Genomic DNA, 56401 nt, shown 5'->3' on the forward strand with positions numbered 1-56401 from the left:
TCGACCGCGGCGATGCCGTTGTCCTCAGCCGCGCCGAAGCCCCAGAACGCTGATCGGCTGTTCTCGCAGTTTGCTGTTCCAGAGGAGGCCGCGGCGAACAAGGGAGCTATCGAAGGACTTGGAGAGCGGATCAGCAAATCCGGCAAGATCAGCGCCGAGGGAACCTCTTTGCCTGCCGGCTCAGTAAAGATCTTGCGTCAGGAAACGCATTTTGCACCAACGCAAAGGCTTTCGCCGATACAGCAAATCGGTGAACGTTTGATCTTCAGCCTGGGGGAGGCGGCTGAAGCCGGTGGTATCGGGACCCGAGCCGCGGCGGTCAAAACCGAAGGTCCGGTGTTGAAGACCCTGGACATTCAATTGACACCTATCGAGCTTGGAACCGTCAAGGTGTCGCTTCGTCTTGTTGGTGAAAGCGTTGAAGTGACGGTGAAGACAAGCAATCCGCAAACGGCAGAGCTCCTGAAACAGGATCGGCAGATGCTCGATCAGATGTTGCGCGCGACTGGTTACAAGCCCGATGCAATCACGATCCAGGCTGCTGCAGATGATCGGCCTATCACTTCATCGCAGCCGGGCCAGCAGACTGGGGGCAGCACTCAGGGGGAAGCTTCCTCTGGTGGCCAAGCATTTGACGGAGCCTCGGGCCGTGAAAGTGAACATGGGCAACGGTCGTCTGGTTCTTCTTCGGGGGATGGCGAAGCTGTTCCTATGGATGCAAATTCAGGAGGTGTGCGTGATGAAGACGATGCTTCTGACCGTCGCAACGGCGACATTTATCTCTAGCTTTTCACTTCCGGGCGTCGATCCGCTCCATGCGGAAGTCCAGAACGTTTGTGAAAGCGAAATGATTTCAGCGGCGCGCGCCTACAAGGTGCCGCTCGGAGTTCTCTATGCGGTGGGACTGACGGAAACGGGACGGCGCAATTCGCTCTATCCGTTCGCTTTGAACATTGAAGGCAAGTCGAAATTTCCACCGAGCGCCGCTGCCGCGCTGAAGGACTTTCGTCAGGCTCGCAAGAGCGGCAAAAAGCTGATTGATGTCGGCTGCATGCAGATCAATCACTACTATCATGGTGATGAATTTCGGTCGGTCGAGCACATGTTGCAACCACGAGCCAACGTGCAATATGCCGCCCGGTTTTTAAATGATCTGCGCAAACGGCAAGGCTCCTGGACAATGGCGGTCGCAAGATATCACGCTGGGCCAAACAACAACCCTGCCCAGAAGAGATACGTTTGCCGCGTTATAACTAATATGGTTGCTTCTGGTTTCGGTCAGTGGACTGAAAAATCACGAAATTTCTGCCGCTAGAAAAGTCTTCTTTTCGGTGTATTTCGGATTTTTCTCTGATATCTAAAATTATAATAAAATCTATAGTTTAAAATATTTTTGATGCGGCTCTCGTTTACAGCCTCACGCAAGTTTGCCGTTGTTGAATTGTCTCCAGGAAATTCGGATACGGGAGACGATCCATGGGTCTTTATGGCGTAATGCGCACAGGTGTTTCTGGCATGAATGCTCAGTCGAGCAAGCTGGGAACGGTGGCTGACAACATCGCGAACTCAAATACGACCGGCTACAAGAAGGCCGAGTCCGAGTTCTCTTCCATGGTCCTGGCGCAGAGCAGCGGCAGCTACAACTCCGGTGGTGTACAAGCGCACACGGTCTATTCCATCTCGGATCAGGGCTCGATGAGCTTTACGACCTCGAAGCTTGACCTTGGCATTGATGGGAACGGCTTCTTTGTTGTTGCCGACGGTGATGGCACACCGGTTCTGACTCGGGCTGGTTCCTTCGTTCCCGACGGGGAAGGCTATCTTCTCAATACCGCAGGCTATTACCTTCAGGGGTACCCCATCGCCGATGGTGCGACGCCGACAACCATTGCCAACGGCCTCGGCGGTCTTGAGTCGGTCAATATCTCGCAGAACCAGCTTGATGCGACCGCGACCGACAGTGCGAAACTCTGGACCAACGTGCCAGAGAGCGCAACGATCGTGGCCCCGGGTGATCTTCCTTCGGCCAACGTGGCAACGTCGACCTATTCAGCCAAGACCTCAGTGGTCGTTTACGACAACCTGGGCAACGAGCTGACCCTTGATGTCTACTACAGCAAGACGACCGAGACGGCTGCGGACAGTGAATGGGAAGTCGCGATCTTCAATTCTGAAGATGCGGCCGCAGGCGGCGGGTTCCCATATGGCTCAGCTGCACTGTCGACGCAGACCCTGACGTTTGACATGACGACAGGCGAGCTGACGGGTGCAAGTCCGACCGACATCAATATCACTGTGCCCAATGGCGGCACATTCGATATCGATCTGTCCGGTTCCACCTATCTGGCTGCCGATTTCACCGTAACCGAGGTCGAGGCGAATGGTAACGCTCCGAGCGCGGTGGACTCTGTCGAGTTCGATGACGACGGCGTTCTTTATGCGATCTATTCAAATGGAGACCGCCGCGCGATCTATCAGATCCCGCTGGCGGATGTGGCAAGTCCCGACAAGCTGACGCCGCTTTCTGGCAACATCTATCAAGTGTCTACTGAAAGCGGTGATGTCCGCGTCGGTTTCCCTGGTGAAGGTGGTCTAGGCGATCTCGTGGTCGGTGCTCTTGAAGGATCGAATGTCGATCTCGCCTCAGAACTGACCTCCATGATTGAATCCCAGCGCAGCTACACGGCCAACTCCAAGGTCTTCAAGGCAGGTTCCGACCTCCTGGAAGAGCTGGTCAATCTTGTTCGCTAGTGTTCCGTTCTAACAGAGCTGTTGTAAAATGAGCCTCTCAGTCGCCCTTCAGGTCGCACAGTCGGCGCTTGCCGCCCGTCAGACCGAAACATCTACCGTGTCGCGTAACATCGCCGGCGCGCAAGATGCAGGATATTCCCGCAAGTCCGTTCTTCTCAGCACCGTGATCTCTGAAAGCGGTCAGACAAGCGGCCTTCAAGTCGAGGGTATCGGTCGGGTGACCGACGATGCTCTATACGCATCCCTGCTTCAGTCTACGGCTGTTGGAACGTCTCAAGAGGCAATTCTGGAGGGGCTCGAAGCGCTGGCCGCAACGATTGGCGACACATCCTTGGAGATGTCGCCTTCGGCCCTTCTGGGCGACCTTAAAACGGCGCTCCAGAACGCGGCGGCCGACCCGAATGACACCATCCTGGCGCAGGACCTTCTTTCGACGGCCAGCGATCTGGTGACGTCTTTGAACGAAACTTCCGAGACGGTGCAGGGAGTGCGGGCCGACGCGGACGCCGACATTGCAGACTCTGTCGATAGTATCAACGAACTGCTTGGCCAGCTCGAGGACCTGAACACAGTCATTGTTCGCGGCAACCAAAGCGGCAATGACATCACGGATGCCCTGGACTCGCGAGATCAGGTGCTGCTGGCCCTCTCCGAGGAAATCGGCATCACGACGCTGACGCGCACGGATGGGGATGTCGTGGTCTATACAGACGGCGGCGTAACCCTCTTTGAAACGACGGCGCGCGAAGTCAGCTTCGAGCCGACCAACACATTCTTCGGCACCACAACGGGCAACTCGGTCTATGTCGATGGCGTGCCAGTGGCCGGTGTTGACGCGATCATGCCGACCACGAGTGGTCGCTTGTATGGCTTGACCGAACTGCGTGATGAGATTGCCCCGACCTATCAAAGCCAGCTGGACGAAATTGCGCGTGGCCTCATCGAGAGCTTTGCGGAGGCCGACCAAAGCGGCGGCGGTGGACCGGATCAAGCAGGCCTCTTTACCTGGTCAGGTTCCCCAGCCGTGCCGGCGACAAGCACTCTGTCTTCCGGGCTCGCCGCTGATATCCAGATCAATGCGAATGCGGATCCGGATCAGGGCGGAAACCTCGACCTGGTCCGCGATGGCGGTATCTCCGACCCGCTTGATCCAGACTATGACTACAACCCGACCGATCTCGCCGGATATACCGGACGCTATCAGGACTTTCTTGATGCACTTGATGAACCACGGGTCTTCGATGCCGGCGTGGAACTCGATCCGACCGATACGCTGACTGGTTTTGCAAGTTCGTCCGTTGGCTGGCTTGAGAGCAACCGGCAGAGCGCAACCAGCGATCTCGAAGTCCAATCGGTCATTGTCAGCCGCACAGCGGAAAGCCTCGCGAACACTACAGGTGTCAACATCGATGAGGAGATGACGCTTCTCCTCGATATCGAGCGGGCCTATGCCGCGGCCGCCAAACTGATTTCCGCCGTCGACAATATGCTCGACGATCTCCTGGCCAGTGCGAGTTAAGTGCGATGAAAACGACCTATATCTCTACCATTTCGATGTCTGACTCCGCGCGGACACAGATGATGAAGCAGGCGAGTACTGTGAACACGCTCCAGATCGAGCTCTCGTCCGGCCGTAAGGCAGACGTCGGCCTTGATCTTGGCAGCCGCACAGGCGAGGCGGTGACCCTTCGCTCAGAGTTCTATTATCTGCATTCCATCATCGACACGAATGCACTGACGGCGTCGCGGCTCGATATCAGCCAGGCTGCCTTGAGCGATATCAGAACCAATTCTGAAGAATTTCTAGCCTCGCTCGTCGCCGTGCGCGACAGCGATGGGGCTGCGTCGGTCACGCAGGCCGAGGCCGAGGGTGGCATGCAATTGCTGGTCTCGCGCCTCAACACCCAGCTGAACGGTAGCTACCTGTTTGCGGGCCTCAACACAGACGAGGTTCCAATTGCGGACTACAGCGATGTGACGTCGGCGAACAAGGTCGCCGCAGATGCCGCCTTTTTCGCGGAGTTTGGGTTCACTCAAGACGATCCGGCTGTCGCCGGTATCACAGTCGCTCAGATGGACGCTTACCTGACCGGTAATTTCGCGAACATGTTCGCCGATCCGGCGTGGGGAACCAATTGGTCGACGGCCTCAGACCTGGAGGTTGAGAGCCGGATTTCGACCAGTGAGGTTCTGAGTACATCCGTCAGCGCGAATGAAGAAGCGCTCCGCGAGTTGGCTCAAGTCTACACGATGATGTCCGACCTGGGGAACGTGAACCTCGATTCCGAAGTCTTCAAGACGGTGGTTGATCAGGCGATCAGCATGCTGGGATCGGCGATTGCCGGCGTGACCAGCCTGCAGGGTGAGATTGGCGTTGCGCAGGAGCGTGTCTCGCAAGCCAGCGATCGTCTCTCAATTCAAACCGATATCCTCAATGAGCGCGTCAATGCACTCGAGAATGTTGATCTGGAGGAGACTTCGGTCCGATTGAACACGGCGATCACGCAGCTGGAAACGACCTACGCGATCAGCGCCAGGATCCAGCAGCTGAGCATCATCAACTACCTCTGAGATTTTCAAGCGGTGTGAAGCCGCATTGCAATCACAGGAAACCAAGAGAGGCCCCATGTACAATCTGTCCTATGCCGAGACGATGGATGAGATCTGCTCAGACGACCGAATGAACGAGGCCGAGGCGATGGATATCGTGATCGGCATGCTGGAAGTCGCACGCGAAAAGGGAACTCAGTCTCGTGAGGCAGTAGAGGCGATCTTCAACACCCGCCGTCTTTGGACGTACTTCATGGAAAGCTTGAGCGATGATGCGAACGCACTGCCGACGGCCTTGCGAGCGGATCTTATTTCGGTCGGGATCTGGGTGCTGAAGGAAATCGAGAAGATCCGGAAAAACGAGGTGAAGACCTTCGACGGACTTATCCAGATCAACTCAATCATCCGAGACAGCCTTCAAGGAGCTTCCTCATGAAGATCGGCCTGAAGGCAGGAGAAAGGCTCTTTCTCAATGGCGCGGTAATCCGCGTCGAACGCAAGACACAGCTTGAGCTCATGAACGATGCGGTCTTTTTGCTCGAAGGGCACATCCTGCAACAGGATGAAGCAACGACCCCATTGCGCCAGATCTATTTCATTCTCCAGTCCATGGTGATGGATCCGACTTCGGCGCCGATGATGAGAGACCTCTTTGAAATGGTGCTTCTGTCTGTCCGTCGCGGGTTTTCCGACGAGGATGTTCTCGACGGCCTGGATGAAGTTGCCGCACTTGCCGGTGATGGTCGCTGGTTCGACGCGATGAAGCTCGTGAGAAATCTCTATCCGATCGAAGACGATCTGATGTCCCCCACACACAACAGAAAAGTTGCCGCAAGCATCCTGGCAGCGGTTTGAGAAGGATGAAGTCATGAGTGTTGATGCTGTAAGTGCGACCACGACGAGTTCAACGTCTGCAGCAAGTTCTGCGCAGGAACAGCTGACTGTCGACTATGAGGCCTTTTTGCAGTTGATGATGGCGCAGATGCAAAACCAGGATCCTACTGATCCGGTGGATTCTTCCGAGCAGCTGGCCCAGCTGGCGAGCTTCTCGCAGGTTGAGCAGGCCATCGAGACAAATTCGAAGCTGGAAACCCTGCTGGCCAACATGTCCTTTGGCCAAGTTGATGATCTGCTTGGGCGTACTGTCACCGATGCGAATGGTACGACGGGAACGGTCGAGTCGGTCGAGATCTATGATGATGGTACGGTGCTCGGTCTCGATACGGGCGAGGGCATTCTTCTTGGCAGCGGCGTGAAGATTTCCTGAGCCATGAATGAAGTCGATGCACTTGATATGGTCAGGGCGGCGATCTGGACGATTATCGTCGGCTCCGCCCCGGCCATTGTCCCTGCGATGGTGGTCGGGATCGGCATTGCGCTGCTTCAGGCCCTGACGCAGGTTCAGGAAATCACCTTGACCTTCATTCCCAAGATCCTGGCGATCCTGGTGATGATTATTGTTGCCGGGCCGTTCATTGGCGGTCAGTTGCACTATCTGACCGTGCTTGTCTACGGCCGGATCGAGAATGGTTTTTAGAGCAGTTTTCTGCACGGAGCGCCGCTCTCCATGCTCGCGCAAGCTTCGGCTTGCATCCTCTCGAAAGTCCCAGGCTCACCGAGAGAATAGATGTCCGACACCGCCCTGTCTTCGCCCGTCTCCGCCGCACCAGAAAATCGAAACGATGTCGGCTTCGCAATCGGAATCGTCATGATCCTGGCGGTTCTGTTTCTGCCAATCCCGACGTTTCTGATTGATGTAGGTTTGGCCTTTTCCATCGCGCTCTCAGTGCTGATCCTGATGGTGGCACTCTGGATCGGCAAACCGCTCGAGTTTTCTTCCTTTCCGACTGTGCTCTTGATCGCGACGATGCTGCGGCTGTCTCTGAATATCGCAACCACCCGCGTCATCCTGGCCGATGGTCATGAAGGCCTGGATGCTGCCGGATACGTGATCAATGGCTTTTCACAGTTCGTGATGAGCGGAGACTTTGTGATCGGGCTGATCGTGTTTGCGATCCTGATTACCGTCAACTTCCTGGTGATCACAAAGGGCGCGACGCGTATCGCCGAGGTTGGGGCACGCTTCACACTCGACTCCATCCCGGGCAAGCAGATGGCCATTGACGCGGATTTGTCGGCTGGCCTCATCAATGACAAGGAAGCCCAGCGTCGGCGCAGCGAGCTTGAAGAAGAAAGCTCTTTCTTCGGTGCGATGGATGGTGCGTCCAAGTTCGTTCGCGGCGACGCGATCGCAGGTCTGATCATCACCGCCGTCAATATCCTCGGCGGAATGATTATTGGCGTGACGCGCTATGACATGAGCCCAGGCGATGCCGCCGACGTCTTTACCAAACTCTCGGTTGGCGACGGTCTGGTCTCCCAAATTCCTGCACTCGTCGTCTCACTTGCTGCAGGTCTGCTGGTGTCGAAGGGCGGCACACGCGGAACGACGGACAAAGCCGTTCTGGGGCAATTGGGCGGCTATCCTCGCGCGCTCTTCGTGGCGGGTATTTTGATGGCGATCTTTGCCATAATGCCCGGCCTGCCGTTCTTGCCCTTTGCCATGCTCGCAGCTGTGATGGGCTTCACGGGGTATGCAATCCCCAAACGCCTGGCAGCCCGCAAGCTCGCCGAAGAAGAAAAAGCGGCGGCTGCTGCCGCGGTCAAGAAAGAAGAGTCGCGGGAATCGGTCAAGGAGTCTCTCAAAACCGCAGAGATCGAGCTTTGCCTTGGCAAACAGGTTGCCGGCCAGTTGCTCGCAAAGCATGGCGAGCTGTCGCGGCGCGTCGGAAAGATGCGGAGAAAGTTTGCCGAGCAATACGGATTTGTCGTTCCCGATATTCGGGTGACCGACAGTTTGACGCTTGATCCCAAGAGCTACCAGATCAAGATCCATGGCACCGTGGTCGTCATGCAGCAGCTGAAGGTGGGGGAGCTTCTCGTCATCTCGTCCAATGACGATAAGCTCCCTGTTCCTGGTGATCCGACGCGGGAACCGGCGTTTGGCATGCCTGCTTTCTGGGTGCCAGCAGCCTACCGTGAAGAACTCGTCAGGGGCGGTTTGACGCCGGCGGAAAACAACACGGTTATTCTGACCCACCTCAGCGAAGTCATTCGGAATAACCTGCCGCAGTTGCTCTCCTACAAGGACATGCGCAACCTGTTCGACCGACTGGATCCCGAATATCGCAAGCTGCTTGATGATATCTGCCCTGCACATACGTCCTATTCAGGTCTGCAGGCGGTTCTCAAGTTGCTGTTGGCCGAAAGGGTCTCGATCCGCAACCTTCATCTGATCCTTGAAGCCGTTGCAGAAATTGTACCGCACGTCAGAAGATCCGAGCAGGTCGTCGAGCATGTTCGCATGCGCGTTGCTCAGCAGATATGCGGGGACCTTGCCGAGGGCGGTCCGCTGAACATCCTCCGGCTCGGCAACCGCTGGGATCTGGTGTTCCATCAGAGCCTGAAGCGAGATGCCAAGGGTGAGGTCACCGAGTTCGATATCGAGCCTCAGCTTGTAGAAGAATTTGGTTCTCAGATGTCTGAGGCCGTCAAGAAGCACATGAATGAGGGCAAGCGTTTTGCCGTTGTCGCTGCGCCAGATGCGCGTCCCTATGTGCGGATGATTGTGGAGCGCATGTTCCCGACGCTTCCGGTTCTTTCCCATCTGGAGATTGCTCGAGGCGTTGATGTTCATGCTCTCGGCAGCGTTTCCTGATGCTGGCCGGAGCGCTGCTCAGCAGCTTCGGGACCACGGTTTTGCTGGCGACGTTCCTGCTCTTCTGCAGGATCGGGGCATGTCTGATGATCATTCCGGGGTTCTCGAGCGACAGGGTCGCGATGCGGATCCGGCTGTTCATCGCCTTGTCCGTCACGCTTGCGCTCGCACCCATGTTGCTGCCGACCATGCAGGCAGCTTTGCCTGACCAGTCCCTGGTCACGGTTGGCGGACTGATTGTCAGCGAGCTGTTCACGGGCTTTCTGATCGGGTTTCTCGGGCGCATTTTCTTCGTTGCCTTGGAGACGCTGGCGACCCTGGTCTCCATGGCAATCGGGCTGTCCAACATGCCGGGAATGTCGATCGAAGGCAACGAGGCCCTGCCGCCGTTGGCCAGTCTGATGACCCTGACTGCCACGGCGATGATCTTCATTACCAATCAGCACTGGGAGGTGCTTAAGGGACTCGCTGCCTCTTATGATACGTTGCCACCTGGTGGTGAGATTGATGTCATCTCTGGTCTCGAGCGTTTCACCGATCAGCTTTCTTCCACTTTTGTGCTGGCCCTGCGCATCTGCAGTCCCTTCGTCGTCTACACGATTGTCGTCAATCTCGCGATCGGGATGGTCAACAAGCTCACACCTCAGATCCCCGTCTACTTCATCTCCATGCCCTTCGTCATTGCGGGTGGCATGTATCTCCTCTTCCTAGTCTCGGCTGAAGCAATCACGCTTTTCCTGGACGGTTATTTTACCTGGCTACAACTGGGCTGACCTGATGAAAAAAAACACGCACGAAATTGCTCGGATGCTGAAACTGCAGCAACAGCTATGCCTTTTGTCTTCCTGGCTGCTTCAAAAACTGGATGCACAAGCAGAAGAACTGGTTGAGCGCGAAGAAAGGGTTCTGGACGCCCTCGCGAAAGGCGATCTGGCGCAGCAAGAGCGGTTTATTCGGAACGCCGCGCAGCGGCTGAAAACGATCGCCGAGGAGCAGGGAGAATTGACCGTCGCGCGTGCGAAGGTCGAGTGCGAGTACACGCGCCAGCGCATGATGCTGCAGGTCATTGAACAACGCCTGGCGCGTATGCGTGCGTCCGATCGACGGGTTGAGGAAGATAACCGCCTCTCCGAGCTTCTGTCGCAGCAGCTCGGCCGGCGAACACAAGCTTCCCGCAAGTTGCGAGGCATAGATTTCACAGGCTAGCGAGCGTTCGTGGGGTCGAATTTTCGGCTCTGGTGTAACTCGCTCAGGTTCCTTCAAACATGCAGTTGGAGTTTTCTCTAATGGCTATCTCTCCACCCTCAGACCTCATACTCGAGGTGTCCCGGGCAGCAGATCCCCTTGAGCTCAGGGAGGCCACGACAAAGCTCAGCCGTTTGTCTCGATCATCGGGGGCAGGCGAACTATCCTTCGCCGAGGCGATGGGGCCAGGTCAATTCCCCAGTTTTGCATCAACATCGTCGACACGAGATACCTCCAGCGTCGTCCGATCTGCATCCCAGTCGCCGGCCGAGAAATTCGAGGCCCTGGTTCTGCACCAGTTTGTGGAAACGATGCTGCCGGATGACGCCGGGCAGGTCTTTGGTGAAGGCGCGACCGGCGAGATCTGGAAATCGATGCTTGCGGAACAAGTTGGCAATCAGATCGCCGCCAGTGGCGGTGTCGGTATTGCAGATCTTCTCAGCACTACACTCAAGGACAACGCATGACGTCTGATCAAGCCCTGGAGCCTGCCGCTCCTCCCACCGCTGCTGTTTTGCCACAGGCTGCATTCGCTGCACTTACAACAGCTATCAAGCGTTCGATTTCGGCTGTTCGGGCAGAAACCCTGGCGCTTCGAAATGGCGAAAACAGAAGCTTGAAGACCTTCGAACATCGCAAAAGCCAGGCGTTGCTGGATCTTGCTCGTGCCCGGGCGTCTCTGCCGCCGGTGTTGCATGATCAGGAGGTGACAGATCTCTTGCAAGAACTGAAACATGATCTGTCTGAAAACATGGAGCTCCTGTCTCATCATATGAAGGCGATGAAGGAGATCACCGAGCTTCTGGCAAAGTCCATGCTCGAGGCGGATTCCGACGGAACCTACAGCCGGTTATCTCCAGGTGTTGCGCATGATTAAGATGCTTGTTGTCGGCCTCTGGATGCCAATTGCCGCATTGGGGTCGAGCTATGCCACCGTCTACTGGATGAACGACAAGATGGCCGCTTCTGACGGGGAGACGGCCGGCCTTGGTGGTCTGGATTACGAGACAATACGCCCTGTCAATGTGCCGATCCTGTCTGACGGAGCATTGCAGGGTTATGTGGTTGCCAAGCTCGTCTTTACGGCTGACGCTGATGCGTTGAGGGAGCTTCCAGTGCCACCGCACCCGTTTCTCATCGATGAAGCCTTCCGCCGGATCTACGCGGACGAGGCACTGGATTTCAAAAGGCTCGAGCGCTACGACCTGGATGCGCTGACAAGCCATCTCAAAGGTGCTGCGAACCAGAGGATTGGATCCGATGTGGTTCAGGACGTGCTGGTGGAAGAGTTCAACTATTTCGACAAGGATGTCGTTATCACGCACTGATCCCATTCAGTGGATCTACGAGTTAGATTCTTATCCCTTTTGGCCGCGGAGGTATCGCATCCTTCCGCGGTCTTCTTTTGTTCAGTTTGTCTGATTTGCTCTCAACATATGGACGTGCTGGCCAGATAGGCTGAATTGCCAAGGCGCATTCCGCACCCACCTAAAGGGATTTCAGAGCCGGGAGTCTTGAAGAGCGGTCAGCAGGCGTTGCGTGTTGTCTTCTTCTTCATCATCGGCGTTTGAGCCGGTGAACTCGATATACGCCACATTCAGGGCGTTATCCGGGGAGCTCAAAATGAGGGTCAAGTAGACCCATACACCCATATTGAAGAACTCGAGGTCGAGGCCGATGGTGGGTGTCGTATCCCAATCAAGTTCGACGTTCGCACCCATGCCGTAGCGTAGGGTGCCTTCCTTGAAGAACAACTCCGCAGAGGACTTGATCAGGTCGGAGATATTGGCGTGTTTTTCGGTTCGGACGTAGGCAACAAGATCGATCACGTCCACCAGCTTCATTTCAGCTGTGAACGGCGCAAGCGCAACGGCAATCGCCTCTTTCCGGATGCGATCAGCGCTCTCCGAATTTAGCGGCTCACCGCGATCTTCTGATGATCCCTGCATACTTTCACTCTCGTGATACGCCAAGTTATACAACAGCGTCGACCCGGCGTGAGTACACGTAGCAGATGATTTCTGCAACCACCCTATAAAACTGAGCTGGAATCATGCGATCTATTTCAGCACTAGCAAAAAGCGACCTTGCAAGCTCACGATCTTCAATCACAGGTATCTCATTTTCCTCTGCGATTTGCCGGATCTTGAGCGCGATCAGGTCCTGTCCTTTCGCAACCACGACAGGCGCGGCCATGGAGTCGCTGTCATATCGCAGCGCGACGGCAAAATGCGTTGGGTTGGCGACGACCAATGTTGCCTTGGGAACGGCGGACATCATGCGGTTACGAGCTCGATCCCTGGCGAGAGATCTCTGACGCGCCTTGACGATCGGGTCGCCCTCGGCCTGTTTGTGCTCGTCTTTGATGTCCTGCTTGCTCATGCGCAGGTTCTTGCGCCAATGGCTTCGTGACCAGGCGATGTCCACTGCCACAAGCACGATTGTCACGATGCAAACGCCAGAGACGAGTTTCATCGAGATCTGCAAGATCAGCTCCGGGAGCGTGCTGGGATCGCTGAACATGGCGCTCACCAGACCTGTTTGGCTTGCCTGGAATTGCAGAAACGCAACCGCGCTGACGGTCGAGAACTTGAAGACCGCTTTGAGGAATTCGACGAATCCCTGCGCACCGAATATACGGTTCCAGCCCTTGATCGGGGAGAGCCGCGATCCATCAGGCTTGATCCGGTGCAGCACCAGCCGGGGTTTGTTCTGCATGAACGCAGAGGTGAGGCCCGCAAGCGCGATGATTGTGACAATGGGCGCAAGGAAACGCCCGATCTCCAACGAGATCGCGTGGGACAAGAGAAGTGCATCAGCGCCATTTCCTAGTTTGTAACCTCCGGCCTTGTCGATCATCTGCATCAGTTGGGCCGCGAGGCTCGAGACGCTGGAGGAAAGGACAAAGCTTCCTATAAGCAAGACTGCCAGGAAAGATGCGAAGACCGGGGCTTCTTTAGAAGTTGGTGTGTTGCCCTTCTCGATCGCGTCCTGGATTTTTTTCTCGGTTGGCTCCTCTGTTTTTGAGTCTTTATCCTGATCGTCTGACATATATTTATCCGGCTAATAGGTCGGCCGCGATGGCCGACCTAGTTGAAGAATGCGCCTTCGTCCTGCTTCGGATTGAGCTCAACCTCGCCGCGGCTCGCCATTTCGAGCGCCAGGTTGGTGATCGCGCTGCGCGCTTCCAGCACATCTCTCTGTGCCGCTGGTTCGCCGCCGGCAAGTTCATGCTCGGCAATGCGGCGTGCACGTGAGGTCAGCGAAGATAGAATGACCTCACGGAAATTCGCGTCGGTACCCTTGAGTGCCATGACAATCCGGTCCGTCGGAATCTGATCGAAGATCGCCATCCGTGTGCGTGCATTGAGATTGACGATGTCGTCGAAGGTGAAGAGGAGGCCTTTCAACAATTCGGCGGTCTTCGGTCGAACGTCATTGAGGTTCTCGAGTGCATCCTCCATGTGATCGCGGTCCATCTTGTTGAGGATGTCCGCCATTCTCGCGTAGGAATCTGCCTCGAGCGTGCCCGAGAGATTGAGCATGAAGTCTTCATGCATGGTTTTCTCGATTTCCCGCATGATCTCCGGCACGACGGCCTTGATCGACAGCATGCGGCGCACCAGCTCATTTCTGAGTTGAGGGTTGATCTGACCGAGAACCTTTGCCGCAGCGCTGGGTTTGATCTTGGTCAGGATCAGAGCAGCGGTTTGCGGATGTTCCTTTAGAAGGTAGTTCGCAAACACGGTTTCCGACACGGTGGCCAACCGATCCCAGATCGATCGATTGGAGTTGCCCAGAACGTCGGACATGATGTCGGCGAGCTGCTCTTCCGGCAGAACGCCCTCGAGCATTTTCTCGACTTCTCCAGCGGAACCATAAAGGTTCGCGCCATCAGAGAACTGCTTGATGAATTCATCAGCAAGCTTGTCGATTTCCGCCGACGGCACGCTGCCGAGCTGCGCTGCCGTCACGGTGATCAGGCGGATTTCCTCCTGATCGAAGTGTTGCAGCAACTTCGCAGAGTTCGTCTTGCCGAGTGACAGCAGCAGTGCTGCGACCTTCTCCACCCCGTTGAGAGGTTTTGCCGGCAGGTTCGTCGTCATTTGTACGGTCGCATTCATGTCGGGGGATTACCCTCAAGCTTCCAAAGCCCCGGTCTGGGCGCTGATGATTTCGGTCAGGGAAACGCCAAAGCGCGAGTTGTCATCTTCAACAACCACGACTTCACCGCGGGCAATCACGCGGCCATTGACCACAATGTCGATGGGCTCGCCAACGCGGTGGTTCAGCGGAATAACAGCGCCGCGACCAAGCTTGAGCAGGTTGGAGACCAGCATCGTTGCTGAACCGAGAACGACCTGAATGTTGACCGGAATGCCGAGGATCGTATCCAGATTGCGGTCGTCACCCATAAGGTCTGCGCCATGATCCTTGTCGCCGTTGTCAGGGCTCTCGACCTTGGCGAATGTCGCAGCGCTGGCCGGGTTGACCTTTGGTTCGGCATCCTGAGGTACGTGGTCGATAATTGTGTCGTCGTTGTTCATCACAGTTCATCCTTCTGATGCATGGAAATCGAGCGAAAGGGACTGCCCAAGGTGTTGTCGATACGGTGGACGCGCGTGGGCGTGGGCCCAGGCTGTTCCGAGGAAGTCGTTTCGACGGGCCGGTCTTTGAGAAACCTGTTTTTGCGACTGCTGCCAGGGCTGTCTTCAAGGACTTCGACTGGAGCGGATGGCGCCTGGAACAGGTCGAGGTCGTCATGGAGTGACGGATCAAGTCGCGCAGCTTTTTCCCGAAGAGCTGTTTCTTTGGAGAGCTCCTTCAGTTCGGATTTCAACACCGATTGCTGACGCTTTGCTTCTCGCGTCAAACCGTCAATCTCGGCGATGAGCTCACGCGCATCATCCATGCGAGAGCCGAGCGCGTTGAGAACTTGGGCACCGCGCACATTGAGTTCCTGAATTGACACTTCAATCCCGTCGAGCGCCAACGCGGTCTGATCAAAAATGCGCTGGTACTCGTTGTGATAGGAACCAAGCCGTTTCAGCTCGCGATACATGTGAACCATCTTGAAGGTGGTTACGGCGAGGGCGAGTAGCAGAACGCCGTCAACTAGAGCGGAGATCATCGATCAGATCCTTTTCTTCATGGATCAGGTCTTCGATCTGCAGCGTGTAAGACCCGTTGAGTTGGCCCAGCTGACAGTTGAAAACCGGTTGCTGATTGCAGGAGAGCGTCACAGGACTATGGGCAGTGGCCTGAAGCTCGATCGTTTGACCGACCCGGAGACTGCTGATGTCGCCAAGGCTCATTTCCCGTTCTTCCAGAATTGCCTCGAGCTTCACCTCGGTGCGCTGAATTTCATTATGGAAGTGCTGCGTCCACTGCTTGTCGCGGGTCGACATTTCGCCAGCGAGAACTTGCGAAAGGCGTTGGCGCAGCGGATTCAATGTTGCATGCGGCATGACGACGAAGACTTCACCGCCCCGGCCGATGGCCTGCAGCAAAAGCCGTGCGACCACCGCAGGATTGTTTCTGCGTCCGACGACTGCGAAGTCCATGCGGCTTTCGATCCGTTCGAGCTTCAGTTTGGTCTTGGCGATCGGCTCGAAGGAATCTTCAAGGGCCTTGGCGGCAACCTCGAAGACTGTCCGGGCGATCCTCGTTTCAATATTTGAAAAGGATCGTTCTTCATCAATCGGCGGCTCGGTGCCGTCCGCGCCAAATAGGACATCGACCATGGTGAAAATGAAATCGCGGTCGAAGCCAACCAGGACGCGGGCATCCCATTCGGGTGAATAGAGCACTGCGACCAAAGCGTTGGATTCAAACTCGTCCAGGACGTCGCCGATCCGGTCGTTCTCAACACAGCTGACCGACACGTAGGACGGAGAAGCCGACTTTTGACGCATTGCATCTGCGAGGACGCGAGCCATGCGGTCAAAGACAACCGGAAGCATCGGCAGGCGGTCGACGGAAATACCAGCGGCATCTAGCAGCCGGTCGGTGATCATTGCCCGTTCGGAGCCAGGGGCGGGGGCGGTCGTTGCGGCGTCCATCATCAGGTTACGCAGCTCCCTTCTGACGCATTTCCGAAACGTTGTCCGCAGCCGGTGCGCTTGTGTTCATTGTCTCGCTTTCGACTTCGTCAATTGTGGGCCGGTCGTATTCCGAGATGGTCTTGCGACCATGCTCCAGTGCGATCTGCGGAGCGGCGCCGTTGATAAACGCCAGCAGTGTTTGCTTGACCACGATGTAGGGGCGCAGGCGGGCCTCCCGCACAGCCTTGATTTTGGCCGCGACCGGTCCGACCAGCGCATAGGAGAGGAAAATGCCCAGGAAGGTTCCAACCAGGGCGGCCCCGATCAGAGAGCCAAGCAGCTGAGGCGACTGATCTATCGCGCCCATCGCCTTGATGACGCCGAGTACGGCGGCAACGATGCCGATCGCGGGAAGCGCCTCAGCCATGGACGAAAGGGCGTGATAGGGCTTCATCTGGTCCCGGTGGATCGTGTGAAGCTCTTCATCAACGAGTGCCTCAATCTCGTGGGCACGAGCGTTGCCCACAATGATCAGGCGGAAATAGTCGCAGACGAATGTCGTCAGTTTCTGATTGCCCAGGACTGCAGGAAAGTTCTGGAAGATCGATGAGTTCTGAGGATCCTCGATATGAGGCTCGATCTCATTGCGGCCCTTGGCGCGCAGCTCCCGCATCAATCCATAAAGCAGTGCGAGGACGTCGAGGTAGTCACGCTTGCGGGGCACTGCATTTCGGAGTGCATCGCTACTTGCAGTCAGCGTGTCGACGATGGCCTTGAGAGGGTTGGCGACAACGAAGGTGCCAATGGCGACGCCAACAATGATCACAACTTCCCAAGGCTGCCATAGAACGGAAACCTTGCCGCCGAGTGCGGCAAACCCGCCGAGAAGAGAAACGCCTGCGATAATCAGGCCGAGAACGATAGTCACCTGGCAGCCCCCATTTGGTGCGTGTCTGAATTCGATGAGGTGAAGCTAGGTGGCGAGACTTGCCTGAAGCTTTCTTGTCGACGCGAGGGGCAGATCGAGGTGGGTCAGCCTGACACAAGCTCAATGAGCAAAAGTTTGGTCAATTCCGTCCCGGCATGAAGAAGATGACCGATGATCAGTACATTGCTTCAGTATCAGCTCGTCTCGAGCAATATCGACCGTTCCCTAGAGATCGTTGCACAGGAACCAACTGTGGAACGGGAGACGGCTTACTATCTAGAGAACATCGAGAACATCGATTCCATCGATGATTTTCTTGAAGATGATCGTATCTTCGCGTTCGCCATGAAAGCTCATGGTCTCGAAGAGATGACCTACGCAAAGGCTTTCATGCGCAAGGTGCTCGAGGAAGGGGTGGATGAAAACACCGCCTTTGCCAATCAGTTGGCGGATGATCGATACGTCAATTTTGCAGAGACCTTCAATTTTGCCAGATACGGCGATACCGCGACCGTGTTTTCCAAGGCACAGGAAGGCACGGTGGAGAATTACGCCCGCCAGACCTTGGAAGAGAATGAGGGCGAGTCGAACGCAGGCGTGCGTTTGGCGCTCTATTTCAGTCGAAAGGCTGCAGATATCAGCACCGCTTATGACGTCCTCGCGGACCAGGCGCTCGCAGAGACGGTCTACACGGCTCTCGGTTTGCCGGACGAATTCGCAATGTCGGACATTGACAAGCAGGCTGAATATATCTCCGAAAAGATTGATTTCGAGCAGCTCGGGGATCCTGAGTATGTAGATGAATTGCTGCAGCGCTTTTCCGCGCTTTATGATCTTGAGAACGGCACCAATCTGGACACTGTTCCCAACCTGCAGATCTCAAACGGTACACCGACGACCATCAGCATTGGCGAAAGCCTGTTGGCGAGCATTCAAAGCCTGAAACTTGGAGGATCCTGATCCATGCAGTCCGCCCTTTATGTCGCTTTGTCTGCCCAGGTTGCCCTGTCAAACCGTCTCGAGACGGTTTCTCGCAACATCTCCAATATGAATACATCCGGGTATCGTGCCGATGAGATCAAATTTTCCGAGCTGGTTTCCAAGGCCGGGCAAGACAAGGTTGCATATGCCTCGACCGGCGAGATGTTCATCTCACGCCAGTCTGGCGGTCTGACGAAGACGGACAATCCGCTCGACGTTGCCATCGAGGGAGAGGCCTGGTTCGCGATCCGCACACCTGAGGGTGTTGCGTATACGAGGGACGGGCGCATGGAGATGGATGCCAATGGCGCGCTGAAAACCGTCAACGGCTATGACGTTCTGGATGCGGGAGGATTGCCAATTCTACTCGACCCGGAAGGGGGAGCTCCCCACATCGATCAAACTGGTGAGATCCTCCAGGGTGACGGCGGTGCCGGTGCGATTGGCCTGTTCCTGATTGATGATGATGCGCAGCTGACGAGGACCGACAATTCTGGCGTCGTGCCAGACAAGCCGGCCAGACCGGTTCAGGATTTCACGACGAATGGCATTCGCCAGGGCTATGTGGAAGGCGCCAACATCAATCCCATTCGTGAGATGACGAAACTGATCATGATCACGCGGGCCTTCGAGAGCGCGACCAGCATGATCGATGCGAGCAATCAAACCCAGGAAACCGCCATCCGTGAACTTGGAGAAACCTCATGAGTTTGGTTCAGGGGGTTGCCCTCACTGAGCCGGGGGCAGCTGCGCGCGTTCCCGTGCCGGCCTCTCGGCCCGCGAATGAGGTTCGTGAGGGCGGTGGAAGTGAACGCCCACTCGGGTTTTCGGATTTGCTCGATATTCTCAACCCTTTGCAGCATATCCCGGGCGTGTCCGAGATCTATCGTTCGGTCACGGGCGATCAAATGTCTGAGGGCGCCAGATTTGCAGGCAACGCTTTGTATGGGCTTGCTTTGGGCGGGCCGCTTGGTCTTGCGGGGATGACGGCCTATTCGATGGTTGGTCAAGCGGCTGACACGCATTTTTCTGCCGACCCTGCGTTGCAGGAAGCTGGAGATATACTGCGCCCTAGCCAGACGATGGCGTCCAACACGGATACACCTCCGCCGCCGGTTCCACCCAAGAAGCCAGAGAACAGCAGTTCGAGTGTTCTTGGCGCAGAAGTCGGAGCGGCAACGGCGAGCGCGCAAGCCGGCCCGCTGGATCTGACAAGGCTCTCGGCGACTTTGATCTCAACTGAGAGCGAAGGGGACGTTGCGCCCCTTGCGAAGAGAGAGAAGATGCCAACCGGAGAGCAGCTTGAGGCGATCGCCGCCCATTCGTCCAATCGATTGCCGATAGACGTGTTGAAAGCGCTTCAGGAACGCCACGAAACCCTGGTGGCACATGAACAGTCTTGATCGGCTTTCTCTTTCCATTGCTGCTGCTGAAACGGAGATCGGACCAGTGCGGATCGGCGGGCGGGTGACACACGTCTCTGCAGATTCGCTCCGTGTGAAAGGTCTCTCCAAGTCGGTCTGCCTCGGGGATCTCGTGGTTTTCGAGGGACGTGACGTCTGCCGAAAGGGTGAGATCATCCTTCTTGATGAGCAGGATGTCGTCGTTAAGCCCTTTGATCGTTCAAATGATATCGGCATCGGATGCCGGGCCTACCGGATGGGCGGTCTGGCCATTCATCCTCATGAGGGTTGGCGTGGCCGGGTGGTAAATGCGCTGGGCAAAGCCGTGGATGACAAGGGCGCGCTTGCCTATGGTCCCGAAGCTTGGCTGCTTGATCGTGAGCCGCCAGCTCCGATGGAGCGAGGAAGGATCGAAAAGCCGGTGCGAACTGGCATTCGCGTCCTCGATCTTTTCACCCCGATGTGTGTGGGCCAGAGAATTGGTATTTTCGCTGGGTCGGGCGTAGGCAAATCGACGATGCTGGGAATGCTCGCAGGGTTTGGCGAGTTTGACACGGTGGTTGTCGGGCTCGTCGGCGAGCGCGGCCGCGAAGTTCGTGAATTCATAGATGATGTGCTCGGCGATGCCCTGGACCGCTCCGTCGTGGTTGCGGCCACGGGTGATGAAAGTGCCATGATGCGGCGCCTTGCGCCCAAAACGGCCATGAGTGTTGCCGAATATTATCGATCGCTGGGGCAGTCAGTTCTTTTGATCGTCGACAGCGCGACGCGCTTCGCGCATGCCGCCCGGGATGTGGCCATGGCTGCGGGCGAGCCGCCAGTTGCGCGTGGGTTTACGCCGAGTGTCTTTTCTGATCTTGCCAAGCTTTTGGAACGGGCGGGCCCCGGGGCGGAGGGGAGCGGCAGTATCACCGCAATTGTCTCCGTCCTGGTGGACGGCGATGATCACAATGATCCGGTCTCCGACGCGATCCGTGGATTGCTGGATGGACATATCGTTCTGGATCGCGCAATTTCCGACGCGGGGCGCTATCCGCCGGTCGATGTCTTGAAGTCGACTTCGCGGCTTGCTCAACGCGCATGGACTGGCGAGCAGCGTGAGTTGATCCACAGGTTGAAGGGCATGATTTCCGAGTATGAGGAAACACGCGATCTGCGGCTGCTTGGTGGTTACCAACCTGGGCTGAATGCCGGTCTGGACAGAGCATGTGATCTTGTTCCCAAGATCTACGAAGCGTTGCGTCAGTCGCCAGAACAGGTTGAGGATGGCGATCCGTTTAATGACCTGGCGCAAGCATTGTCCATGCCCGGATAGCGCTTTACGAAAGAAATCGTGCTGGGACACAGAGCCAATCCGCCAAGCGGGTTGGCTGCTCTGCGTGCGAAGATATTCAGAAAATTCGAATTGTCATATTGCGTGAGCGTCAGTATGATGTATGTAGTTGTTCAGGTTCTGATAATACTTGTGAAATGATTTCAAATTTTAGATTTATTTGTTTCACAATATATCGAAAATAAACCTGTTGATTTTATGCGTATCTGACTTTTTGTGTAAATCGTTTGTATTCCTTGAGTATAGGTAACTGTTTCTGACCTGTTTCCAAATGTTGACGATCGTAATTCTGCCTACTAGTGGTAATTACATCGGGAAAATTCTGGAGTGGGCACCGTGTTTGTTTTAGTTGATGAACGGGAAATAGTTACGTCAGGATACGCCTCTGCGTTTGAGCGAGAAGGTTTTGCAACGCTTGAACTTCACGCAGAGGAATTGGGTGATTGGTTAGCGGTCGCGCCTGACAGCGATCTGGAAGCCGTTGAAGGTTTTCTGATCGGCGCTGGAGAGACGCGGACAACCTTTCCTGGCCTCATTCGCAACAGATGCGCGGATACGCCGATCATTGTGCTGGAAGATAAGCCCAGCCTTGACACAACACTTGATTTTTTCACAGCTGGTGTCGACGACGTTCTCCGTAAGCCGGTGCACGTCAAGGAAATTCTGGCTCGTGTCGGCGCAATTCGTAGACGTACACTCGCTGAAGACGAAAAGGTCGAAAGCGGGCCGATACAGGTCTTCTTCGATGGCCGTGATCCGATCGTTGGCGGTGAAGATATGATGCTGCCTCGCAGGGAGCGCAGGATTCTGGAATACCTCGTTCGAAACACCGGACGCCGGGTGACCAAGAGCCAGCTTTTCAACGCGGTCTACGGCGTCATGAATGAGGAAGTCGACGAATGCGTCGTTGAGAGCCATATCTCAAAGCTTCGCAAGAAGCTGAGAATTCGTCTCGGCTACGATCCGGTCGAATCCACGCGCTACATCGGTTACATGCTCAAGGCTGGACAGCCAGCTCAAAGTGCTCCGAAGCTAGCGGACGGCAAGAAGGTCGCGCCTGTCGCATGGGCACCCATCAAAGAGATGAAGACGTCTTCAAACAAGAAGCTGGAACTCGTAAACAGCTGACTATCCGGTTTGCTGCTTTGGCAGCTTAAAGCGGTTTCTCTTGATATTATGGCCCTGTTGGATCATGTCTGGCTGACTTCTCCCTAGCCGCGTCGATCTACGTGTGGAATTGCCGATCTTAGGTCGAGATTCTCGCGCCAATTGGTGCGTCCCTATTTCTCGCAGGTGCGCCGATTTTTCTGAGTTCTTCAACTTTGGTCTAGATGGCGCAGCGTCAGGTCTGGAATGATCGGGCGTATTTTGCGAAATTACCTCATACCCTTGATTTATAGATCGAGGAGTTTGCTCGTTCTGAGTAAGCTGGCTTCCATATGAGGATTTTCACATGACGAGAAAAGTCGTGATCGCATCCGGCGTTCGCACTGCAATTGGTGATTTCGGCGGTTCTCTGGCAGGTGTGTCGCCTTGCGAATTAGGCGCCGCTGTCGCACGTGAGGCCATAATCAGGGCTGGTTGCGAGGGCGCGGATGTCCAGCAATCCGTTTTTGGAAATGTAATCCATACAGCGCCCGAAGATATGTACCTCAGCCGCGTCGTTGCGATACGAGCCGGTGTTCCTGAGACATCACCAGCCTTGACCTTGAATCGTCTGTGTGGATCAGGTCTGCAAGCGGTTGTTTCAGCCGCAGAGCAGGTCTCGCTCGGAAATTCAGAGATTGTATTGGCGGGCGGAGCCGAAAACATGAGCCGCTCCGGACAATTGGTCACCGCGAGCCGGTTCGGACAAAAAATGGGAGACGTGACCGCCGTCGACATGATGATCGGCGCGCTGAACGACCCTTTCGGCAATGGCCATATGGGCATCACCGCGGAAAATATTGCAGCACGCGACGAGATTGACCGGGCTGCTCAAGACACTTTCGCGGTGGAGTCCCACCGACGCGCCGCAGCAGCGATTGCGCAAGGCCATTTCAAGGATCAGATCCTACCGACTACCGTCCGCAAAGGTCGCTCCGAGGTCGTGTTCGATACAGACGAACATGTGCGCGAGGGCGTCTCTCTCGAAGACATGGCCAAGCTTCGCCCGGCCTTCCGTAAGGATGGCACAGTGACCGCAGGCAACGCGAGCGGTATCAACGATGGTGCTGCTGCAGTGGTTCTCATGGATGAAGAGATCGCACAGGGCCGAGGCGTTGAGCCGTTGGCGCGGATTGTTTCTTATGGACTTGGCGGAGTGGCGCCTGAAGTCATGGGGTTGGGGCCGATTCCTGCGACACGGCAGGCGCTGAAACGCGCTGGTTTAGCGGTGGGTGATCTCGACGTCATTGAGTCCAATGAGGCTTTTGCAGCGCAAGCATGTGCAGTTTCCAAGGAGCTGGGGCTCCCTGCGGAGAGGGTAAATCCGAATGGCGGAGCTGTTGCGCTGGGTCATCCGGTTGGTGCGTCCGGGGCCGTCATCCTCGTGAAGCTTGCCTATGAATTGCGTCGCACGGGAGGCCGGTATGGGCTGGCTACCATGTGTATCGGCGGTGGTCAGGGCATTGCGGTGATCATCGAGCGCATGGAGGCTTGAGCTGTAAAGAGGCGCGACCTCAGTAGGCCACTTTTTCATGCAAGAACCAGGTTTTTTCGACGCTCTCCAGAAAGGTTGAGACGACCTGCGTTCTTCGAGCGTCTTTGGCCGACATGAGAATGAAGCGGCAGGCGTAGCCGAAATGATCTGGCACAAGGTGCCTTAGCTTGCCTGTCGCGCACCATTTTGCGGCGTAGTGGTGCGGCAGAAATCCAAGGTATGAGCCTGACCTAATGAGAAGCAGTTGGGGCTCAATCTGGAAGACGGTCGCTTCAATTCGTCCCGGCCCGTGTTGCTGTTTGTCTTCCTTGCGCCAATAACCTCGCTGAACAAAAGGCATGGCGCGGATTGTATCGCTAGTGATCTGGTCATCCGGTACCTGGAAAAGAGGATGGCTTTGCCCGCAGTAGAGGCCGTGGGCTTCTTCATGCAGGGGCATTTCCTCGACGCCTTCGACGGCCGTGATCGAGACCCCGATCCCGCAATGATAGGTGCCGTCCAGAATTTTTTGCTGCAGATCTTGTGGGCGTTCCTGAGCAATCAGGATTTTGACTTCTGGCGCGAGGCTTTTGAACAACGCCAAGGCTTCCGGCAACCTGTTTCCCGGATCTTCTGCAACGGCATCAAGAATGCCAAGCCGGAGTTCACCGGCAAGTTTTCCCCGAAGAGCGCCAACATCTGCGGAAAAGTCCAGAAGGGAAGATTCCAGGCGGCATGCCGCTTCGTGAACCCGTTGTCCCTGCTCCGTCAGGCGAAAGCCGCGTCGCCCCCTCTGGCAAAGGGTCACTCCCAGCCGCTGCTCAAGTGCGGTCATGTGATTACTGATGGTGGACTGGCTGAGGTTCAATTCAGCTTCAGCCGCTGAAAAACTACCATTTCGAACGACTGCATCAAACACCTGCAAGAGTCGAAGGTCGCTGCCAGAAGGGCGCATGTACAAGCCTTTCACATGGATAATTCCAAATGTTATGTTTGAAAGAACGTTATTTTTCAAGCTAAGAGAATTAGGCCTTATGGCGTGTAAATGCGCATGCCTAGAGATTGAACGCCGGCAAGCGCGGTGCGCCGCCAGTTCCTGAACCGAGAAGACGTCCAGAGCCGAATGAACAGCCTCAATACCAATCTTCTGGATACAGCCACGCCTCCCATTCCGGAGGCGCAAGCCTGGCTCGATGGTTATGATGGTCGCTTGGGTCCGGTCGTCAGCTTGAGCCAGGCTGTACCGGGCGATGCACCTCCCCAAGCGTTTCTGGACCGTATTTCGGACGCCGCGCGGACACCTGACGCGACGCGCTATGGTGATATCTTCGGCGATATGGCTCTGCGGTCGGCTTATGCGAGCGATATTTCGTCAACTTACGGCGCTGACTTGAGGCCCGGAAATACGGCAATTACCGCGGGCTGTAATCAGGCTTTCTTTGTCACAATGATGGCGCTGGCAAAAAGCGGCGAGGCGATCCTGCTCCCTGCGCCGTGGTACTTCAATCACAAGATGACCCTAGACATGTTGGGCATCGAGGCACGGCCGTTGCCTCTGTCCCATGAGGCCGGTTTCGTGCCTGATCCTGCGGTGGCCGCCGATCTCATCGATGAAAAGGTCAGGGCAATTGTGCTCGTGACACCCAATAATCCAACCGGCGCAATGTATCCGGCAGGTGTTATCGACGCCTTTCACAAACTCTGTGCCGACAAAGGCATCTGGCTGGTGGTGGATGAGACCTACCGCGATTTCATTTCGAAGAAGATGCCGCCGCACCGGCTTTTCTCCTCCCCGAATTGGCAGGAAACGGTCATCAGCCTGTACAGTTTCTCCAAAGCCTACGCGATCCCAGGGCATAGGCTTGGGGCGATCGTCGCAGATGGTGAGGTCATCAGTCAGATCGGCAAGATCCTGGACTGCGTACAGATCTGTCCGGCGCGTGCGGCCCAGATGGCCTTGCCCTGGGCGATCGACAATCTGCGGCAGTGGCGGTCTGCAGCCCTGGAGACAATCATGCAGCGCATCGCGGCGTTTGCGGAGACGATGAGCCGAGCAGATGGCTGGGAGATCGATCAGATCGGCGCATATTTTGCCTATGTTCGACATCCCTTTGAAGGCGTTGCATCGACGCAAGTTGCCGAAGCGCTCGCGCGCCAATGTGGGGTTCTGGCGCTGCCGGGCAGCTACTTCGGACCCGGGCAGGAACGGCACCTGCGGGTCGCCTTTGCCAATGTCGGTGTCGAGGCAATTGCTGATCTCGGACAACGTTTTGACGCACTGACCGCGACAGCTCCTTTTGCAAAAGCACACGCGTAGAGGAAAGAGAATGGACAAGCCTAAACTGGATGCCCTGCGCGAGAAATTCGGCGGCCAGAACGAAACTGCGATCTATGATCCGTCCTTTCAAAAGGTCGTCTCGAAGCTATTCGACGAGAAGGGGACGCGGGTCGCGCCTTATGCAGGCATTCCGACATTCTTGGATGTCCCTTATCGACCCATGGACTGGTCCGAGCCGGATTTCACTGATCTCGACGTGGCCTTGATCGGTGCGCCGATGGATCTCGGGATCACCAACCGAAACGGATGCCGATTTGGACCACGTGCGCTGCGCACCATCGAGCGGGTCGGGCCCTACAACCATGTTCTGGACTGCATGCCGGCCCAGGACCTGAGGGTTGCCGATGTGGGCGACGTGCCTTTCCGTAGCCGGTTCAGCCTCGATCAGTCGCATGAAGATATTGAGGCGACGGTGGCGAAAATCGTCGCCGCAGGTGTTGTTCCTTTGTCGATTGGGGGCGACCATTCGATAACCCTCCCGATCCTGCGCGCGGTTGGTCAAAATCAGCCCGTCGGCATGATCCATATCGATGCGCATTGCGACACAGCAGGACCTTTCGATGGCAGCCGTTTTCATCATGGCGGTCCTTTCCGCCAAGCCGTGCTTGATGGCGTGCTTGATCCGGAACGAACCATTCAGATCGGCATCCGAGGATCTTCTGAGTATCTTTGGGAGTTCTCGAAGGCATCGGGCATGGATGTCATTCACGCGGAAAAGATATCGGAACTTGGATGCGCTCGAATTGCCGAGATGGCTCGCGCCAAGGTTGGCGATGGCCCAGTCTATCTCTCCTTTGACATAGACAGTCTGGACCCTGCCTATGCGCCTGGAACGGGAACGCCTGAAATCGGCGGCCTGACGACACGCGAAGCCCAGGAAATCCTCCGGGCACTCAAGGGCGTCAATCTGGTTGGCGGCGATGTCGTAGAAGTCGCGCCACAATACGACAGCACCACAAATACCGCGCATGCGGGTGCTCAAATGCTGTTCGAAATCCTGTCACTTATGGTTTTCAGCCCAAGGCTACAGCCTGAGGCCGGAGGAAACTGATCGGCAGATCTGTTCGACAAGAAACGGACGCCGAATTTTATAATGGCCGGCAGCAATTGGGATCGCCCGCCATGACAAAAGGGGAACTGACATGACTAAAGACAATCGCTCGACATTCTCTCGGCGGTCCTTTCTGGCCGCTTCGACTGCTGGTGTTTCGATGCTCGCGATGCCGTCCGTATTGCGAGCCCAGGATCGTTCGATCAAGGTTGGTGTCTACGGCGGCTACTTCAAGGACAGCTTTGACAAGCACATCTTCCCGAAGTTCACCGAGGAAACCGGTATTGCGGTTGAATCCGTTGCTGAGCCCACCGGCGAAGCCTGGCTTGTTCAGCTGGAGCAGGCTGCTCGTGCCGGTGCCGCTCCTGCCGATCTTTCCATGATGTCTCAGGTTGCAATGCTCAAAGGCCAGTCAACCGAGCTCTGGGCGCCGATTGACATGTCCAAGATCACCAATGCCGGTGATGTGCTGCCTCAGTTCCTCAACAAATATCCGGACGGCCGGGTGGCCGGTGTTGGTGCTGTTGCCTGGTACATCAACCTTGTCTCCAATACGGAAGCCTATCCAGAAGCGCCAGAGAGCTGGGCGTTAATGTGGGACCCCGCCAATGAAGGCAAACTCGGCCTTCTCGCGTTGGTGTCCAACTCCTTCCTGCTTGAAGTTACGGCCAAGACCTTCTTTGGTGGCACCGGCATCCTCGATACCGAGGAAGGCATCCTGAAGGTCATGGACAAGCTCGCCGAACTGAAGCCGAACGTTCAGCTTTGGTATCGCGACGAAGCCCAATTCGAGCAGGCGCTGAAATCAGGTGAGATCCCAATGGGCCAGTACTATCATGACGTCACCGGGCTGGCTGCAGCCGACGGCTTCCCGGTACGCTCCACCTTCCCGAAAGAAGGCGGCATTCTCGACAGCGGATGTTGGGCCCTGTCACGGGCGTCCGACAAGGTCGACGAGGCACATGTCTTCATTGACTTCATGACACGCCCAGAAATGCAGTCGCTGATGTCGCTCAAGGTTGGTACCGCACCGACACTTAAGCGGGACGTCCTTGCGCTGACTGATGAGGAATTTGCGTCCGTCTCATCGTCGATCGATCCGATTGTTCCGCGCTACGATCTTTATACGTCCAAGGCCGATTGGCTGAACCAGAAGTGGACTGAGCTGATCGTCGGCTAATGTGAAAATCGATCCGGCCGCGGTCACGCGGCCGGATCTGTCTCTGCCTTGAAAGTTTGGAAATCTCACATGGCCGGTCTCGCCCTTACCGATGTCAGCAAGCGTTTCGGATCGGTGTCTGCGGTCGATGGTGTGTCCCTGACCGTGCCCGAGGGGACCTTCGTATGTTTGCTTGGCCCCTCTGGATGCGGCAAGACGACCTTGATGCGGATGATCGCCGGTCTTGAAGATCCAACTTCGGGCGAGATCGCTCTGAACGGTGAGCGTCTCAATGACATACCTGCGCACAAGCGCGATTTGGGCATGGTGTTTCAGTCCCTTGCCCTGTTTCCTCATCTTTCGGTCGGCGAGAATATCGCCTACCCATTGGCGATCCGTGGGCGCAGCAAGGTCGACATTGGCGCTCGGGTGAATGAGCTGCTGGACATGGTTCAGCTACCGGGTGTTGCGGATCGTTCGATCACACAGCTGTCCGGTGGTCAGCGCCAAAGAGTGGCGATCGCCCGTGCTCTGGCTGTTTCACCCAGGCTTTTCCTTCTGGATGAACCACTCTCTGCGCTTGATGCAAAGCTGCGCGAGGCGATGCAGGTTGAACTGCGCCAGCTGCAGCAGAGGCTTGGAATTACCACCATTGTGGTAACCCATGATCAGCGCGAAGCGATGAGCATGTCGGATGAGATTGTCGTCATGTCTGCGGGGCGAATCCAGCAGATGGCACCGCCGATCGACATGTACCGGAAGCCTGCAAACCCCTTCGTTGCCGACTTCCTGGGACAGGCCAACCTATTGATGTTGCGCGGCGTCCATGGCGGTGCAGAATGCTCTGCAGGATTGATCTCTGACCTGGATCTGCCAGCGGGCGAAACACGCCAGATTTCGGTTCGACCGGAGGATGTCGCTGTTGCTCCGGGAGATGCCGGCCCCATCAAGGCAAAGGTCAGCTTTGTGCGGGAAATGGGGGCGACCATCGAGATCCACCTAACGGCTGGATCAGAACGGATCATTGCGGCCACGAGTCCGAAAGCGCACCCTGACTGCCGGATTGGCGATGAGGTCTCGGTGACTATTCCCGCAGAGGCCTGTGTCGTCTTTGACAAACAGGAGGCTTAGGCGATGCGCCGCACAGCCCCGCAAAATCCGACTGACTATTTACCGATTACCTTTCCCACATTGATGCTTGGGGTCTTTTTCGTCATTCCCTTCGGCCTGATGGTGATGGTTTCCTTCTTCAAGCGGGTTCAAGGTGGCTTCTACGAACCGTCGTTCACGCTTGCCAACTACGCACGTTTTCTCTCGCCGTTCTTTGCCGAGATGCTCGTCTTTTCTCTCGGCCTTGCTGCTCTTGTGTCGATTTGCTGCCTTTGCCTCGGCGTGCCCTTCACTTACCGCCTGACGCGCCTGTCCCGGCGCGCCCAGGTGCTTTGGCTGATTGGCCTCCTTGGCGTTTTGTCTCTTTCAGAGGTGATCATTGGATTTGCCTGGTCGACCTTGCTCAGTCGCACGGCCGGCCTTTCCAATCTGTTTGTCTGGCTTGGTCTGATGGACAAGCCCGTGGCTTGGACGCCAAGCTTCGCGGCGGTTTTGACCGGTCTCGTCTATCAGGCATTTCCTTATACGGTCCTGGTGCTTTACCCGGCTTTTTCTCGCCTTGACCCGTCTCTCATGGAGGCGGCCCGAACCCTGGGCGCATCGCCTGTTCGCGGATTTTTAAACGTGGTGCTGCCGGCCATGCGTAAGACCCTGCTGGCGACCTTCATCATCGTTTTCATATTTGCCCTTGGCGCCTATCTCTTGCCGCAGATCCTTGGAAGACCGCAGCACTGGACGTTGTCTGTTCTGGTGACTGACCAGGCTATCTACCAATCGAACATGCCATTTGCTGCGGCCATGGCCGTGTTCCTCGTGTTCGCAAGTCTTGTGCTCGTGGCGATCTCAGGTCAGATCAATCGCAGGGGAGGCGGGTCATGAGCCTCACTTGGCTATCGCGGATCTTCTTTGCCTGTCTGGCCATATTCCTCACGCTGCCGATCGCGGTGATTGGTGGCGTGGCCTTCAATGAAAAGAAGACACTTTCCTTCCCCCCACAGGGATTTTCGCTCGACTGGTATTGGCAGGTGTTTGCCGATGAAGGCTGGCGTTCTGCGCTGTTCCATTCAGTCGCTGTTGCGCTGATCGCCGCCTCGATCAGTGTCGCAATTGCCTTGCCTCTGGCCTGGTTCTTGTGGCGCAGGGTGGCTCCATGGGCGCGGATCGTAGAGGTCCTCGGGTTTGCTCCTTTTATTCTCCCGCCAGTGATCACGGCGCTCGGAGCGCTCAGTTTCTGGGCCACGACCGGTTATTATGGCCAGCCCTGGACCGTTGTGATCAGCCACGGCATTTTCTTCGTCAGCTTGCCCCTCGTTACGATTACGCTCGGCTTTGCGACAGTCGACCGCGAAATCATCGAAGCGGGTATGACGATGGGAGCCGATGACCGGACGCTTGCCCGGACGATCATTTTTCCGATGATCCGGCCCTACGTCATTTCTGGCTTTGCGTTTGCCTTTGTTCTTTCCCTGAACGAATACATCGTCGCCTATATGACCGTAGGCTTCACCCTCGAGACGATCCCGATCAAGATCTTCAACGCGTTGCGTTATGGCTATACGCCGACGATGGCGGCCGTTTCGCTTTTCTTTGTTTTGGTTGCTGTCTGTGTTTTTGGTTTCGTAGCGCGCTTTGGAGATTTACCCAAATTGCTCGGCGCCTGGAGCGAAGGCGACAAGACATGAAGATCGCCGTTTGCCAGATGGACGCAGCGATCAGCGACCAGGAAGAGCGGCTTTCCGAGATCGAACGGTCTGCCAGTGAAGCGGCCACCGAAGGCGCGCGCATTCTTGTCTTTCCCGAACTTGCTGTTACCGGCTATGGCGCGGGTGAGGTGATTGCTTCATCGGCTGAGAGCTTAAAGGACAGTCCGGTGCTCGCGCGGTTGAGCGATCTCGTAAAGAATCTTGGGCTGGCAATGGTTGTTGGCGTCGCGCTCAAGCAGGCCGATCACGTTTTCAATGCGGTAGTCTTCTTGAGGCCGGATGGATCAAGAACAGCTTATTCAAAGGTTCAACTCTACGGCGCTTATGAGAAGGGTTTGTTCCAGCCGGGCGACGCGCCCTCTTTGATTGTTGAATTCGAGGGGCTGAAGCTGGGTTTTCTTGTCTGTTTTGATGTTGAGTTCCCGGAGCGTACCCGCGATCTGGCGATGAGGGGTGCCGATCTTGTTTTGGTGCCGACGGCACTCCCAAAGAGCTCAGCAGGGGCTTTCATCGCAGGCTCTGTTGTGCCCGTGAGGGCATTTGAAAGTCAGATTTTCATTGCATATGCGAACCATTGCGGCGCTGATCAGAACTTTGCCTACCAGGGCAGCTCTTGCGTTGCCGCGCCCGATGGAACGCTGCTTGCCAGTGCAGGAAGGCACGCAGAGCTTATCTTCGCGGACATTGAGCCCTTGGCCTACGAGCACAGCCGGGAACAGAACCCGTATCTTGATGAGCTGGTCATTTTAGACCCAGCCTGACCCGCTGCTGCGGGTGCCTGGATCTAGTATCGGGGTTTGTCTTTTAAAGTGCCTGGCGTACCAGATCCGCAGCGGGGATGACTCCGACCGGCGTTTCGACTGGCTCGGCGCGATAGTTGAACCAGAAGCGCTCAGTCGCGGTGTCGCGAACACGAACCCCTTCCGGCAGGAGCATCGTCTTGATCTCAAGCGTGTTGCAGAGACTTGAGAACAGCCGATTGAGCGCAGTCTGGTCGCCCCATCCGGCCATATAGACCAGATTGCCATTTGCCACAGCGACGGGAGATCCATCCTTGAGCTGAAACATCGCATCCGCAGAGGTTTCCAGTTCCTCCCGATAGCCAATGACGTTGCCTTCCCCGCTTAGGGCCATGGGCATGTCAGGGCGGATGCTCTCGACCCGCGAGACCGTCACGTCCAGTCCGGGAAGGTCAGGGGGCAGCGGCACCGGGATTTCCATCTCGGGACCTCGCGCGCCGGCCCTTGGCCCGAGAACGACCGTTGCGTCTGTTTCACAGAAGGCTCGCTTCAGCGCCTCTGGTATATGCATGAGCCCCGGCGCGGCAATGAGCTTGTAGCCTGAAAAATCCCTGGCCGTTGGCGGCAGTATGTCTATTGAAAGTCCCAGTTTGCGCAGCGCCCTGTAGGTGTCGAAGACGAGCTGGAAGTAGCTTGAGCCCTCGCCGTGGGGTTGGGTGGTCCAGGCGAAGTCGGCGTCGTAGTCGAAAACCAGTCCGACCTGTGCTGATGCAGTTGACGCGTCGGGGGCATCTGCGATCTCCCGTGCGACCTGCATCGCTTCATCGAGACCCGGAGCCGCCGCGCTGTCGGGTCTCAGAAGTCCCGCATGCATCTGTTCCTGAGCAAAAGGCGCCTGTCGCCAGCGAAAGTAACAAACAGCTTCGGCGCCATGGGCGAAAGCTTCCCAGGTCCATAAGCGAACCATGCCGGGAAGTGGGGCCGGATTGTAGGGCGCCCAATTCACGGGACCTGGCTGTTGCTCCATGACCCACCAGCGTCCCTTGCCCACCGCACGATAAAGATCGTGATGAAATGCCTGAAAGTCCGGGTCGCCTTGACGGGCATAGGCGCGTTTATGATCCGCGGCGGCCTCAACTCTGTCTTCGAGAAAGCCCATCGGGTAACTGTCCCAGGTCGCTATCTCGAGATCGTCACCGACCTTAAAGTGGTCGAAATCGGTCGTTCGGCCCATGAAATTGTGGCTGATGGGCGCGTCGGAGTGCGCCCGCAGAATTTCGGCCTGTCGGCGATTGAAACGAACCACCTGATCGGAGCTGAAACGGCGGAATGCGAGCACGTGCGCCGGGTTCGGTTCCGTTACGGTCAGGTTCGGGAGGTCAATGTCCTCGAAGCTGTCATAGTCCATCGACCAAAACACATTGCCCCAGGCGCGATTGAGGGCATCTATCGAGCCATATCGCTCTTTCAGCCAGGTGCGGAAGGCCTCGCTCGCAGCCTCGGAAAAAGACAGGGTTGTGTCGTGGCAGCTGTATTCATTGTCGGTTTGCCAGGCGCCGATATGAAGGCTTTTGCTGTAGCGCTCGGCCATCAGGCGCACGATCCGATCGCATTCTTGAGCGTAGCCTTCGTGCGAAAAGCAATAATGACGCCGCGACCCGAACTTGCGGGGATTGCCATGAGCATCAACGGCAAGCATGTCCGGATGGCGATGAAGCATCCAGCGAGGCGGTGTTGCCGTCGGCGTGCCGAGAACAATTTTGAGGCCAGCGGCCGCCAAAACCTCGATGGCGCGATCGATCCAATCCCAGTTGAGGTTCCCAGGCTCCGGTTCAATACGGCTCCAGGCGAACTCTCCGATCCTTACCCAGGTTAACCCGGCTTGGGCCATACGCCGGGCGTCGGCCTCCCAGATTTCCTCCGGCCAGTGTTCCGGATAGTAACAGGTGCCTAGTGTTCGCTTCATGGGTTCTGATCTCAAAGGGTGACGCGATGTTCTTTTTGGCCCCGGGTGGATGTCTGGGACAGATAGGTCTTGCCGTCGGCGTTTCCGGTCATGCCGATCGCCGCGGAAGTTGCGAAAAGGGTTGTTAGATCGGCTCCGCCAAATGCGGGGCACGAGATCTGTTCAACCTCGAACTTTATTGCTTCAAGGAAGTTTCCCTGCGCGTCGTAGCAGGCCACCTGGTGTGCTCCCCATTGAGCGTTCCAGAGGTTCCCTGAAGCGTCGATGACGGCCCCGTCAGGATTGAGGTCTTCTCCGGAGAGGTCGAGGAAGATCTCAGGTTTTCCAGAAGGCCATCCTGCTTGGTCCATGGCTACGTACCAAATGGTTTGAACTGCGGTATCGGCGAAATAGGCGCGTGTACCATCAGGGGAGAAGCAGATGGCGTTCGGGATCGTTATGTCCGGGACGAGTTTGCGAAGTTCTCCCCGGTAATAGCGGTAGATTGCGCCACTGCCGGGTTCTGCGTTCTTGCCCATTGTGCCGATCCAGAAACCGCCAAAGGGATCCGTGCGGCCGTCGTTGGATCGTGTCGTGGGATCGTTTGCGTCAAGCGGACAGAGCGTCTGAGAAGTTTCAGTCATCAGGTTAAATTCGAACAGCTTGGTCTCGCTGGCGATCAGCAACCGGTCTTCATCAATCCAGCCCGCAGCCGAGACATGTTCCTCAAATTGCCACTCTTGGTCCTGGCCGTCCTTTCGGGAAAGCATGCGTTTTCCCAGAATGTCGAACCAGAACAGTTGAGCGCGCTCAGGATGCCAGAGCGGTCCTTCACCAAGTTTGCAAACGCGGCTGTCGAAGACTGCGGTCATGCACTCTGCCCCAAACCTTGGTCGTAGGCTGCGACGATGGCTTTCGCGCGGGCTGTGACCTCCGACCGGTAAAAACCGGGTGCATAGAGCGCCGTGCCGATCCCGAAACCCGTGATGCCTGCCGCAATCCAGTCTTTGAAATTGTCCGGTCCTGCGCCGCCGACAGCATATGTCTCTGTGTCTTTGGGTAGGACGGCACGCATGGCTTTCAGACCTGACGGCCCGATCAGGCTGGCAGGGAAAAGCTTCAACCCGTCCGCACCGTTACGAAGCGCGGTGAAGCACTCGCTGGGCGTCATGACGCCTGGAAATGAGGCCATTCCGGCTTTCTTTGTGGCGCGTATGACCTCTGGATTGCAATCGGGCGACACGATCAAAGTCCCGCCTGCGCCACGGACCTGCTCAACATCTTCCGGGCTCAGAACCGTGCCGGCGCCAATCTTCGCGGTTTGGCCAAACTCCCTGGCCATCAGTGCGATGCTCTCCAGAGGATCTGGTGAGTTCAACGGCACTTCGATCTGAGTGATGCCTTCGGCGATCAAAGCTTCCGTGATGCTCAGTGCGTCCGTCGGTGTGATGCCGCGCAAAATTGCGATAAGGGGACGGGTCATTGTGCGGCTTCCTTAAGTGAGGCATGGGCGAGGATCAGACCGCGCAAGGTGGCAGTACCGGCGGAGATGCATGTGCTGGAAAGTCCGAGGGCCTCAAGACCGACCTTGTATGCCTGGGCAACGCTATCCTCGCCCAGGATGACAATTGAGCTTGTTGTCTCGGCGCTGTGGCCGATGGCGGCAAGCTCAGCTCCGATCAAAAGACCAGACAGACGACTAAAGGCCTTGGTTGGTGAGAGATCGGCAATGAGACCCTTTGCCCGAATGCGAAACAGCTCAGCGGCCAAGGCGCTTGGCTCTTTGGCGATTTGGCGAAGCGCGTGCCTGAATTCTTCCAGATCAAGTTCGCCGGTCTCGATGCCATGCCTCAGGACCGACTTATGCGCCAGCAGACTGAAGAGTTCACCGGTCATGAACGTTTGAAAAGAGCGAATCTCGCCATGGCCAACGGAGGCCCATTTCGTATGAGTTCCCGGGAGGCAGACCATGCCATCGTAGGAGGGAGTATCGCTGAGCATACCGGCAATTTGCGTTTCCTCACCGCGCATCACGTCTTCAGGGCTGGTCTGCTTCACGCCAGGCAGAAGGTAGACCGACAATCTTGGGTCGGTTCCCGAAACACTTGTTGCCTGATGGACCGAGGGAGGCGGGCAGGGGGCTGTCAGGTAAGGCGCTTCAGCCCAGCCCTGCCTTGAGCCAGCCATGCCGCAGACGACCACATCGGTTTTCTTGCCGGGATCCAGATCTTGTTCAATCAGGTGAAGGAGTGCCGGTTCGAACTGGTCCTTCGTAAGGGAGCCCATGCCTTTTGGAGATTGGTGCTGCGCCAGAACTTCGTTGGCAGCGCTCATCAGCCACACGCGCAGATTTGTCGTGCCCCAGTCGACTGCAATCCAATCAATTTGACTGGTCTGGTTCATCCGGTCACCACGACACCGCCGTCAACCACAAGGGCCTGACCGGTCATCATGCGGCTGGAATTGGACGCGAGGAAAAGCACTGGGTCGACGATGTCTTCCGGCGCAATTTCGTCCTTCAGACATTGCCGGTCCAGATGAGCGCTCAGAGCTTCAGGCGTAACCCATTTGTCCTTTTGCTTCTGCGTCAGAACCCAACCGGGAGCCAGGGCGTTGACACGGATCTTCTCGGGGCCGAACTCGCGCGCGAGGCTTCTACTCATCCCATTGATGCCGGAATTTGCCGTTGTGTACCCAGGATAACCGGCATTACCCATCATGTAGGAGATTGAAGAGAAGTTGATAATCGAACCGCCTCCGGCAGCGCGCATACCGGATACCGCATGCTGACAGGCGAAGAAGTAGGGTTTCAGGTTGATGGATTGACACCAGTCCCAATATTCCTCGGTGACTTCCTCGGTTGTATGCCGTTGATCATTTGCGGCGTTGTTCACCAATACGGTAATCGGGCCATGTTGCGCGGCAGCCTTGTCCATTGCTGCCTTTAGCGTGGGAATATCCGAGATATCGCATGGAATAAAGAGCGGCCGATTGCCATGAACTTTCTCCATGTCGTCGCAGAACGCCGTTGCGTCCGAACGCTGCACAAAGGCGATCTTGGTACCTTGAGCAAGAAAGCCACTGGTCAATGCGGCGCCGATACCGGACCCGCCACCGGTGATGAAAACGGACGCGTTCTTCAGGTCAGGAAATGTCGCGGGCATGGTTGGCCGTCCTTGTAGAATAAGTTGAGTATGGCGTGGTCATAGCCGCTGTCCTTCAACGACCCACATGCTTTCGGGGAACCTCCAGGGCAGGTTAAGTCCATGCTGCATGAGGTATTGCCCGGAAAGACTTAGGTCGGCCGTCTTCAAAGCGCAGTCACCACGGGATAGCGAAACGACATCTGCGCGGTTTTTCAAACTTACGCAGTAGCGAGCGTCAGCGTCCAATCCCGTCAGTCTCAGGGGGGTGGGCACTATCTGGTCAGAGGGGCTTAGAAGAGCGGAGAAGACGACAAAGCGGTCCCCGGATGCAGACCTGTGAAGCTCGGCAATTTCGGCGGGATCCGACGTGTCCAGACGCAGAATGTCTGCGCTCATCATCCAGTCGCGATTGTCCTTCCACCAGCTTGTCGTTTGGCTGAGGATGTTCGCTTCTTCTTCAGTGAGTTCTCTTGGGTCCATCTCGAAACCCATGTGCCGTTGCGCTGCGGTCCAGGCCCGAAGCCTGATGTCGATTGTGCGACCGGAGGTGTGGCAGCAGCGCGGCCCGACATGACTGCCTGTTACGCTGGCGGGCAGGAACAGCGCCGCATTGTGTTGAATTTTCTGGCGCTCAATCGCATCGTTACTGTCTGACAACCATACGCGTTGAGTGTGTTGAAGGATCCCGAAATCAATGCGGCCCCCCCCGGAGGCACAGCTTTCAAACTCGACCAATGGAAAGGCTTCGCGGAGCCGGTCAAACAAGCTGTAGACCGCTTCTGTTTGGGAAGCGTCGGCAATCGGTAAGACGCGGTTGTGATCCCACTTTACATAGCTGATTTGATTGGCGCGCAGAATTTCCGAGATGCCTTTGTAAAGGTGATCCTCAACCTCTTGCTGGCGAAGGTCCAGAACGAGCTGTTGCCGGCCGCGTGGCTGATCTGCAGGGCCGAGGATCCAGTCTGGATGTTCGCGGAAGAGATCGCTGTTTTCATTGACCATTTCTGGTTCGAACCAGAGACCAAACTCCATACCGAGAGAGCGCACGTGTGAAATCAGCGGCGTCAGACCATCTGGATACTTTCGGGGGTCAATCTGCCAGTCGCCTAGTGAACTGGTGTCGTCATCTCGTCTTCCGAACCAGCCGTCGTCGAGCACGAAGCGTTCCGCGCCAAGAGAGGCCGCACGGCTCGCGATGTCTTTCAGCTCGCTGATATTGTGGTCAAAGTAGACGGCTTCCCAGCAGTTGTAGTGAACAGGGCGGGGGCTTCTGGTGTTGGCAACGATCCGTGTGCGGGCGTGCTGCTGAAACGCAACCGCAATTTCGTTGAGGCCACTTGCCGAGAAGGTGGCGTAGAGTGGGGCGGAGCTGAAACTGCAGCTCTTGTTCTGCGTTCCCTTCGCATGACCAAATTGTAGCTGGCGGCGTCCGTCGGCGGTTTCTTCCGCTATCATTGTATGGCCACCGGACCAGCCATAGTGGAACCCAAAGGCTTCACCTGAGGAATTGTTGGTTCCGTCCGAAAGAACGATCAGGCCGGGAAAATGAGTGTGGTCGGTTCGGCCTGTGCGGTTGGTTCTTTCTCTGGCGCCTGTCGCGAAGCGCAGCTTTTTGGTCTGGAATTCCGAACACCAGCGACCGGAGAATTCCAGCATGTGATCGGTGTGCGCGGGGCAAGGAAAAGCAGGCGCGGCGAGCCAATTGAGGACGATGTCCTCTTGAGATTCCAACTCGCTGTTCGCCGTGATCACCGAAGTCTGTTCGTCCAGGTGGAAGGCAAGTTTGAGGGTCAGACCGTTGGCATCATCGCGACAAAGGAGCTGCAGATCGTCGGATGTTGATGCGATCTCGTGCTGGAACCTGAAGCGCGGCAGGATCTGAAGGCCCTCAGATGTTCGCGCCTCGATGCCAGGCTGTCCGGCAAAGCCTGTGGCACTCTCGGGCGAGATACTCAAGGGCGGCAGAACATCAAGCATGCCGCCGGTAACGTCACCCCGATGGGCCGCGACGAGCTCCTCCAGGTTCTCGCTCGCGCCTAGAGAGGCTCCCCAGTAGACGATCGTGGGGAGTGCCTTGTCGGTCGATGCCAGAACGAAACTCTGCCGGCCATCACGCAAATGCCAAGTCTGCATTACTTTACGGCTCCAAGCGTGAGGCCCGCAATGAAGTGCTTTTGCATCAGAAAGAACATGGCGACCGGCGGCAGCGCAGCGACGATCGATCCCGCACTCATCAGGTGGTAGGCCGCGCGGTACTGCGCGTTGAAGGATGTGATGCCCGCGGTGACTGGCTGACTTTCAACACCCTGAGTAAGAACCACTGCCCAGAAATAGTCGTTCCAGATGAAAGTGAAGATCAACACGGACAGCGCGGCGATGGCCGGCTTCATCAGCGGGAGTACGATGTACCAGAAGATCCGCCACTCAGCGACGCCTTCCACGCGGGCTGCTTCGATCAATTCAAACGGCAGAGCGCGGATGAAATTGCGCATGAACAGGGTGCAGAAACCGGTCTGAAAGGCGATGTGAAAGAGCACCAGACCTGTGATGGTGTTGTAGAGGCCCATTTGAAGGGTGAGATCGCGAACGGGCACCATAAGGATCTGGAACGGCACAAAGTTGCCGGCAACGAACATGAAGAAGATCCAGATGTTGGCCTTGAACTTGTAAACACCGAGCGCAAACCCGGTCATGCAGGAAAGTGCGACCGCCCCGATGACGGTAGGGACCGTAATGAACACCGAGTTCAGCAGATATTGCGGCATGTCCGATCCGGTGAAGACCAGCGCGTAGTTCGTGAAGCCCTCGAACGAAGATGGCCAGCCCCAGTAGTTGGCATTGGCGAAATCGGACGCGGGCTTGAACGAGAAAATCGCAACGGCGATCAGGGGGAGAAGCCACAGGATCAGGGCGAGGGGTAAAAGTGTTTGATATGAGATTTGCCAGGAGCGTGAGGTGCGCTCGATCGGGGTCGGGAACATCTCAGCGCGCCTTTTCTTCTTGATACATCGACCACAGGAAGTAGGCGATGAAAACCAGCATGATGAGAAACAGAACGACGGCGATCGACGCGCCATAGCCCATGCGGAAGCCGTATTCAGACAGGGCCACCTCGAACATGTAGAAGCTGAGAACACGGCTCTCGCCATAGGGGCCGCCGTTGGTCATGACCGAGATCAGGTCGAAGGATCGCAAGGCGCCGATAATCGTGACCACGAAAGCAATGAAGGTCGCGGGTCGAAGCTGCGGGATGATGATGTGCCAGAGCATACGAAGGCCTTTGGCGCCGTCCAGTCGTCCAGCCTCGATTTGTTCGGGATCGACGGCGTTGAGGCCGGTCAGATAGAGGATCATGCAATAGGCTGTCTGTGGCCAAAGGCCGGCGACGATGATGCCGTAGGTCACAAAGTTCTCGTCACCAAGAACATTGATCGGCGGAATGCCAACGCCTCCGAGGATGTAGTTGAGCAGGCCGAATGTGGGATCGTAGAACCAGGTAAACACCAGGCCAACAACGACCTGACTGATCACAAAAGGGAAAAAGAATAGAGATTTGTAGAGGCGGATGCCCGTAACTGTCTGATTGAGGAAGAGCGCGATGAACAGTCCGGCTGGAATTGCGAACAGGTACATCACAAGCCAGATCAGGTTATTGCGCAAGGATGTGTAGAACGCATCATCCCAATAAAGTTCTTCGTAATTGTAAGCGCCGACGTATTCAGCCTCACCCAGACCATCCCAGGAGTAGAACGACAGACTGAAGGACTGGTAGATCGGAAAGATCACGTAAAAGAGGAAAAACAGAATTCCAGGAGCCAGAAACAGCCAAGGCGTCATGGACTGCTGGTTGTTGTGCCACCAGGAGTTCTTTACTGGCTTATTGTGCTGTGAAACTGCCGGTGCGCCTGCATCAGCCATGGCCTGCCTCTTTACGTAGCACGTGTCGATTGAAACGGGGGAGGAGGGGCACAAGCTGCGCCCCTCCTTTCGAGTTTTTGCGTGAGGATTCAGTTCTTGTAGATCCGGCCGCGTGCGCGTTCGAGGCGGCTCAGGATCTTGTCGAGATTGTCCGGCTTCACCATGAATTCCTGCAGGCCTTCCATGGCGACCTTCGCCATTTCAGCCGGGGCATCGCGGTCAAAGAACTGCGCAACTCCGCCTGGAGAGTTGGTGGACAGCATTTCAAAGCCCTGTTCCAGGAACTTGTCCTTGTCCACGCTCGATTGAGCATTCACCGGCAGCTGGCCAAGGTTCTTGCCATCGTTGATCCAGGTCTGAACGTCTGCGGAGGCAACGTAACGCAGGAATTCGCGAGCAGCTTCCTTGTTGGTGGCGTTCGACGGGATGTGGAACGTATCGGTCGGGGCGTCTTCAGCCAATTCAACGTCCGGGTTGATTTCCACGAACTGGTAGAAGTCCAGCTGATCGTCGGTCAGACCGGCGTCGCGCAGCGGAGCAACGGCGAAGTTACCCATCAGGTAGGCGGTAGCGTCGCCCTTGACCATGAACGGCAGGGCCTCCTGCCAGCTGTAGGAGGCGTGATTGTCGATGAATGCGCCCATATCGATCAGTTCGCGCCAGTTGGCGAACGTCTTGCGGACTTCATCGCTTTCCCAGGAAGCCTGACCTGTCAGCAGATCCATGTGGAAGTCGAAGCCGTTTGTGCGCATGTTCATGTAATCGAACCAGCCGCCGGCGGTCCAAAGGAACTTCGAGCCGATCGTGTAGCACTTGCGGCCGGAATCGATGATCTTTTGACAGTTGGCTTTTTCTTCTTCCCAGTTGGTGGGTTCAGACAGGCCGAGTTCGTCGAAGATGTCTTTCCGGTAGTAAACGCCCCACTGATAGTAGGTGTAGGGAACGCCCCACTGCTTGCCGTCGATCGTCATAGCGCCTTTGGTTGAGGCGAGATTGTCTGCAATAGCAGGCTCGGCCCAAAGATCGGAGACGTCCTCGAAAAGCCCTGCCTCAACATATGGGCGCATGCGGTTGGCTGCATACCAAGTAGCAACGTCTGGTGCGTTGGCTGTCAGGAAGTTGCGGATTTGCGTTTTGTAAGCTTCCCGGTCAATGACGGTTGTTTCGATTTTCAGATCTGGATGGAGTGTCTGGAAATCGCCGATCATCTTTTCCATCGTTGCCCGGGGCGCCGGGTTAGATGTGTCGAGGAAGATTTTAAAATCTCCGCTCAGGTCCGCCGCAAATGTTGAGCCTGTGTTCGCTGCAACAATGGCTAACGCCGCCGCTGTCATCTTCAGCATGGTATGCATCATTTCCTCCCATGGAAAAGTTCCAATATTTGGAACCAAGTTTTGTATATTGATACCTTGCTTTGGCTGAGTTAGGTTTGTCAACAGGCCTTGGGCAACAACAAGGACCATCGGAGGACATGATGAACAAGCAGGACGGGGGAGACGGCACGGTTGGCAAAGCGTTGGCTGTTCTTGATCAGGTCGCTGCCGTGGGCCGACCGGTCCGGTTCACCGAAGTGCTTTCAGACAGTGTTCACCCGAAGGCCACTCTTTACCGACTGCTGCAAACGCTGGTGAGTCAGGGCATGCTGGCTTATGACAATCACCAGCAAACCTACTCTCTCGGCATGCGCCTTGTACGTCTTGCTCATGCGGCGTGGCGGCAGAGTTCGCTTGCGCCGATCGCAAGGCCATTCATAGAAGAACTGGCGAAGACCGCCGGCGAGACTGTCCATTTGGCCCAGCTCGACAATGGCCAGGTTCTTTACGTCGACAAGCGCAATGCTGCGTCTCCGATCGAGATGTTTTCACAGGCAGGCAAGGTCGGTCCTTGTTATTGCACCGGTGTCGGCAAGGCGATGATGGCGTTTCTTGACGAGCCGGCACTCTCCCAGGTTCTGGAAAAACAGTCCTTCTACCGCTACACGCCCAACACCTTGACCTCTTCAGAAGAGATGCACAGTGAGCTTGCCGGTATCCGGAAAGATGGCGTTGCATTCGACCGGGAGGAACACGAGCCTGGTATCATTTGCATTGCAACACCAATCCTGTCGACGTCTGGACGCCCACTGGGAGCGCTTTCTGTCACGACGTCTACGCAGCGCAAGTCCCTGAAACATCTTGAGAGCTTTCGCCCCGTCCTGTTGGAAACCGCGGCGAAGACCGCTGCGGCCGCCGAGAATTGGCAATTCCCCGGCTAGATCATTCAAGGAGTCTTTATCCCATGTCAGGTGTCACGCTGACCAAGGCAGTGAAGAAATACGGCGATCTCGAGGTCGTTCACGGAGTGGATCTGACCGTTGAACACGGCGAGTTCTGTGTTTTTGTCGGGCCGTCTGGTTGCGGCAAGTCCACGTTGTTGCGGATGATCGCGGGGCTGGAAGAAACCACGGATGGGCAGATCGCAATCGGCGGGCGTGACGTCACTGCTGTCGATCCAGCCGACCGTGGCGTGGCAATGGTGTTTCAGACCTATGCGCTGTATCCGCATATGACTGTGGAAGAAAACATGGGCTTTGGCCTGAAGATGAACGGGCATCCAAAGGCGGAAATTGAGGCTAAGGTGTCCGAAGCCAGCCGGATCCTGAAGCTCGATCAATATCTGAAGCGTAAACCGAAGGCCTTGTCCGGCGGGCAGCGCCAACGGGTCTCGATCGGACGAGCCATCGTGCGTGGGCCAGAAGTCTTCCTGTTTGATGAGCCGCTCTCAAACCTCGATGCCGAGCTTCGGGTCGACATGCGGGTTGAAATCGCACGCCTGCATAAGGATATCGGCGCAACCATGATCTATGTGACCCATGATCAGGTTGAGGCGATGACGCTTGCGGACAAGATTGTCGTGTTGAGGGCCGGTCACATTGAGCAGGTCGGTTCGCCAATGGAGCTCTATGCCAATCCGGATAACAAGTTTGTCGCCGGCTTTATTGGTTCTCCGAGCATGAATTTCGTTGAGGGCTTGGCCTCATCTGGTGCGGTGGTTGTGCCGGCCTTCGGCAACAAAGCCTTTAAGACGGACCTAGCGCTGCCCAGTGAAGGCACTCCGGTCACCGTCGGGGTTCGTCCGCAGGACATCTCAATCGCGCCCGCGGAGTCTGGAGCCGAGGTGGATCTTACGGAGCAATTGGGCGGGGTTGCCTATACCTATCTGATCTGTCCGACGGGCGAACGTATCGTGGTAGAGACAAAAGGTGTGGAGGCTCCTGCATCAGGCTCCCAGGTCTGGCCATCACCGGCAGAGGACGCTCTCTTTCTGTTCGATGCAGAAACCGAGAAGCGCCTTCGCTAACAACCGGCGATCTGGTGGTTGGAGATGGGCACGCCAAGTCCGCGCTCTTTTGACCTCATTGCTTCTGGAGGCGACATTTCTGAAACTTGGCGCAAAAACGGATATAAGGCCGTCATGTGCTTTCAGCTTTCAAAAGACATCGATGCGGTCATCTTCGATTGTGATGGCGTTCTGATCGATAGCGAAATCATCAGCGCGCGGGTGTTGATGGCTTCCCTGGATCAATTGGGTGTGAAGGTCGATTGGGCTTATTTCAAAGCTCATTTCCTTGGACGCAGCTTTCCAAAAGTTGCAGCTAGCATACGTACCGATTTCGAAGTGGATCTGCCCTCGGATTTCGAAGCTTGTTACAGGTCCAGCCTGCTTGAAGCGTTCGAGCAGGAGCTTCATCCCGTCGAGGGGGTTCAAAGTGTTATCGCAAACCTTGGCGTCAAAAGTTGTGTTGCAACGAGCAGCAGTCCGGAACGCGTTGCGCGTTCACTTGCGATTACCGGCCTGCGCCGCTTCTTTCATGACCGGGTTTTCACGGCCTCTGAAGTTGAGCGAGGAAAACCGGCGCCAGATCTTTTTCTGCACGCGGCAGCTTCTCTCGGCGTTTCGCCTGAGGCTTGTCTGGTGATTGAAGACAGCCTCCCAGGTCTTCAAGCTGCGCGCGCCGCAGGGATGGAAGTCTGGCACTTTGTTGGTGGCAGTCATCTTTCGGAAAGCGACGCCAAAAATGTGAAGATCCAACCACCAACACCGTTTTTTGACACTTGGTCCCGTTTTTTTGCTATGGCGCCAAAGTTGATGGCAGTTTGAATACAGGCTCAAGGCTGACTTATGGCGACTAAGACAGAAAGCGACCCCACCCGTCTGGATGACGCAGCACGTGCGGGTTGGCTCTACTATGTTGCCGGGAATACGCAGGACGAGATCGCCCGCAAGCTCGGGATCTCAAGGCAGACAGCCCAGAGGCTTGTGTCCTTGGCCGTCAGCGAGCGACTGATCAAGGTTCGTCTTGATCATCCGATCGCGCATTGCATGGAACTCGCAGAAAAGATGAAGGACCGTTTCGGTCTCAAGATGTGCGAGATCGTTCCAAGCGACCCCGTCAATCCCCTGTCCATCATCGGTCTTGCGCAGGCGGCAGCAACAGAGATGGAGCGGCACCTCAAGGCGGCAGAGCCCAAGGTGATTGCTTTTGGGACTGGCAGAGCTCTCAGGGCGTCCGTTGATCAGCTGCCGGCAATGGATTGCCCGCAGCATCGAATTGTTTCGCTTCTTGGCAATATGAATTCAGATGGTTCGGCATCTGCCTACAACGTCATTATTCGAATGGCGGACCGGATCAACGCCCGACACTACCCCATGCCCTTGCCAGTGTTCGCGAGATCAACCGAGGAGCGAACGCTTCTTCACAATCAAGAGCCGGTTCATAACATCCTCGAACTGTCCAAGAAGGCAGATGTTACCTTTGTTGGCATCGGCAACATGGATGATACGGCTCCACTTTTCATTGACGGCTTTATCGACCGTTCGGAGCTTGATGCGCTTAACGCTGCAGGAGCTGCTGGTGAAATTACCAGCTGGGTATTTGACGGTGATGGTCAGCTTATCGAAGGCTTGACCAATAGCCGGGTCGCGAGTGCGCCATTGGTTCCATTCAGCGAAAAGCCGATTGTCGGGATAGCGGCCGGAGACCTCAAGGTCGATTCAATCCTTGGTGCCTTGGCAGGCCACCTCGTCAATGGACTGATCACCAATGAAGCAACGGCCGAACTTCTCCTGGCTCGTTGAGGCTCTTCAGAAGACCGTTCTGCACTGACTAAAAATTGAGCTTTCGCCATTGCTCACGCTTTAGGCGATTTTGCCGGCTTTGAGGTCAAATCTCTCTCGGTGTCGAGCAAAGTTCCTACACATTAATTACCTGATTTTGTTTCTTTTTTTGCAATGCAGCAACGAAAGTTCCGCTGTGGCGTTGCGCTGCAGCTTGACGTGTTGCGACTCTTTTGTGAATAATTGCCCGCCTAATTAGCAAATGCTCATCTTGAGCTTTGGGAGGAAAATATGACCCTTTTTTCACGCGCCCTCTTGGGTGCGACTGCACTGACGCTCGTGGCTTCACCTGCGCTTGCCGAGAAGCTGACCATCGCGACGGTCAACAACGGCGACATGATCCGCATGCAGAAGCTGGCCGATGACTTCACGGCGAAAAACCCGGACATCGAGCTGGAATGGCTCACGATGGAAGAAAACGTGCTGCGCCAGCGCGTCACAACGGACATTGCGACCAAGGGTGGACAGTTCGATGTGATGACCATCGGCACATATGAAGTGCCGATCTGGGGCAAGCAAGGCTGGCTCGTATCCCTAAATGACCTTCCTGCCGAATATGATGTCGACGACATTCTTCCGGCGATCCGTGGCGGTTTGACCATCGATGGTGAGCTCTACGCGGCACCATTTTACGGTGAGAGTTCTATGGTCATGTACCGGAAGGACCTGATGGAGAAAGCCGGTCTCGAAATGCCGGATGCGCCAACTTGGGAATTCATCGGTAAGGCGGCTCGCGCCATGACCGACAAGGACAACGAAGTCTACGGTGTTTGTCTGCGCGGCAAGGCAGGCTGGGGCGAGAACATGGCGTTCTTGACCGCCACCGCGAACTCCTTCGGTGCACGTTGGTTTGATGAAAACTGGGCGCCGCAGTTTGACAGTGAAGCCTGGAAGAACGCGCTCACCTTCTACCTCGACCTGATGGAAGACGCAGGCCCTCCAGGAGCGTCCTCAAACGGCTTCAACGAGAACCTGTCTCTGTTCCAAACCGGCAAATGCGGCATGTGGATTGACGCCACAGTGGCTGCGTCCTTCGTGACCAACCCTGCCGACAGCACCGTTGCCGATCAGGTCGGCTTCGCACTCGCACCGGACAATGGTCTTGGCAAGCGTGGCAACTGGCTCTGGGCATGGTCTCTGGCAATCCCGGCTGGAACTCAGAAGGAAGAAGCTGCCAAGAAGTTCATCGACTGGGCGACTTCCAAGGAATACCTCGAGCTCGTAGCTGAGAAGGAAGGCTGGGCGAATGTGCCTCCTGGAACCCGGACTTCGCTCTACGAGAACCCGGAATACCAGAAGGTGCCTTTTGCCAAGATGACGCTTGATAGCATCAACTCGGCAGATCCGACCAACCCGACGGTTGATCCGGTGCCTTACGTTGGTGTCCAGTTCGTCGCAATCCCGGAATTCCAGGGCATTGCAACCGCGGTAGGACAGGCTTTTGCAGCAGCACTCGCTGGAAACGTCACCGCAGATGAAGCTCTGGCGAACGCCCAGGCGATCACCGAGCGCACAATGAAGAAGTCTGGTTACATTAAGTAATCGATGTCTGACTTGAGACCGATCCATGGCGGATCGGTCTCGCTTTTTTCGTTCCGAACTGGCTGGACCAATGGCTACCGCTCATTCTCGTGCCGCGGCGCGGTTCATGATTTCTCCTGCTGTGCTTTTGCTGCTTGGCTGGATGATCGTTCCGCTCTCCATGACCGTCTACTTTTCCTTCCTGAGCTACAATCTTCTGATGCCGGGAATGGAAGAGTTCATCGGCTTCACCAACTACGAGTTCTTTCTCACGGACCCGGCGTTTTTTGAGGCGCTGACCAACACCATTCTGCTGGTCGTCGGAGTGCTCTTCATCACCATTGTGGGCGGAACAGCTCTCGCATTGCTTCTGGATCAGCCGTTTTGGGGACAGGGCATCGTTCGTATTCTGGTGATTGCTCCATTCTTCGTGATGCCGACGGTGTCAGCTCTGGTCTGGAAGAACATGTTCATGAACCCGGTCAATGGGCTTTTCGCTCATATGGCCAAGGGCATGGGGCTGGAGCCTTTTGACTTTCTCGCGCATGCCCCGCTGTTTTCGATCATTCTGATCGTCGCCTGGCAATGGCTGCCTTTTGCGACGCTTATTCTCCTCACCGCGCTTCAGTCACTTGATCAGGAGCAGCTTGAAGCTTCCGAAATGGACGGCGCAAACTTCGGCAGCCGGTTCATCTATATCGTGCTCCCGCACATGTCCCGTGCGATCACGGTGGTTATCCTCATTCAGACAATTTTCCTCTTGTCCGTTTTCGCCGAGATCCTGGTCACAACCAATGGCGGGCCGGGGTATGCGTCCACCAACATCACCTACCTCGTCTATGCACAGTCGCTTTTGCAGTTCGACGTCGGGGGCGGCTCAGCCGGCGGCATCATTGCTGTCATTCTCGCCAACATCGTTGCGATCTTCCTGATGAGGATGATCGGCAAGAATCTGGAGGCTTGATCATGGCGCGGCGCGTTTCCAATCAGCGAAAGTTTGTGGTCACACTTATAGCCTGGGCGATCGGATTGACCATTTTCTTTCCGATCCTCTGGACCATTCTGACAAGCTTCAAAACCGAGGCGGAGGCGATAGCATCGCCTCCCTCCTTCCTGCTGTTCGACTGGACCTTGGAGAACTACTCCGAAGTCAATGAACGGTCAGATTACTTTCTGCACTTCATGAACTCGGTGATCATCTCACTTGGCTCGACCCTGCTGGGCCTTGCAATTGCAATCCCGGCCGCCTGGTCCATGGCGTTTGTTCCGGGAAAGCGGACCAAGGACATCCTGATGTGGATGTTGTCCACCAAGATGCTCCCACCAGTGGGCGTCTTGATACCGATTTATCTGTTGTTCCGTGACTTCGGGCTTCTCGACACACGGCTGGGTCTGGTGATCGTTCTCACGTTGATCAATCTGCCGATCATTGTCTGGATGCTGTTCACGTACTTCAAGGAAATCCCTGGAGAAATCCTGGAAGCGGCACGTATGGACGGAGCGACGCTCTGGAACGAGGTCGTGCACGTCCTCACACCCATGGCCGTTCCGGGCATCGCATCGACGCTCCTCCTGAACGTCATTCTTGCCTGGAACGAGGCGTTCTGGACCCTCAATCTGACGGCGGCAAAAGCCGCTCCGCTCACTGCCTTCATCGCGAGCTATTCCAGCCCGGAAGGTCTCTTCTACGCAAAGCTTTCGGCTGCCTCGACATTGGCCATCGCTCCGATCCTGATTCTTGGCTGGTTTAGCCAGAAGCAGTTGGTACGTGGCCTGACCTTTGGCGCTGTGAAATAGGAAATCTGACCATGGGTAAGATATCTCTCAAACAAGTCACCAAGGCATTTGGCGATGTCGAAGTCATTCGACCGTTAGACCTCGATATTGAAGACGGAGAATTTGTTGTTTTCGTTGGTCCGTCGGGATGTGGCAAGTCGACCTTGTTGCGTTTGATCGCAGGTCTCGAAGACGTCACGGATGGGCATATCGAGATCGACGGCAAGGATGCGACAGAAGTGGCGCCGGCAAAACGCGGGCTGGCCATGGTGTTCCAGTCCTACGCTCTCTATCCGCACATGTCCGTTCGCAAGAACATCGCCTTCCCGCTGAAGATGGCCAAGATCGACCCGGCAGAACAGGAACGACGTGTCTCGTCTGCAGCCGCGACCTTGAACCTGACCGATTATCTGGACCGCCGTCCCGGCCAGCTCTCTGGCGGTCAACGTCAGCGGGTTGCGATTGGCCGTGCGATTGTCCGTGAGCCCTCCGCCTTCCTGTTTGACGAACCGCTCTCCAATCTTGATGCGGCATTGCGCGTCAACATGAGGCTGGAGATATCGGAACTGCACCAATCGCTGAAGACGACCATGGTGTATGTGACGCACGATCAGGTCGAGGCAATGACAATGGCCGACAAGATCGTCGTGTTGCAGGCCGGCCGCATTGAGCAAGTCGGATCTCCGCTGGACCTGTACCGTGCTCCGGCGAACAAGTTCGTTGCCGGATTTATCGGTTCGCCCAAGATGAATTTCGTTGAGGGTGCGGAGGCCGAGAAGCATGGCGCGCATAGCATTGGCATCCGTCCGGAGCATCTAAGTCTTTCAGCAACTTCTGGAACCTGGATGGGTAAGGTCGGCGTTGCCGAGCACCTCGGGTCTGACACCTTCCTTTACGTACATGTCGATGGGCTCGCGCCCATGACCGTTCGTGTTCAGGGAGAGGCGGGTGTTCACCATGGTGACATCGTCCACGTCACGCCAATGCCGGAGCATCTTCATCGTTTCGACGCTGACGGACAAACCCTTCGATAAGCTCTGATGAGGCCTGCGGGTCGTGTTCTCGCTCAAGCCGGCTTTGGGAGCAGATGCACTCGCTCTGCCGTCTTCTTCTGCAACTTCGCCCTCAGGCGAAATCAAATGCCAGTAAATCTGTAAGAGGCGAATGTGACAACGAAATTGTCTCTGTCTACCCTGTCCGAGCTAGGTGAAAGCGTCGGCACACCGCAGTACACCCGGGAGCAGCTGTCTCCGGGCATCGTGCATATTGGTGTTGGCAATTTTCATCGGGCGCATCAGGCTGTCTATCTGGACCGGCTGTTCAACAAGGGCTTCGACCACGACTGGGCGATCATTGGCGCTGGCGTCAAGAGCTACGACAAGGCGATGAGAGATCGTCTCGCCGGGCAAGACTGGCTGACGACAGTTGTGGAGCTGGAACCGAACGGTCTGAATGCTCGCGTAACTGGCGTCATGACGGACTTTGCGGACATCGACCCGGCTGCGCTTATTGCAACCCTCATTCGTCCCGAGATCCGCATTGTCTCACTGACGATCACTGAGGGCGGTTACTATGTCGACGCAAAAACCGGACAGCTTGATCTATCCCACCACGAGATTCTAAGTGACATCGAAAACCCCGATGCACCGCAAACGATATTTGGCATCTTGATCGTCGCATTGGGCCTGCGCAAGGACAGCGGCCTCGAGCCGTTCACAATCTTGTCTTGTGACAACCTGCCTGAAAACGGACATGTGGCACGCCAGACCGTTGTAGGTCTAGCAAAGCAAATGGTGCCCGATCTTGCAGGTTGGATCGAAACCAATGTCGCCTTTCCGAGCAGTATGGTCGACTGCATCACGCCAGCGACCTCAGCACGAGAAGTGGCGCTCGTTGCGCAGAAATTCGGGATCCAGGATGATGCTCCGGTGGCCTGCGAACCCTTTCGCCAATGGGTGATGGAAGACCGGTTTCCGGCAGGGCGGCCGGCCCTGGAGGAAGTTGGCGTTCAATTCGTTGATGATGTCGCTCCCTATGAGCTGATGAAGCTTCGGATTTTGAACGGTGGTCACGCAGCGATTGCCTACCCATCCGCGTTGCTTGGCTATCATTTCGTCCATGAGGCGATGGCGGACCCTGACATTTCGGGTTGGTTCAAGAAGCTGGCGCGTACGGATGTGATCCCGGTCGTTCCGCCGATATCTGGCATCGGCTTCGATGAGTATCTCGAGACATGTGTCCTCCGGTTTGCAAATCCGGAAATTGGAGACACGGTGGCCCGGCTTTGCCTTGATGGCTCGAACCGGCAACCAAAATTCATCTTGCCTACGATCGCGGATGCACTTCAGGCAGGTCGCTCCATCGAAGGACTTGCGTTAGAGGTTGCCTTCTGGTGCCGGTATTGTGCAGAAAGTGCGCTTGAAGACAGTGGGTTCGTCCTGGAGGATGAGCGCGCCGAACAGCTGCGAGATGCAGCGGAAATTTCAAAAGAGAGCCCTTCTGCGTTCCTCGCCCTTGACGATGTTTTCGGCGACCTCGGCCGCAATGATGTCTTCGCGGATGCATTCGATCGGCAGCTGAAGTGCCTTTGGGCAAGCGGTGCACGCAAGACCCTTCAGGCCTATCTCAGCGAAGGAAGCCATTGAGATTATGATCCTGTGCTGCGGTGAAGCGCTTATCGACATGATCCCGGAGAAGAGCGCTTCCGGGCAATTGGCATTTGTGCCCCATCCCGGTGGCGCCGTTTTCAATACGGCGATTGCCCTGGGGCGACTTGGCGTGAAGACCGGGATGCTGACCGGCCTTTCGACCGATCTCTTCGGAGTGCAGTTGGAGGGGGCTCTTACCGCAAGTGGCGTCGATGTAGGGCCTTCCATCCTTAGCGACCTGCCGACCACTCTAGCTTTTGTTCAGCTAAATGAGGGTCAGGCCACCTACACGTTCTATGATGAAAATTCGGCTGGCCGAATGCTCGACCCCTCAGATATTCCAGCGCTAGATTCAGCAGTCGAAGCATTGTTTTTTGGTGGGATCAGCTTGGCCGTCGAGCCCTGCGCGGATGTCTATGCGGACTTGCTAGTGGGGCAATCGGACCAGAAGGTGGTCATGATTGATCCCAACATCAGGCCTGGATTCATCCGTGACTATGCTCGTTATCGTCTGCGGCTTGATCGGATGTTGCGGAGTGCCGATATCGTCAAAGTCTCAGACGAAGATCTCGACTGGATTTTGCCCGGACCTCAGTCTGTTAGGGAAAAAGCTCAGGTTATTCTAAACTTGGGAGTGTCTGTCGTGCTGGTCACACAAGGCACGAAAGGGGCTGTCGGTTTTACCGCTTCTGGTCTCGAGGTATCTGCGCCGGGCCTTTCAGTGAAAGTGGCCGATACGGTTGGAGCTGGTGATACTTTCAACGCAGGTGTTTTGGCCATTTTGCAAGAGAGCGGGGTACTTCAGCGGAGCACCATTGCTAATGTGTCCGAAGGCACGCTTACGAAAGCGCTGGCACTCGGCACGCGGGCAGCTGCAATTACCGTTTCGCGGGCAGGTGCAAATCCGCCGCGGCGCGATGAGCTTTCCGCCTAAATACCATTCTACCTCTTACGAATGCCGCAGGATGTCGTCGGCATCCAGATAGGTTCCTGACTGAACCTCGATCATGCGTACGGGAATCTTTCCGGGATTATACAACTTGTGCTGGGCCCCAAAAGGAACAAACGCCGACTGGTTCTCAGTGAGCAGTTCGGCTTTTCCTTCGATGGTGATCTCAACGGTTCCTGATACGACCACCCAATGCTCGGCACGGTGCAAGTGGCTTTGAAGAGTGAGGCCTTTTCCCGGTTTGATCATCATCGACTGGACAGAAAACCTGTCGCCGGAATTGATCCGTTCGGTCCAGCCCCAGAGCTTGTAGGCACGGGGGTGTGCGTTGACTTCCTCCCGCCCTTCGTTCTCCAGTGCTTCAACAATCTTCTTTACGTCCTGGGCCTTGTCCTTGTGGGCAACAAGGACGCTGTCGCGTGTGGAAATAACAAGAACATCGGAAAGGCCTATTACCGACACCAGACCGTCGTCTGCGTAGGCGAGACAATTCTGCGATCCGAGGAACCGTGTATCGCCAAGTCCACTGTTACCTTCTGGATCTTTGTCGAGGACATCCCAGATCGCGGACCAGGATCCGAGATCATCCCACTGCGGGGCCATGGGAACACAAGAGATATTTGGCGCTTTTTCCATGATTGCATAGTCGATCGAGATGCTTTCGATCTTGGCAAAGGCGTCCGCGTCCAGACGAGTGAAATCCAGGTCTTCTGTGCGTGTCGCCAGAGCCGCGCGAATATCTGCCATCAACTGAGGCTGGTGTGTTTCGAATGCGTCGATCATCGCTTTTGCGGAGTAAAGAAAAATCCCCGCGTTCCAGACGTAGTTGTGATCTGCAAGAAACTTTTTTGCTGTCAAAAGGTCGGGCTTTTCGACAAAGGCCGCGACTTTTCTGACAGGGTCGGCGCCGTCCTCAAGCTGAATATAGCCATATCCTGTATTGGGCTCGTGCGGGGTAATACCGAAAGTCACGATTTGCCCGGAAAGTGCGGCGTCTGATGCGTTCTCAATTGCTTGCCGGAAGACATTCTCCTCGCCGATCAGATGATCAGACGGGAGTAGAAGCACAAGCGCCTCAGGATCTTTTTCGTCTGCTAACAGAGCTGCCATGGCGGCCGGTGCGGCCGTGTTGCGACCCATGGGTTCGAGAAGAATGGTGTCCGCCTCTACACCTGTTTCCCCAAGCTGTTCACCCATCAGAAAGCGATGGTTGTTGTTTCCGATCACAATCGGAGCGCCGAAGGTCTCTCCTTGAACGCGCTTTATGGTTTTCTGGAAAAGGCTTTCGCCATTGAAAATAGGCAGGAATTGTTTCGGCCGGTCCTTACGGGAGAGGGGCCAAAGCCGCGAGCCGATGCCGCCCGACAGAACACAAGGAAAAATCATTAGAATTTATCATCCAAAAAAAGCTGCAATCTCCGAGCTCTTTTATGGAAGCATCCAAGAGAAAAAGCAAAGTCGAACCGCGACCTCAAACATTGGCTCCTGGCACGGGCGCTTATCCAAGGCGCACGCTTGAGTCTACCAGGCTTTCAGGTTGGTGGTGCCGTTATGCCTACACGGATTGCTAGCCATGTCTCGCGAGGACAATTGGCGCGCTGCGCCCATCTACATGAGATACTTGAACGTCGTGGTCATAAGCGTCGGAAAGAATTTCGTCCTTGTAGACGGCGGCGACGCTTCCCATGATTTTCAGTTCACCGTTTCGAATGACCATGACGGTGTCGGCAAAGCTGGCCGTGAGATTGAGGTCATGCATAACGGCCAAGACACCGCCGCCGCGTCGAGCATAGTCGGCAGCAATGTTCATGATCTGGATTTGGTGCTTGATGTCCAGGCTGGAGACTGGTTCATCGAGAAAGAGCCAGCGGCGGCTACCATCTTCTGCTATCGGGCTCCAAACTTGGCATAGGACGCGGGCGAGCTGGACACGTTGCTGTTCCCCGCCGGAGAGCGATTGATACTGCCTGCCCTCAAAGCCTTCCAGGTCAACCATGCCAAGCGCTTCGAAAATTCGGTTGCGGCGCTGCTTCGCTGTTCCAACAGTGTCATTGCGTAAGACGCCAAGACTGACGACCTCAGAAACCGTTAGCGGAAACGCGAGAACCGTATGCTGGGGAAGCACCCCTCGCCGCAAGGCCAGGGTTTCCGCTCTGATGGTGCTTAGGCTCTCGCCATTGAGCGTAACCCGGCCAGAATAGGAGAGTTCGCCGGTCAGTGCCTTCAAGAGGGTGCTTTTGCCGGATCCGTTCGGCCCCAAAATGGTATGAAAGAGCCCTGGCTCGGCTACAAAACTGAGATCCTTGATGACAGGCGCTCGATTGTAACCTACCTCAAGGCCAAACGCCTCAAGGCTTCCTGTGGGTGAGTTCTTCGAAATTTGTTGAGGCTTCAAGGCTGTGTTCTCCATCAAAAGCTGCTCAGGCCGCGTTTGCGAAGGAGGAGCCAAAGGAAAAACGGTGCGCCGACGAATGCGGTCAGAATACCGATGGGCAGCTCTGCTGGAGCAACTATTGTTCGGCTTATGGTGTCTGTTGCGATGAGAAAGCTTGCGCCCAAAAGAGCTGATGCCGGCAAAAGGTAGCGATGGTCGGGACCTATGGTCAGCCTAAGAAGGTGCGGAACGATGATCCCTACGAAACCAATCCCTCCGCTTACCGCGACCGAAGCGCCGGAAGCAGCAGCGACCATGATGATGCTGATATTTTTCAGACGCTGAACGCGAACGCCCATGTGGCCCGCGGCCGCTTCTCCGAGCATCAATGCGTTCAAGCCATTTGCAAGAATGGGCAATAGGAAGAGCGTTGTGCAGATCAGTGGCGCGGCCGCAAAAACCTTTTCCCAGGAAGCTCCGGCGAGGGACCCCAATCCCCAGAAAGTCAGGTCTCTGAGCTGCTGGTCATCGGCAACATAGACGAGAAGGCCAGTGATCGCGCCAGCAAAGGCGCCAAGAGCAATGCCCGCCAGAAGCAGCGTGGCCACGGAGGTAACACCGCCTCGAGTGCCTATTCGATAGAGCAGCCATGTAGAACAAAGGCCTCCGCCAAAGGCTGCAAGGGGAAGGGCGTAGATCCCAAAGATCGAGACGATCGGGGCAAGAGTTGTTCCTCCTAGGACGATGAGGCTTGCGGCACCGAGACCAGCTCCGGCGGAAACGCCGACAATGCCTGGGTCCGCTAAGGGGTTCCTGAAAAGACCTTGCATCACCGCTCCAGAAACGGCGAGGGCGGAGCCGACGAGCGCTCCGAGGAGCGTTCTGGGTAACCGGATTTCACTCAGTACGATCCAGTCCCGCAAGTTTATGCCTGCCAGAGACTCTTCTGAGCCACTAAGCAGGTTTATTAGGTAGTGCTGAATCACATCAAGAACCGGGATTTTGATCGGTCCTATCGTCAGGCTCGCAGATATGGCGAGTATCAGGACCACGACGAGGGCGAAAATAACCTGCCGCGCGAGTAAATCCCGCATTCCGGTCGGTTGTTTTTCCACCATTGCCGCGGTCATCCGGCCTGCGCCCAGCCGTTTGAGCGAAATCTCGATCATGTCGCGTGTCAGCCGCCGAACTCAGTCAACTTTGCAGCCAGTTCGTGAATGACCTCCGGTGTGCGAGGGCCAAACCCCAAGAGGTAGTTTCCTGGCATTTGGATAAGTCGTTTGTTTTCACCAG

59 protein-coding genes (2 of these 59 running past the window's edge) are annotated in these 56401 nt (G+C 56.1%); 38 read left to right on the forward strand and 21 right to left on the reverse strand.

What is annotated here, in order from left to right; translation table 11 throughout:
• From fliK to IG617_RS12130, 15 genes are all read left to right on the forward strand, one after another.
• On the forward strand, positions 1 to 786 hold the 3' portion of the coding sequence (fliK, locus tag IG617_RS12060) for a flagellar hook-length control protein FliK (protein ID WP_192109458.1). It extends 474 nt beyond the left edge of the window; the window shows 786 of its 1260 coding nt (coding positions 475-1260); its start codon lies off the left edge, out of view; it ends in the stop codon at positions 784 to 786.
• Positions 740 to 1315, forward strand: a complete 576-nt coding sequence (locus IG617_RS12065) for a transglycosylase SLT domain-containing protein (protein WP_192109647.1) — start codon at positions 740 to 742, stop codon at positions 1313 to 1315. The genes fliK and IG617_RS12065 overlap by 47 nt, the downstream gene beginning before the upstream one ends.
• Positions 1316 to 1476: 161 nt before the next feature.
• Positions 1477 to 2751, forward strand: coding sequence for a flagellar hook protein FlgE (locus IG617_RS12070; protein WP_192109459.1), 1275 nt, complete (start codon positions 1477 to 1479; stop codon positions 2749 to 2751).
• 28 nt (positions 2752 to 2779) lie between these two features.
• A complete protein-coding gene (gene flgK / locus IG617_RS12075) occupies positions 2780 to 4270 on the forward strand; it encodes a flagellar hook-associated protein FlgK (protein WP_192109460.1) in 1491 nt (496 codons plus the stop codon).
• 5 nt (positions 4271 to 4275) lie between these two features.
• Positions 4276 to 5322: a flagellar hook-associated family protein gene (locus IG617_RS12080; RefSeq protein WP_192109461.1), complete on the forward strand. Its 1047-nt coding sequence runs from the start codon at positions 4276 to 4278 to the stop codon at positions 5320 to 5322.
• A 55-nt stretch (positions 5323 to 5377) separates the two neighbouring features.
• Positions 5378 to 5737: a flagellar biosynthesis regulator FlaF gene (flaF, locus tag IG617_RS12085; protein WP_192109462.1), complete on the forward strand. Its 360-nt coding sequence runs from the start codon at positions 5378 to 5380 to the stop codon at positions 5735 to 5737.
• Positions 5734 to 6156, forward strand: a complete 423-nt coding sequence (gene flbT / locus IG617_RS12090) for a flagellar biosynthesis repressor FlbT (RefSeq protein WP_153772077.1) — start codon at positions 5734 to 5736, stop codon at positions 6154 to 6156. The genes flaF and flbT overlap by 4 nt, the downstream gene beginning before the upstream one ends.
• Positions 6157 to 6169: 13 nt before the next feature.
• Positions 6170 to 6568: a flagellar hook assembly protein FlgD gene (gene flgD, locus IG617_RS12095; RefSeq protein ID WP_192109463.1), complete on the forward strand. Its 399-nt coding sequence runs from the start codon at positions 6170 to 6172 to the stop codon at positions 6566 to 6568.
• Between the two features lie 3 nt (positions 6569 to 6571).
• On the forward strand, positions 6572 to 6838 hold the full coding sequence (locus IG617_RS12100; protein ID WP_192109464.1) for a flagellar biosynthetic protein FliQ: 267 nt from the start codon (positions 6572 to 6574) through the stop codon (positions 6836 to 6838).
• A 90-nt stretch (positions 6839 to 6928) separates the two neighbouring features.
• The gene (flhA, locus tag IG617_RS12105; protein WP_192109465.1) at positions 6929 to 9019 is read left to right on the forward strand and encodes a flagellar biosynthesis protein FlhA; all 2091 of its coding nucleotides are present in this window, start codon (positions 6929 to 6931) and stop codon (positions 9017 to 9019) included.
• A complete protein-coding gene (gene fliR / locus IG617_RS12110) occupies positions 9019 to 9792 on the forward strand; it encodes a flagellar biosynthesis protein FliR (protein WP_192109466.1) in 774 nt (257 codons plus the stop codon). Before flhA ends, fliR begins: the two co-directional genes overlap by 1 nt.
• Positions 9793 to 9796: 4 nt before the next feature.
• On the forward strand, positions 9797 to 10225 hold the full coding sequence (locus IG617_RS12115; protein ID WP_153772082.1) for a flagellar biosynthesis protein R: 429 nt from the start codon (positions 9797 to 9799) through the stop codon (positions 10223 to 10225).
• 80 nt (positions 10226 to 10305) lie between these two features.
• Complete coding sequence (locus IG617_RS12120; protein ID WP_192109467.1) at positions 10306 to 10731, forward strand: rod-binding protein; 426 nt, start codon at positions 10306 to 10308, stop codon at positions 10729 to 10731.
• A complete protein-coding gene (locus IG617_RS12125; protein ID WP_192109468.1) occupies positions 10728 to 11141 on the forward strand; it encodes a hypothetical protein in 414 nt (137 codons plus the stop codon). The genes IG617_RS12120 and IG617_RS12125 overlap by 4 nt, the downstream gene beginning before the upstream one ends.
• Complete coding sequence (locus IG617_RS12130; RefSeq protein ID WP_192109469.1) at positions 11134 to 11592, forward strand: hypothetical protein; 459 nt, start codon at positions 11134 to 11136, stop codon at positions 11590 to 11592. The genes IG617_RS12125 and IG617_RS12130 overlap by 8 nt, the downstream gene beginning before the upstream one ends.
• A 171-nt stretch (positions 11593 to 11763) precedes the next feature.
• Here the strand turns inward: IG617_RS12130 and IG617_RS12135 are convergent, their stop codons facing one another.
• The 7 genes from IG617_RS12135 to motA form a co-directional block, all read right to left on the reverse strand.
• Positions 11764 to 12213 carry a hypothetical protein gene (locus IG617_RS12135; protein WP_192109470.1) on the reverse strand — a complete coding sequence of 150 codons (450 nt, stop codon included), beginning with the start codon at positions 12211 to 12213 and terminating at the stop codon, positions 11764 to 11766.
• A 25-nt stretch (positions 12214 to 12238) separates the two neighbouring features.
• Entirely contained in the window at positions 12239 to 13315 is a 1077-nt protein-coding gene (gene flhB, locus IG617_RS12140) for a flagellar biosynthesis protein FlhB (protein ID WP_192109471.1), read from the reverse strand.
• A gap of 38 nt (positions 13316 to 13353) precedes the next feature.
• On the reverse strand, positions 13354 to 14388 hold the full coding sequence (locus tag IG617_RS12145; protein ID WP_192109472.1) for a flagellar motor switch protein FliG: 1035 nt from the start codon (positions 14386 to 14388) through the stop codon (positions 13354 to 13356).
• 15 nt (positions 14389 to 14403) lie between these two features.
• Entirely contained in the window at positions 14404 to 14679 is a 276-nt protein-coding gene (gene fliN, locus IG617_RS12150; protein ID WP_209004141.1) for a flagellar motor switch protein FliN, read from the reverse strand.
• A 131-nt stretch (positions 14680 to 14810) separates the two neighbouring features.
• Positions 14811 to 15395, reverse strand: coding sequence for a hypothetical protein (locus tag IG617_RS12155; protein ID WP_192109474.1), 585 nt, complete (start codon positions 15393 to 15395; stop codon positions 14811 to 14813).
• A complete protein-coding gene (locus IG617_RS12160; RefSeq protein WP_192109475.1) occupies positions 15376 to 16329 on the reverse strand; it encodes a flagellar motor switch protein FliM in 954 nt (317 codons plus the stop codon). Before IG617_RS12160 ends, IG617_RS12155 begins: the two co-directional genes overlap by 20 nt.
• 4 nt (positions 16330 to 16333) lie before the next feature.
• A complete protein-coding gene (gene motA, locus IG617_RS12165) occupies positions 16334 to 17236 on the reverse strand; it encodes a flagellar motor stator protein MotA (RefSeq protein ID WP_192109476.1) in 903 nt (300 codons plus the stop codon).
• A 171-nt stretch (positions 17237 to 17407) separates the two neighbouring features.
• On the opposite strand from motA, the gene IG617_RS12170 reads away from it, so the two are divergent.
• The 6 genes from IG617_RS12170 to bktB all read left to right on the forward strand — a co-directional run bounded on the left by IG617_RS12170 (position 17408) and on the right by bktB (position 23594).
• Positions 17408 to 18196: a DUF1217 domain-containing protein gene (locus IG617_RS12170; protein ID WP_192109477.1), complete on the forward strand. Its 789-nt coding sequence runs from the start codon at positions 17408 to 17410 to the stop codon at positions 18194 to 18196.
• Positions 18197 to 18199: 3 nt separating this feature from the next.
• Positions 18200 to 18925, forward strand: a complete 726-nt coding sequence (gene flgF / locus IG617_RS12175; RefSeq protein WP_192109478.1) for a flagellar basal-body rod protein FlgF — start codon at positions 18200 to 18202, stop codon at positions 18923 to 18925.
• Positions 18922 to 19620 carry a hypothetical protein gene (locus IG617_RS12180; protein ID WP_192109479.1) on the forward strand — a complete coding sequence of 233 codons (699 nt, stop codon included), beginning with the start codon at positions 18922 to 18924 and terminating at the stop codon, positions 19618 to 19620. Before flgF ends, IG617_RS12180 begins: the two co-directional genes overlap by 4 nt.
• The gene (locus IG617_RS12185) at positions 19607 to 20935 is read left to right on the forward strand and encodes a FliI/YscN family ATPase (protein WP_192109480.1); all 1329 of its coding nucleotides are present in this window, start codon (positions 19607 to 19609) and stop codon (positions 20933 to 20935) included. The genes IG617_RS12180 and IG617_RS12185 overlap by 14 nt, the downstream gene beginning before the upstream one ends.
• Positions 20936 to 21289: 354 nt before the next feature.
• The gene (locus IG617_RS12190; protein WP_192109481.1) at positions 21290 to 22081 is read left to right on the forward strand and encodes a winged helix-turn-helix domain-containing protein; all 792 of its coding nucleotides are present in this window, start codon (positions 21290 to 21292) and stop codon (positions 22079 to 22081) included.
• 325 nt (positions 22082 to 22406) lie between these two features.
• Entirely contained in the window at positions 22407 to 23594 is a 1188-nt protein-coding gene (gene bktB, locus IG617_RS12195) for a beta-ketothiolase BktB (protein ID WP_192109482.1), read from the forward strand.
• Between the two features lie 19 nt (positions 23595 to 23613).
• On the opposite strand, the gene IG617_RS12200 is transcribed toward bktB, so the two are convergent.
• Positions 23614 to 24528, reverse strand: coding sequence for a LysR family transcriptional regulator (locus tag IG617_RS12200; RefSeq protein WP_192109483.1), 915 nt, complete (start codon positions 24526 to 24528; stop codon positions 23614 to 23616).
• A 168-nt stretch (positions 24529 to 24696) separates the two neighbouring features.
• Between IG617_RS12200 and IG617_RS12205 the strand changes: the two genes are divergently transcribed.
• From IG617_RS12205 to IG617_RS12235, 7 genes are all read left to right on the forward strand, one after another.
• Complete coding sequence (locus tag IG617_RS12205) at positions 24697 to 25890, forward strand: aminotransferase (RefSeq protein WP_192109484.1); 1194 nt, start codon at positions 24697 to 24699, stop codon at positions 25888 to 25890.
• Between the two features lie 10 nt (positions 25891 to 25900).
• Positions 25901 to 26962, forward strand: coding sequence for an agmatinase (gene speB, locus IG617_RS12210; RefSeq protein ID WP_192109485.1), 1062 nt, complete (start codon positions 25901 to 25903; stop codon positions 26960 to 26962).
• Positions 26963 to 27053: 91 nt separating this feature from the next.
• Positions 27054 to 28142: an ABC transporter substrate-binding protein gene (locus tag IG617_RS12215; RefSeq protein ID WP_192109486.1), complete on the forward strand. Its 1089-nt coding sequence runs from the start codon at positions 27054 to 27056 to the stop codon at positions 28140 to 28142.
• 69 nt (positions 28143 to 28211) lie between these two features.
• Complete coding sequence (locus IG617_RS12220) at positions 28212 to 29252, forward strand: ABC transporter ATP-binding protein (RefSeq protein ID WP_192109487.1); 1041 nt, start codon at positions 28212 to 28214, stop codon at positions 29250 to 29252.
• 3 nt (positions 29253 to 29255) lie between these two features.
• The gene (locus tag IG617_RS12225; RefSeq protein WP_192109488.1) at positions 29256 to 30110 is read left to right on the forward strand and encodes an ABC transporter permease; all 855 of its coding nucleotides are present in this window, start codon (positions 29256 to 29258) and stop codon (positions 30108 to 30110) included.
• On the forward strand, positions 30107 to 30913 hold the full coding sequence (locus IG617_RS12230; protein WP_192109489.1) for an ABC transporter permease: 807 nt from the start codon (positions 30107 to 30109) through the stop codon (positions 30911 to 30913). The genes IG617_RS12225 and IG617_RS12230 overlap by 4 nt, the downstream gene beginning before the upstream one ends.
• Positions 30910 to 31695, forward strand: a complete 786-nt coding sequence (locus IG617_RS12235) for a carbon-nitrogen hydrolase family protein (RefSeq protein WP_192109490.1) — start codon at positions 30910 to 30912, stop codon at positions 31693 to 31695. Before IG617_RS12230 ends, IG617_RS12235 begins: the two co-directional genes overlap by 4 nt.
• A 43-nt stretch (positions 31696 to 31738) precedes the next feature.
• On the opposite strand, the gene IG617_RS12240 is transcribed toward IG617_RS12235, so the two are convergent.
• From IG617_RS12240 to IG617_RS12280, 9 genes are all read right to left on the reverse strand, one after another.
• Positions 31739 to 33640, reverse strand: coding sequence for a beta-galactosidase (locus tag IG617_RS12240; protein ID WP_192109491.1), 1902 nt, complete (start codon positions 33638 to 33640; stop codon positions 31739 to 31741).
• An 11-nt stretch (positions 33641 to 33651) separates the two neighbouring features.
• Complete coding sequence (locus tag IG617_RS12245; protein ID WP_192109492.1) at positions 33652 to 34491, reverse strand: SMP-30/gluconolactonase/LRE family protein; 840 nt, start codon at positions 34489 to 34491, stop codon at positions 33652 to 33654.
• Entirely contained in the window at positions 34488 to 35102 is a 615-nt protein-coding gene (locus tag IG617_RS12250; protein ID WP_192109493.1) for a 2-dehydro-3-deoxy-6-phosphogalactonate aldolase, read from the reverse strand. Before IG617_RS12250 ends, IG617_RS12245 begins: the two co-directional genes overlap by 4 nt.
• Positions 35099 to 36022, reverse strand: coding sequence for a 2-dehydro-3-deoxygalactonokinase (locus tag IG617_RS12255; protein WP_192109494.1), 924 nt, complete (start codon positions 36020 to 36022; stop codon positions 35099 to 35101). The genes IG617_RS12250 and IG617_RS12255 overlap by 4 nt, the downstream gene beginning before the upstream one ends.
• Positions 36019 to 36783, reverse strand: a complete 765-nt coding sequence (locus IG617_RS12260; RefSeq protein WP_192109495.1) for an SDR family NAD(P)-dependent oxidoreductase — start codon at positions 36781 to 36783, stop codon at positions 36019 to 36021. Before IG617_RS12260 ends, IG617_RS12255 begins: the two co-directional genes overlap by 4 nt.
• 39 nt (positions 36784 to 36822) lie before the next feature.
• On the reverse strand, positions 36823 to 38898 hold the full coding sequence (locus IG617_RS12265; protein WP_192109496.1) for an alpha-galactosidase: 2076 nt from the start codon (positions 38896 to 38898) through the stop codon (positions 36823 to 36825).
• A complete protein-coding gene (locus tag IG617_RS12270; protein ID WP_192109497.1) occupies positions 38898 to 39746 on the reverse strand; it encodes a carbohydrate ABC transporter permease in 849 nt (282 codons plus the stop codon). Before IG617_RS12270 ends, IG617_RS12265 begins: the two co-directional genes overlap by 1 nt.
• Position 39747: 1 nt before the next feature.
• Complete coding sequence (locus tag IG617_RS12275; protein ID WP_192109498.1) at positions 39748 to 40683, reverse strand: carbohydrate ABC transporter permease; 936 nt, start codon at positions 40681 to 40683, stop codon at positions 39748 to 39750.
• An 89-nt stretch (positions 40684 to 40772) separates the two neighbouring features.
• Positions 40773 to 42035, reverse strand: coding sequence for an ABC transporter substrate-binding protein (locus tag IG617_RS12280; protein ID WP_192109648.1), 1263 nt, complete (start codon positions 42033 to 42035; stop codon positions 40773 to 40775).
• 122 nt (positions 42036 to 42157) lie between these two features.
• Here IG617_RS12280 and IG617_RS12285 point away from each other — a divergent pair, with 122 nt between their 5' ends.
• The 10 genes from IG617_RS12285 (at position 42158) to IG617_RS12330 (ending at position 52719) form a co-directional block, all read left to right on the forward strand.
• Positions 42158 to 42937 (forward strand): IclR family transcriptional regulator, encoded by a 780-nt coding sequence (locus IG617_RS12285; protein WP_192109499.1) that lies wholly within the window; start codon positions 42158 to 42160, stop codon positions 42935 to 42937.
• Between the two features lie 23 nt (positions 42938 to 42960).
• On the forward strand, positions 42961 to 44022 hold the full coding sequence (locus IG617_RS12290) for an ABC transporter ATP-binding protein (protein ID WP_192109500.1): 1062 nt from the start codon (positions 42961 to 42963) through the stop codon (positions 44020 to 44022).
• A gap of 24 nt (positions 44023 to 44046) precedes the next feature.
• Positions 44047 to 44823: an HAD family hydrolase gene (locus IG617_RS12295; RefSeq protein ID WP_209008429.1), complete on the forward strand. Its 777-nt coding sequence runs from the start codon at positions 44047 to 44049 to the stop codon at positions 44821 to 44823.
• 21 nt (positions 44824 to 44844) lie between these two features.
• The gene (locus IG617_RS12300; RefSeq protein WP_192109501.1) at positions 44845 to 45801 is read left to right on the forward strand and encodes a sugar-binding transcriptional regulator; all 957 of its coding nucleotides are present in this window, start codon (positions 44845 to 44847) and stop codon (positions 45799 to 45801) included.
• A 270-nt stretch (positions 45802 to 46071) separates the two neighbouring features.
• Positions 46072 to 47382 (forward strand): ABC transporter substrate-binding protein, encoded by a 1311-nt coding sequence (locus IG617_RS12305; protein ID WP_192109502.1) that lies wholly within the window; start codon positions 46072 to 46074, stop codon positions 47380 to 47382.
• Positions 47383 to 47452: 70 nt separating this feature from the next.
• Entirely contained in the window at positions 47453 to 48325 is an 873-nt protein-coding gene (locus tag IG617_RS12310) for a carbohydrate ABC transporter permease (RefSeq protein WP_153772119.1), read from the forward strand.
• Between the two features lie 2 nt (positions 48326 to 48327).
• On the forward strand, positions 48328 to 49158 hold the full coding sequence (locus tag IG617_RS12315; protein WP_192109503.1) for a carbohydrate ABC transporter permease: 831 nt from the start codon (positions 48328 to 48330) through the stop codon (positions 49156 to 49158).
• 11 nt (positions 49159 to 49169) lie between these two features.
• Positions 49170 to 50171 (forward strand): ABC transporter ATP-binding protein, encoded by a 1002-nt coding sequence (locus IG617_RS12320; protein ID WP_192109504.1) that lies wholly within the window; start codon positions 49170 to 49172, stop codon positions 50169 to 50171.
• Positions 50172 to 50303: 132 nt separating this feature from the next.
• Complete coding sequence (locus tag IG617_RS12325; protein ID WP_192109505.1) at positions 50304 to 51782, forward strand: mannitol dehydrogenase family protein; 1479 nt, start codon at positions 50304 to 50306, stop codon at positions 51780 to 51782.
• Between the two features lie 4 nt (positions 51783 to 51786).
• Positions 51787 to 52719 carry a carbohydrate kinase family protein gene (locus IG617_RS12330; protein WP_192109506.1) on the forward strand — a complete coding sequence of 311 codons (933 nt, stop codon included), beginning with the start codon at positions 51787 to 51789 and terminating at the stop codon, positions 52717 to 52719.
• A gap of 15 nt (positions 52720 to 52734) precedes the next feature.
• Here IG617_RS12330 and IG617_RS12335 read toward each other — a convergent pair whose 3' ends face one another.
• The 4 genes from IG617_RS12335 to IG617_RS12350 form a co-directional block, all read right to left on the reverse strand.
• On the reverse strand, positions 52735 to 54120 hold the full coding sequence (locus tag IG617_RS12335; protein WP_192109507.1) for a mannose-1-phosphate guanylyltransferase/mannose-6-phosphate isomerase: 1386 nt from the start codon (positions 54118 to 54120) through the stop codon (positions 52735 to 52737).
• A 181-nt stretch (positions 54121 to 54301) separates the two neighbouring features.
• Positions 54302 to 55129 carry a heme ABC transporter ATP-binding protein gene (locus IG617_RS12340; RefSeq protein ID WP_254170527.1) on the reverse strand — a complete coding sequence of 276 codons (828 nt, stop codon included), beginning with the start codon at positions 55127 to 55129 and terminating at the stop codon, positions 54302 to 54304.
• A 14-nt stretch (positions 55130 to 55143) separates the two neighbouring features.
• Entirely contained in the window at positions 55144 to 56277 is a 1134-nt protein-coding gene (locus IG617_RS12345; RefSeq protein WP_420826150.1) for a FecCD family ABC transporter permease, read from the reverse strand.
• Positions 56278 to 56285: 8 nt separating this feature from the next.
• On the reverse strand, positions 56286 to 56401 hold the end of the coding sequence (locus IG617_RS12350) for a heme/hemin ABC transporter substrate-binding protein (protein ID WP_192109509.1). The gene runs 772 nt beyond the window's last position; 116 of the gene's 888 nt are visible here — the last part of the coding sequence; its start codon lies beyond the right edge, outside the window — the gene reads right to left on this strand; it ends in the stop codon at positions 56286 to 56288.

This window comes from Roseibium polysiphoniae, from assembly GCF_014842925.1.
GTDB lineage: Bacteria > Pseudomonadota > Alphaproteobacteria > Rhizobiales > Stappiaceae > Roseibium > Roseibium polysiphoniae.

Coding starts and splice junctions, on each gene's coding strand:
- IG617_RS12345 (WP_420826150.1), bottom strand. CDS start 56,277: ATGATCGAGATTTCGCTCAAACGGCTGGGCGCAGGCCGGATGACCGCG.
- IG617_RS12100 (WP_192109464.1), top strand. CDS start 6,572: ATGAATGAAGTCGATGCACTTGATATGGTCAGGGCGGCGATCTGGACG.
- IG617_RS12270 (WP_192109497.1), bottom strand. CDS start 39,746: ATGTTCCCGACCCCGATCGAGCGCACCTCACGCTCCTGGCAAATCTCA.
- IG617_RS12265 (WP_192109496.1), bottom strand. CDS start 38,898: ATGCAGACTTGGCATTTGCGTGATGGCCGGCAGAGTTTCGTTCTGGCA.
- flgD (WP_192109463.1), top strand. CDS start 6,170: ATGAGTGTTGATGCTGTAAGTGCGACCACGACGAGTTCAACGTCTGCA.
- flgK (WP_192109460.1), top strand. CDS start 2,780: ATGAGCCTCTCAGTCGCCCTTCAGGTCGCACAGTCGGCGCTTGCCGCC.
- IG617_RS12155 (WP_192109474.1), bottom strand. CDS start 15,395: ATGATCTCCGCTCTAGTTGACGGCGTTCTGCTACTCGCCCTCGCCGTA.
- fliR (WP_192109466.1), top strand. CDS start 9,019: ATGCTGGCCGGAGCGCTGCTCAGCAGCTTCGGGACCACGGTTTTGCTG.
- IG617_RS12320 (WP_192109504.1), top strand. CDS start 49,170: ATGGGTAAGATATCTCTCAAACAAGTCACCAAGGCATTTGGCGATGTC.
- speB (WP_192109485.1), top strand. CDS start 25,901: ATGGACAAGCCTAAACTGGATGCCCTGCGCGAGAAATTCGGCGGCCAG.
- IG617_RS12310 (WP_153772119.1), top strand. CDS start 47,453: ATGGCTACCGCTCATTCTCGTGCCGCGGCGCGGTTCATGATTTCTCCT.
- IG617_RS12290 (WP_192109500.1), top strand. CDS start 42,961: ATGTCAGGTGTCACGCTGACCAAGGCAGTGAAGAAATACGGCGATCTC.
- IG617_RS12275 (WP_192109498.1), bottom strand. CDS start 40,683: ATGGCTGATGCAGGCGCACCGGCAGTTTCACAGCACAATAAGCCAGTA.
- IG617_RS12130 (WP_192109469.1), top strand. CDS start 11,134: ATGATTAAGATGCTTGTTGTCGGCCTCTGGATGCCAATTGCCGCATTG.
- IG617_RS12145 (WP_192109472.1), bottom strand. CDS start 14,388: ATGAATGCGACCGTACAAATGACGACGAACCTGCCGGCAAAACCTCTC.
- IG617_RS12315 (WP_192109503.1), top strand. CDS start 48,328: ATGGCGCGGCGCGTTTCCAATCAGCGAAAGTTTGTGGTCACACTTATA.
- IG617_RS12160 (WP_192109475.1), bottom strand. CDS start 16,329: ATGATGGACGCCGCAACGACCGCCCCCGCCCCTGGCTCCGAACGGGCA.
- IG617_RS12135 (WP_192109470.1), bottom strand. CDS start 12,213: ATGCAGGGATCATCAGAAGATCGCGGTGAGCCGCTAAATTCGGAGAGC.
- flhB (WP_192109471.1), bottom strand. CDS start 13,315: ATGTCAGACGATCAGGATAAAGACTCAAAAACAGAGGAGCCAACCGAG.
- IG617_RS12255 (WP_192109494.1), bottom strand. CDS start 36,022: ATGAACCAGACCAGTCAAATTGATTGGATTGCAGTCGACTGGGGCACG.
- IG617_RS12225 (WP_192109488.1), top strand. CDS start 29,256: ATGCGCCGCACAGCCCCGCAAAATCCGACTGACTATTTACCGATTACC.
- IG617_RS12065 (WP_192109647.1), top strand. CDS start 740: ATGAAGACGATGCTTCTGACCGTCGCAACGGCGACATTTATCTCTAGC.
- IG617_RS12215 (WP_192109486.1), top strand. CDS start 27,054: ATGACTAAAGACAATCGCTCGACATTCTCTCGGCGGTCCTTTCTGGCC.
- IG617_RS12295 (WP_209008429.1), top strand. CDS start 44,047: ATGGGCACGCCAAGTCCGCGCTCTTTTGACCTCATTGCTTCTGGAGGC.
- IG617_RS12180 (WP_192109479.1), top strand. CDS start 18,922: ATGAGTTTGGTTCAGGGGGTTGCCCTCACTGAGCCGGGGGCAGCTGCG.
- IG617_RS12235 (WP_192109490.1), top strand. CDS start 30,910: ATGAAGATCGCCGTTTGCCAGATGGACGCAGCGATCAGCGACCAGGAA.
- IG617_RS12170 (WP_192109477.1), top strand. CDS start 17,408: ATGATCAGTACATTGCTTCAGTATCAGCTCGTCTCGAGCAATATCGAC.
- IG617_RS12080 (WP_192109461.1), top strand. CDS start 4,276: ATGAAAACGACCTATATCTCTACCATTTCGATGTCTGACTCCGCGCGG.
- fliN (WP_209004141.1), bottom strand. CDS start 14,679: ATGGGTGACGACCGCAATCTGGATACGATCCTCGGCATTCCGGTCAAC.
- bktB (WP_192109482.1), top strand. CDS start 22,407: ATGACGAGAAAAGTCGTGATCGCATCCGGCGTTCGCACTGCAATTGGT.
- flgF (WP_192109478.1), top strand. CDS start 18,200: ATGCAGTCCGCCCTTTATGTCGCTTTGTCTGCCCAGGTTGCCCTGTCA.
- IG617_RS12220 (WP_192109487.1), top strand. CDS start 28,212: ATGGCCGGTCTCGCCCTTACCGATGTCAGCAAGCGTTTCGGATCGGTG.
- flaF (WP_192109462.1), top strand. CDS start 5,378: ATGTACAATCTGTCCTATGCCGAGACGATGGATGAGATCTGCTCAGAC.
- IG617_RS12230 (WP_192109489.1), top strand. CDS start 30,107: ATGAGCCTCACTTGGCTATCGCGGATCTTCTTTGCCTGTCTGGCCATA.
- IG617_RS12070 (WP_192109459.1), top strand. CDS start 1,477: ATGGGTCTTTATGGCGTAATGCGCACAGGTGTTTCTGGCATGAATGCT.
- IG617_RS12285 (WP_192109499.1), top strand. CDS start 42,158: ATGAACAAGCAGGACGGGGGAGACGGCACGGTTGGCAAAGCGTTGGCT.
- IG617_RS12115 (WP_153772082.1), top strand. CDS start 9,797: ATGAAAAAAAACACGCACGAAATTGCTCGGATGCTGAAACTGCAGCAA.
- IG617_RS12335 (WP_192109507.1), bottom strand. CDS start 54,120: ATGATTTTTCCTTGTGTTCTGTCGGGCGGCATCGGCTCGCGGCTTTGG.
- IG617_RS12300 (WP_192109501.1), top strand. CDS start 44,845: ATGGCGACTAAGACAGAAAGCGACCCCACCCGTCTGGATGACGCAGCA.
- IG617_RS12185 (WP_192109480.1), top strand. CDS start 19,607: ATGAACAGTCTTGATCGGCTTTCTCTTTCCATTGCTGCTGCTGAAACG.
- IG617_RS12120 (WP_192109467.1), top strand. CDS start 10,306: ATGGCTATCTCTCCACCCTCAGACCTCATACTCGAGGTGTCCCGGGCA.
- IG617_RS12200 (WP_192109483.1), bottom strand. CDS start 24,528: ATGCGCCCTTCTGGCAGCGACCTTCGACTCTTGCAGGTGTTTGATGCA.
- IG617_RS12125 (WP_192109468.1), top strand. CDS start 10,728: ATGACGTCTGATCAAGCCCTGGAGCCTGCCGCTCCTCCCACCGCTGCT.
- IG617_RS12280 (WP_192109648.1), bottom strand. CDS start 42,035: ATGCATACCATGCTGAAGATGACAGCGGCGGCGTTAGCCATTGTTGCA.
- IG617_RS12330 (WP_192109506.1), top strand. CDS start 51,787: ATGATCCTGTGCTGCGGTGAAGCGCTTATCGACATGATCCCGGAGAAG.
- flhA (WP_192109465.1), top strand. CDS start 6,929: ATGTCCGACACCGCCCTGTCTTCGCCCGTCTCCGCCGCACCAGAAAAT.
- IG617_RS12260 (WP_192109495.1), bottom strand. CDS start 36,783: ATGCCCGCGACATTTCCTGACCTGAAGAACGCGTCCGTTTTCATCACC.
- flbT (WP_153772077.1), top strand. CDS start 5,734: ATGAAGATCGGCCTGAAGGCAGGAGAAAGGCTCTTTCTCAATGGCGCG.
- IG617_RS12250 (WP_192109493.1), bottom strand. CDS start 35,102: ATGACCCGTCCCCTTATCGCAATTTTGCGCGGCATCACACCGACGGAC.
- IG617_RS12245 (WP_192109492.1), bottom strand. CDS start 34,491: ATGACCGCAGTCTTCGACAGCCGCGTTTGCAAACTTGGTGAAGGACCG.
- IG617_RS12240 (WP_192109491.1), bottom strand. CDS start 33,640: ATGAAGCGAACACTAGGCACCTGTTACTATCCGGAACACTGGCCGGAG.
- IG617_RS12305 (WP_192109502.1), top strand. CDS start 46,072: ATGACCCTTTTTTCACGCGCCCTCTTGGGTGCGACTGCACTGACGCTC.
- IG617_RS12205 (WP_192109484.1), top strand. CDS start 24,697: ATGAACAGCCTCAATACCAATCTTCTGGATACAGCCACGCCTCCCATT.